At 73.5% G+C, this 57,671-nt stretch carries 42 protein-coding genes and 4 pseudogenes (1 of these 46 cut by a window edge); 36 read left to right on the forward strand and 10 right to left on the reverse strand.

From position 1 onward, the window contains the following. Positions 1-58: 58 nt before the first annotated feature. From KCH_RS20985 to rarD, 19 genes are all read left to right on the forward strand, one after another. A complete protein-coding gene (locus tag KCH_RS20985) occupies positions 59-418 on the forward strand; it encodes an NADH-quinone oxidoreductase subunit A (protein WP_035865124.1) in 360 nt (119 codons plus the stop codon). Positions 419-525: 107 nt separating this feature from the next. Further along, entirely contained in the window at positions 526-1,080 is a 555-nt protein-coding gene (locus tag KCH_RS20990; protein WP_035865125.1) for a NuoB/complex I 20 kDa subunit family protein, read from the forward strand. Further along, on the forward strand, positions 1,077-1,802 hold the full coding sequence (locus tag KCH_RS20995; protein ID WP_035865127.1) for an NADH-quinone oxidoreductase subunit C: 726 nt from the start codon (positions 1,077-1,079) through the stop codon (positions 1,800-1,802). Before KCH_RS20990 ends, KCH_RS20995 begins: the two co-directional genes overlap by 4 nt. Next, positions 1,802-3,130 (forward strand): NADH-quinone oxidoreductase subunit D, encoded by a 1,329-nt coding sequence (locus KCH_RS21000; protein ID WP_035865130.1) that lies wholly within the window; start codon positions 1,802-1,804, stop codon positions 3,128-3,130. Before KCH_RS20995 ends, KCH_RS21000 begins: the two co-directional genes overlap by 1 nt. Continuing rightward, positions 3,127-3,867, forward strand: a complete 741-nt coding sequence (nuoE, locus tag KCH_RS21005) for an NADH-quinone oxidoreductase subunit NuoE (RefSeq protein ID WP_035865132.1) — start codon at positions 3,127-3,129, stop codon at positions 3,865-3,867. The genes KCH_RS21000 and nuoE overlap by 4 nt, the downstream gene beginning before the upstream one ends. Then, positions 3,867-5,225 carry an NADH-quinone oxidoreductase subunit NuoF gene (nuoF, locus tag KCH_RS21010; RefSeq protein ID WP_035865135.1) on the forward strand — a complete coding sequence of 453 codons (1,359 nt, stop codon included), beginning with the start codon at positions 3,867-3,869 and terminating at the stop codon, positions 5,223-5,225. The genes nuoE and nuoF overlap by 1 nt, the downstream gene beginning before the upstream one ends. Beyond that, positions 5,222-7,663 carry an NADH-quinone oxidoreductase subunit G gene (locus KCH_RS21015; RefSeq protein ID WP_035865137.1) on the forward strand — a complete coding sequence of 814 codons (2,442 nt, stop codon included), beginning with the start codon at positions 5,222-5,224 and terminating at the stop codon, positions 7,661-7,663. Before nuoF ends, KCH_RS21015 begins: the two co-directional genes overlap by 4 nt. After that, on the forward strand, positions 7,660-8,994 hold the full coding sequence (gene nuoH, locus KCH_RS21020; protein WP_035865138.1) for an NADH-quinone oxidoreductase subunit NuoH: 1,335 nt from the start codon (positions 7,660-7,662) through the stop codon (positions 8,992-8,994). Before KCH_RS21015 ends, nuoH begins: the two co-directional genes overlap by 4 nt. A gap of 8 nt (positions 8,995-9,002) precedes the next feature. Further along, the gene (gene nuoI, locus KCH_RS21025) at positions 9,003-9,584 is read left to right on the forward strand and encodes an NADH-quinone oxidoreductase subunit NuoI (RefSeq protein ID WP_035865139.1); all 582 of its coding nucleotides are present in this window, start codon (positions 9,003-9,005) and stop codon (positions 9,582-9,584) included. Further along, entirely contained in the window at positions 9,581-10,426 is an 846-nt protein-coding gene (locus tag KCH_RS21030) for an NADH-quinone oxidoreductase subunit J (protein ID WP_035865141.1), read from the forward strand. The genes nuoI and KCH_RS21030 overlap by 4 nt, the downstream gene beginning before the upstream one ends. After that, positions 10,423-10,722, forward strand: a complete 300-nt coding sequence (gene nuoK, locus KCH_RS21035) for an NADH-quinone oxidoreductase subunit NuoK (protein WP_035865142.1) — start codon at positions 10,423-10,425, stop codon at positions 10,720-10,722. Before KCH_RS21030 ends, nuoK begins: the two co-directional genes overlap by 4 nt. A 15-nt stretch (positions 10,723-10,737) precedes the next feature. Continuing rightward, positions 10,738-12,633, forward strand: a complete 1,896-nt coding sequence (nuoL, locus tag KCH_RS21040; protein WP_035865144.1) for an NADH-quinone oxidoreductase subunit L — start codon at positions 10,738-10,740, stop codon at positions 12,631-12,633. Then, positions 12,633-14,243, forward strand: a complete 1,611-nt coding sequence (locus KCH_RS21045) for an NADH-quinone oxidoreductase subunit M (protein WP_035865146.1) — start codon at positions 12,633-12,635, stop codon at positions 14,241-14,243. Before nuoL ends, KCH_RS21045 begins: the two co-directional genes overlap by 1 nt. After that, a complete protein-coding gene (nuoN, locus tag KCH_RS21050) occupies positions 14,240-15,877 on the forward strand; it encodes an NADH-quinone oxidoreductase subunit NuoN (RefSeq protein WP_051653285.1) in 1,638 nt (545 codons plus the stop codon). The genes KCH_RS21045 and nuoN overlap by 4 nt, the downstream gene beginning before the upstream one ends. Positions 15,878-16,065: 188 nt before the next feature. After that, on the forward strand, positions 16,066-17,079 hold the full coding sequence (locus KCH_RS21055) for a polyprenyl synthetase family protein (RefSeq protein WP_035865147.1): 1,014 nt from the start codon (positions 16,066-16,068) through the stop codon (positions 17,077-17,079). Between the two features lie 84 nt (positions 17,080-17,163). Then, entirely contained in the window at positions 17,164-17,823 is a 660-nt protein-coding gene (locus tag KCH_RS21060; RefSeq protein WP_035873055.1) for a response regulator transcription factor, read from the forward strand. A 142-nt stretch (positions 17,824-17,965) separates the two neighbouring features. Next, entirely contained in the window at positions 17,966-19,933 is a 1,968-nt protein-coding gene (locus KCH_RS21065) for a 2-oxoacid:acceptor oxidoreductase subunit alpha (protein WP_035865149.1), read from the forward strand. Continuing rightward, the gene (locus KCH_RS21070; RefSeq protein WP_035865151.1) at positions 19,930-20,967 is read left to right on the forward strand and encodes a 2-oxoacid:ferredoxin oxidoreductase subunit beta; all 1,038 of its coding nucleotides are present in this window, start codon (positions 19,930-19,932) and stop codon (positions 20,965-20,967) included. The genes KCH_RS21065 and KCH_RS21070 overlap by 4 nt, the downstream gene beginning before the upstream one ends. 98 nt (positions 20,968-21,065) lie before the next feature. Then, entirely contained in the window at positions 21,066-22,001 is a 936-nt protein-coding gene (gene rarD, locus KCH_RS21075) for an EamA family transporter RarD (RefSeq protein WP_051653286.1), read from the forward strand. A gap of 7 nt (positions 22,002-22,008) precedes the next feature. On the opposite strand, the gene KCH_RS21080 is transcribed toward rarD, so the two are convergent. Beyond that, positions 22,009-23,253: an ABC transporter substrate-binding protein gene (locus tag KCH_RS21080; RefSeq protein WP_035865152.1), complete on the reverse strand. Its 1,245-nt coding sequence runs from the start codon at positions 23,251-23,253 to the stop codon at positions 22,009-22,011. Positions 23,254-23,476: 223 nt separating this feature from the next. Here KCH_RS21080 and KCH_RS21085 point away from each other — a divergent pair, with 223 nt between their 5' ends. Further along, the gene (locus KCH_RS21085) at positions 23,477-23,788 is read left to right on the forward strand and encodes a hypothetical protein (protein ID WP_035865154.1); all 312 of its coding nucleotides are present in this window, start codon (positions 23,477-23,479) and stop codon (positions 23,786-23,788) included. 54 nt (positions 23,789-23,842) lie between these two features. Here the strand turns inward: KCH_RS21085 and KCH_RS21090 are convergent, their stop codons facing one another. Continuing rightward, positions 23,843-25,015, reverse strand: a complete 1,173-nt coding sequence (locus tag KCH_RS21090; RefSeq protein WP_035865157.1) for a LolA family protein — start codon at positions 25,013-25,015, stop codon at positions 23,843-23,845. Between the two features lie 235 nt (positions 25,016-25,250). Here KCH_RS21090 and KCH_RS21095 point away from each other — a divergent pair. Then, positions 25,251-27,787: pseudogene (locus KCH_RS21095) on the forward strand (bifunctional FO biosynthesis protein CofGH). A 115-nt stretch (positions 27,788-27,902) separates the two neighbouring features. Continuing rightward, entirely contained in the window at positions 27,903-29,003 is a 1,101-nt protein-coding gene (locus KCH_RS21100) for an ADP-ribosylglycohydrolase family protein (protein ID WP_035865159.1), read from the forward strand. A 79-nt stretch (positions 29,004-29,082) separates the two neighbouring features. Here KCH_RS21100 and KCH_RS21105 read toward each other — a convergent pair whose 3' ends face one another. From KCH_RS21105 to KCH_RS21115, 3 genes are all read right to left on the reverse strand, one after another. Further along, positions 29,083-29,289 carry a DUF397 domain-containing protein gene (locus KCH_RS21105; RefSeq protein WP_035865161.1) on the reverse strand — a complete coding sequence of 69 codons (207 nt, stop codon included), beginning with the start codon at positions 29,287-29,289 and terminating at the stop codon, positions 29,083-29,085. Next, the gene (locus tag KCH_RS21110; RefSeq protein ID WP_035865164.1) at positions 29,286-30,143 is read right to left on the reverse strand and encodes a helix-turn-helix domain-containing protein; all 858 of its coding nucleotides are present in this window, start codon (positions 30,141-30,143) and stop codon (positions 29,286-29,288) included. The genes KCH_RS21105 and KCH_RS21110 overlap by 4 nt, the downstream gene beginning before the upstream one ends. Before the next feature lie 319 nt (positions 30,144-30,462). After that, positions 30,463-31,188, reverse strand: coding sequence for a GOLPH3/VPS74 family protein (locus tag KCH_RS21115; protein WP_035865167.1), 726 nt, complete (start codon positions 31,186-31,188; stop codon positions 30,463-30,465). Between the two features lie 301 nt (positions 31,189-31,489). On the opposite strand from KCH_RS21115, the gene KCH_RS21120 reads away from it, so the two are divergent. Beyond that, positions 31,490-33,703 (forward strand): D-alanyl-D-alanine carboxypeptidase family protein, encoded by a 2,214-nt coding sequence (locus KCH_RS21120; RefSeq protein ID WP_051653287.1) that lies wholly within the window; start codon positions 31,490-31,492, stop codon positions 33,701-33,703. Between the two features lie 80 nt (positions 33,704-33,783). On the opposite strand, the gene KCH_RS21125 is transcribed toward KCH_RS21120, so the two are convergent. Both KCH_RS21125 and KCH_RS21130 read right to left on the reverse strand, forming a co-directional pair. After that, positions 33,784-34,545 (reverse strand): polyprenol monophosphomannose synthase, encoded by a 762-nt coding sequence (locus KCH_RS21125; protein WP_035865169.1) that lies wholly within the window; start codon positions 34,543-34,545, stop codon positions 33,784-33,786. Positions 34,546-34,761: 216 nt separating this feature from the next. Then, positions 34,762-35,937 (reverse strand): XdhC family protein, encoded by a 1,176-nt coding sequence (locus KCH_RS21130; protein WP_035865171.1) that lies wholly within the window; start codon positions 35,935-35,937, stop codon positions 34,762-34,764. Between the two features lie 531 nt (positions 35,938-36,468). Here KCH_RS21130 and KCH_RS21135 point away from each other — a divergent pair. Then, the gene (locus KCH_RS21135; protein WP_051653288.1) at positions 36,469-37,995 is read left to right on the forward strand and encodes a GMC oxidoreductase; all 1,527 of its coding nucleotides are present in this window, start codon (positions 36,469-36,471) and stop codon (positions 37,993-37,995) included. Between the two features lie 61 nt (positions 37,996-38,056). Here the strand turns inward: KCH_RS21135 and KCH_RS21140 are convergent, their stop codons facing one another. From KCH_RS21140 to KCH_RS21150, 3 genes are read right to left on the reverse strand one after another with little or no spacing between them, the layout of a single operon-like run. Continuing rightward, positions 38,057-40,294 (reverse strand): xanthine dehydrogenase family protein molybdopterin-binding subunit, encoded by a 2,238-nt coding sequence (locus KCH_RS21140; RefSeq protein WP_035865176.1) that lies wholly within the window; start codon positions 40,292-40,294, stop codon positions 38,057-38,059. A 1-nt stretch (position 40,295) separates the two neighbouring features. Next, positions 40,296-41,270 (reverse strand): FAD binding domain-containing protein, encoded by a 975-nt coding sequence (locus tag KCH_RS21145; protein WP_035865178.1) that lies wholly within the window; start codon positions 41,268-41,270, stop codon positions 40,296-40,298. After that, positions 41,270-41,794, reverse strand: coding sequence for a (2Fe-2S)-binding protein (locus tag KCH_RS21150; protein ID WP_051653289.1), 525 nt, complete (start codon positions 41,792-41,794; stop codon positions 41,270-41,272). Before KCH_RS21150 ends, KCH_RS21145 begins: the two co-directional genes overlap by 1 nt. Positions 41,795-42,048: 254 nt before the next feature. Between KCH_RS21150 and KCH_RS21155 the strand changes: the two genes are divergently transcribed. The 12 genes and pseudogenes from KCH_RS21155 to KCH_RS47275 all read left to right on the forward strand — a co-directional run. Further along, entirely contained in the window at positions 42,049-42,501 is a 453-nt protein-coding gene (locus KCH_RS21155) for a MarR family winged helix-turn-helix transcriptional regulator (RefSeq protein WP_051653290.1), read from the forward strand. Between the two features lie 415 nt (positions 42,502-42,916). Then, positions 42,917-43,929 (forward strand): annotated as a pseudogene (locus KCH_RS21160) (oxidoreductase). 51 nt (positions 43,930-43,980) lie between these two features. Then, a complete protein-coding gene (locus KCH_RS21165) occupies positions 43,981-45,330 on the forward strand; it encodes a flavin monoamine oxidase family protein (protein WP_035865181.1) in 1,350 nt (449 codons plus the stop codon). Positions 45,331-45,376: 46 nt separating this feature from the next. After that, the gene (locus KCH_RS21170) at positions 45,377-46,333 is read left to right on the forward strand and encodes an enoyl-CoA hydratase/isomerase family protein (RefSeq protein WP_035865183.1); all 957 of its coding nucleotides are present in this window, start codon (positions 45,377-45,379) and stop codon (positions 46,331-46,333) included. Positions 46,334-46,413: 80 nt separating this feature from the next. Further along, positions 46,414-47,757 (forward strand): protoporphyrinogen/coproporphyrinogen oxidase, encoded by a 1,344-nt coding sequence (locus KCH_RS21175; RefSeq protein ID WP_051653291.1) that lies wholly within the window; start codon positions 46,414-46,416, stop codon positions 47,755-47,757. After that, positions 47,754-48,593 (forward strand): SDR family NAD(P)-dependent oxidoreductase, encoded by an 840-nt coding sequence (locus KCH_RS21180; RefSeq protein WP_244305384.1) that lies wholly within the window; start codon positions 47,754-47,756, stop codon positions 48,591-48,593. The genes KCH_RS21175 and KCH_RS21180 overlap by 4 nt, the downstream gene beginning before the upstream one ends. Positions 48,594-48,865: 272 nt before the next feature. Next, a complete protein-coding gene (locus KCH_RS21185; RefSeq protein WP_051653292.1) occupies positions 48,866-49,903 on the forward strand; it encodes a transposase domain-containing protein in 1,038 nt (345 codons plus the stop codon). 362 nt (positions 49,904-50,265) lie between these two features. Then, positions 50,266-52,041, forward strand: a complete 1,776-nt coding sequence (locus KCH_RS21190) for a fatty acyl-AMP ligase (protein WP_035865185.1) — start codon at positions 50,266-50,268, stop codon at positions 52,039-52,041. Continuing rightward, positions 52,041-52,205, forward strand: a pseudogene (locus tag KCH_RS47260) (acyl carrier protein); the annotation flags it as partial. The gene KCH_RS21190 and the pseudogene KCH_RS47260, both read left to right, overlap by 1 nt. A 154-nt stretch (positions 52,206-52,359) precedes the next feature. After that, positions 52,360-55,857: pseudogene (locus KCH_RS47265) on the forward strand (type I polyketide synthase); the annotation flags it as partial. 721 nt (positions 55,858-56,578) lie between these two features. Further along, entirely contained in the window at positions 56,579-57,484 is a 906-nt protein-coding gene (locus KCH_RS47270; RefSeq protein WP_425268910.1) for a KR domain-containing protein, read from the forward strand. Beyond that, positions 57,406-57,671, forward strand: the start of a protein-coding gene (locus KCH_RS47275) for a type I polyketide synthase (RefSeq protein WP_425268911.1). The gene runs 3,196 nt beyond the window's last position; only the first 266 of its 3,462 coding nucleotides appear in the window; it begins with the start codon at positions 57,406-57,408; its stop codon lies beyond the right edge, outside the window. Before KCH_RS47270 ends, KCH_RS47275 begins: the two co-directional genes overlap by 79 nt.

Here is a 57,671-nt window from a genome sequence, read left to right on the forward strand (position 1 = left end):
GGTGACCTGGTGGTTCCGATCTGCAGTCAAGGACGACTGGACGGAGGGAGCGGGGGCTATGAATGCCTACGCGCCGATCCTCGTACTCGGTGCCATCGCCGCGGCGTTCGCGGTCGGCTCCGTCGTGATGGCCTCGCTCACCGGCCCGAAGCGCTACAACCGGGCCAAGTTGGAGGCGTACGAGTGCGGCATCGAACCGACCCCGCAGCCCACGGGCGGCGGTCGGTTCCCGATCAAGTACTACCTGACGGCGATGCTGTTCATCGTCTTCGACATCGAGATCGTCTTCCTCTACCCCTGGGCGGTCAGCTTCGACGCCCTGGGGATCTTCGGGCTGGTCGAGATGCTCCTGTTCATCGCCACCGTGTTCGTCGCCTACGCCTACGTCTGGCGTCGCGGCGGCCTGGAGTGGGACTGACGCCCGATCCGCCGCCGCGCTGCGTCGCCCGAGCTGCGACGCCCGCGCTGCGTTGTTTGTGAGCTGGCGGACAAGCCACCGGACTCGAAGGCATTGAGAGGGAACTGATGGGTATCGAGGAGAAGCTGCCGAGCGGCTTTCTGCTCACCAGCGTGGAGGCCGCCGCGGGCTGGGTGCGGAAGGCTTCGGTCTTCCCGGCCACCTTCGGGCTCGCCTGCTGCGCGATCGAGATGATGACCACCGGCGCCGGCCGCTACGACCTGGCCCGGTTCGGCATGGAGGTGTTCCGCGGCTCGCCGCGGCAGGCCGACCTGATGATCGTGGCCGGCCGGGTCAGCCAGAAGATGGCCCCGGTGCTGCGCCAGGTCTACGACCAGATGCCGAACCCCAAGTGGGTCATCTCGATGGGCGTGTGCGCCTCCTCCGGCGGCATGTTCAACAACTACGCGATCGTCCAGGGCGTCGACCACATCGTCCCGGTCGACATCTACCTGCCGGGCTGCCCGCCCCGCCCGGAGATGCTGCTCGACGCGATCCTCAAGCTGCACGACAAGATCCAGCACGAGAAGCTCGGCGTGAACCGCCGCCGGGCCGAGGAGGAGGCCGAGCGCCTCGCGCTGCAGGCCACCCCGACCAGTGAGATGCGGGGGCTGCTGCGATGAGCGACCACCAGACGCCGGCCGACGAGACGCCCGAACTCCCCTCCACCAGGCGGGAGATCCCGGTCGAGGTGGTCGGCACCCGGCAGGGCATGTTCGGCGCCCGCGGCACCGGCGACACCTCCGGCTTCGGCGGCCTGCACGCCCCGATCGTGCTGCCCGGCCCGAGCGAGCGCCCCTACGGCGGCTACTTCGACGAGGTGGCCGACGAGTTCGAGGGCGCGCTCGAGGAGCAGGGCCTCGACGTGGACGAGGTGATCGAGAAGACCGTCGTGGACCGCGGCGAACTGACCTTCCACGTCGCCCGCGAGCACCTGCTGAAGGCGGTGCGGATCCTCCGCGACGACCCGGCGCTGCGCTTCGAACTCTGCCTGGGCGTCAGCGGCGTGCACTACCCGTCCGAGCCGGGCCGGGAGCTGCACGCGGTCTACCACCTGCGCTCGATCACCCACGGCCGGCTGATCCGGCTGGAGGTGACCGCGCCCGACGCGGACCCGCGCATCCCGTCCGTGGTCAGCGTCTACCCGACCAACGACTGGCACGAGCGGGAGACCTACGACTTCTTCGGACTGGTCTTCGAGGGCCACCCGGCGCTCACCCGGATCATGATGCCGGACGACTGGCTGGGCCACCCGCAGCGCAAGGACTACCCGCTCGGCGGCATCCCCGTCGAGTACAAGGGCGCCCAGATCCCGGCTCCCGACCAGCGGAGGTCGTACAGCTGATGAGCAGCACCCACTACGAAGCAGGAGCCCGGGAGACCACCGAGGGACGGGTGTTCACCGTCACCGGCGGCGACTGGGGCGAGGTCGCCGAGGCCGTCGCGGGAGCCGACGACGAGCGGATCATCGTCAACATGGGCCCGCAGCACCCGTCCACCCACGGCGTGCTGCGGCTGATCCTGGAGATCGACGGCGAGACGGTCACCGAGGCCCGGTGCGGCATCGGCTACCTGCACACCGGCATCGAGAAGAACATGGAGTTCCGCAACTGGGTGCAGGGCACCACGTTCGTGACGCGGATGGACTACCTCACTCCGCTGTACAACGAGACCGCCTACTGCCTGGCCGTCGAGAAGCTCCTCGGCATCACCGCCGACATCCCCGACCGGGCGTCCGTGATCCGGGTGCTGATGATGGAGCTGAACCGGATCTCCTCGCACCTGGTGGCGCTCGCCACCGGCGGCATGGAGATCGGCTCCACCACCCTGATGATCTACGGCTTCCGGGACCGCGAGACCGTCCTGGACATCTTCGAGCTGGTCACCGGCCTACGGATGAACCACGCCTACGTCCGCCCCGGCGGGCTCGCCCAGGACCTGCCCCCCGGCGCGGTCGACAAGATCCGCGAGGGCGTCAAGCTGCTCCGCTCCCGGATGCACGAGTACGACAAACTCGCCACCGACAACCCGGTGTTCAAGGCCCGCCTGGTCGACGTGGGCTTCCTCGACCTGCCCGGCTGCCTGGCGCTCGGCGCGACCGGCCCGATCCTGCGCTCCACCGGGCTGCCGCACGACCTGCGCAAGACCGACCCGTACTGCGGGTACGAGAACTACGAGTTCGACGTCGCGGTGGCCGACAGCTGCGACTCCTACGGGCGGTTCGTGATCCGCCTGGAGGAGATGAAGCAGTCGCTGCGGATCGTCGAGCAGTGCCTGGACCGGCTGAAGCCCGGACCGGTGATGGTGGCCGACAAGAAGATCGCCTGGCCCGCCCAACTCGCCGTCGGCCCCGACGGCATGGGCAACTCGCTGGACCACATCCGGAAGATCATGGGCACCTCGATGGAGGCCCTGATCCACCACTTCAAGCTGGTCACCGAGGGCTTCAAGGTCCCGGTCGGGCAGGCGTACGCGGCCGTCGAGTCCCCCAAGGGCGAACTCGGCGTGCACGTGGTCAGCGACGGCGGAACCCGGCCCTACCGGGTGCACTTCCGCGACCCGTCGTTCACCAACCTGCAGACGATGGCGGCGATGTGCGAGGGCGGCCAGGTGGCCGACGTGATCGTGGCAGTGGCCGGGATCGACCCGGTGATGGGAGGCGTGGACCGGTGAGCAGCACAGAACTCGGCCTGCCGGCGCTGCCGGCCAAGCCCTACCCGCCGGAGGTCGAGCGCCGACTGGCCGCCGACGCGGCCGAACTGATCGCCCGTTACCCGCACTCGCGCTCGGCGCTGCTGCCGCTGCTGCACCTGGTGCAGGCCGAGGAGGGCCACGTCTCGGCGACCGGGATCCGGTTCTGCGCCGAGCAGTTGGACCTCACCACCGCCGAGGTCACCGCGGTCGCCACCTTCTACACCATGTACCGGCGCCGCCCGGCCGGCGAGTACCACGTCGGGGTGTGCACCAACACCTTGTGCGCGGTGCTCGGCGGCGACCAGATCTTCGACGAGCTCAAGCAGCACCTGGAGATCGAGAACAACCGGACCACCGAGGACGGCGCGATCTCGATCGAGCGGATCGAGTGCAACGCGGCCTGCGACTACGCGCCCGTCGTGATGGTCAACTGGGAGTTCTTCGACAACCAGACCCCGGAGTCCGCCCGGGAGCTGGTCGACCGGCTGCGCGCGGGCGAAGAGGTACGGCCGACCCGCGGCGCGAAGCTCTGCTCGTTCAAGGAGACCTCCCGGATCCTGGCCGGCTTCGCCGACCCGCGCGAGGGCGCGGTCGACGAGTCCGGGGCCGGCGGCGCACCCTCGCTGGCCGGCCTGCGCCTGGCCAAGGGCGAGGCGCTGCCCGGCACTCCGGGCGCCAAGGTGGTCTCCCCCCGGCAAGAAGGGACGGAAGCGTGATGACCTCCGCCGAGCCGGCCGAGAAGCTGCTCTCCCCGGTCCTCTCCGCGTCCTGGGACGACCACCGCCCCTGGGCCCTCGACACCTACCGCCGGCACGGCGGCTACGACGGGCTGCGCGCCGCCCTCGCCATGGCCCCGGACGAGGTGATCGCCCTGGTCAAGGACTCCGGTCTGCGCGGCCGCGGCGGCGCCGGCTTCCCCACCGGCATGAAGTGGCAGTTCATCCCGCAGAACGACGGCAAGCCGCACTACCTGGTGGTCAACGCCGACGAGTCCGAGCCGGGCACCTGCAAGGACATCCCGCTGCTGTTCGCCAACCCGCACTCGCTGATCGAGGGCATGGTGATCGCCTCCTACGCGATCCGCTGCAACCACGCCTTCATCTACCTGCGCGGCGAGGTCGTCCCGGTGCTGCGCCGCCTGCAGGCCGCCGTCGCCGAGGCGTACCAGGCCGGCTACCTCGGCAAGAACGTGCTCGGCTCCGGGACCGACCTGGACATCACCGTGCACGCCGGCGCCGGCGCGTACATCTGCGGCGAGGAGACCGCGCTGCTGGACTCGCTGGAGGGCCGCCGCGGCCAGCCCCGGCTGCGCCCGCCGTTCCCGGCGATCGCCGGCCTGTACGCCTGCCCGACGGTGGTCAACAACGTCGAGTCGATCGCCTCGGTGCCGCCGATCCTGGCCCGCGGCAAGGACTGGTTCAAGTCGCTGGGCACCGAGAAGTCGCCCGGCTTCACCCTGTACTCGCTGTCCGGGCACGTCACCAACCCCGGCCAGTACGAGGCCCCGCTCGGCATCACGCTCCGCCAGCTGCTGGAGATCTCCGGCGGCGTCCGGGCCGGGCACCGCCTCAAGTTCTGGACGCCGGGCGGCAGTTCCACCCCGATGTTCACCGACGAGCACCTCGACGTGCCGCTCGACTACGAGGGCGTCGGAGCGGCCGGCTCGATGCTCGGCACCAAGGCCCTGCAGGTGTTCGACGAGACCACCTGCGTGGTGCGAGCCGTCACCCGGTGGACCGAGTTCTACGCCCACGAGTCCTGCGGCAAGTGCACCCCGTGCCGCGAAGGCACCTACTGGCTGGTCCAGTTGCTCAAGCGGATCGAGGCCGGCCAGGGCGCGCCCGGCGACCTGGAGAAGCTGCTCGACATCGCCGACAACATCAACGGCAAGTCGTTCTGCGCGCTGGGCGACGGCGCGGCCAGCCCGATCGTCTCCTCGCTGCAGCACTTCCGCGCCGAGTACCAGCAGCACATCGACGAACACCGCTGCCCGTTCGACCCGGCGGCCTCCACCGTCTGGGCCGACCGGGCCTCCGTCCACGAGTCCGCCACCGAGAGGGAGGTGCACGCGTGACGGTCACCGAGCCTTCCACCCAGACCGAGCTGGTCACGCTCACCATCGACGGCGTCGAAGTCAGCGTCCCCAAGGGCACGCTGGTGATCCGCGCCGCCGAGCAGATCGGCACCCAGGTCCCGCGCTTCTGCGACCACCCGCTGCTCGACCCCGCCGGGGCGTGCCGCCAGTGCATCGTGGAGATCGAGGGCCAGCGCAAGCCGGTCGCCTCCTGCACGATCCCGGTCGCCGAGGGCATGGTGGTGCGCACCCAGCTGTCCTCGCCGGTCGCCGAGAAGGCGCAGCGCGGCGTGATGGAACTGCTGCTGATCAACCACCCGCTGGACTGCCCGGTCTGCGACAAGGGCGGCGAATGCCCGCTGCAGAACCAGGCGATGACCAACGGCGCCGCCGACTCCCGGTTCGAGGGCGTCAAGCGGACGTACGAGAAGCCGGTCCCGCTCTCCACCCAGGTGCTGCTGGACCGCGAACGCTGCGTGCTGTGCGCCCGCTGCACCCGCTTCTCGCAGCAGATCGCCGGCGACCCGTTCATCGACCTGGTCGAGCGCGGCGCGCTCCAGCAGGTCGGCACCGGCGTCGACCAGCCGCTGGACTCGTACTTCTCCGGCAACACCATCCAGATCTGCCCGGTCGGCGCGCTCACCTCCGCCGCCTACCGGTTCCGCTCCCGCCCGTTCGACCTGGTGTCCTCCCCGTCCGTGTGCGAGCACTGCTCGGCCGGCTGCGGGCAGCGCACCGACCACCGGCGCGGCAAGGTGATGCGCCGGCTGGCGGGCAACGAGCCGGAGATCAACGAGGAGTGGAACTGCGACAAGGGCCGGTTCGCGTTCCGCTACGCCCAGCAGCGCGACCGGTTCACCTCCCCGATGATCCGCCGGGAGGACGGCGAACTCGCCGCCGCGTCCTGGCCGGAGGCGCTCGCCCGGGTCGCCGAGGGCCTGCGCGGCAAGCGCGCCGCGGCCCTGGCCGGCGGCCGCGTCACCGTCGAGGACGCCTACGCCTGGGCCAAGTTCGCGCGCCTCGCGCTCGGCACCAACGACGTCGACTTCCGGGCCCGCCCGCACAGCGGCGAGGAGGCCGAGTTCCTGGCCGCCGCCGTCGCCGGACACGGCACCGACCTGGACGGCGCCGGAGTGACGTACCGTCAGCTCGAAGCCGCACCGGCCGTGCTGCTGGTCGGGCTGGAGGCCGAGGAAGAGGCCCCGATCGTCTTCCTGCGGCTGCGCAAGGCCAACCGGGCGTCCGGCCTGCGGGTGTTCGCGATCGCCTCGCACGCCTCCCGCGGCCTCGGCAAGCTGCACGGCGCGCTGCTGCCCGCCGCCCCCGGCACCGAGGCCGAGTGGCTCGGCGCCCTCGCCGGCGACGAGGTGCTCGCCGACGACGCGGGCCGCTGCGCGGACGCGCTGCGCTCCCCGGGCGCGGTGATCCTGGTCGGCGAACGCCTCGCCCAGACCGCCGGCGGCCTCACCGCCGCGCTGCGCCTCGCGCACACCACCGGGGCGAAGCTCGCCTGGGTGCCGCGCCGGGCCGGCGAGCGCGGCGCCGTCGAGGCAGGCGCGCTGCCCGGGCTGCTGCCCGGCGGCCGCGCCGTCGAGGTGCCCGCCGCCCGCGCCGAGGCCGCCGCGCACTGGGGCGTCGCCGAACTGCCCGCCGCGGCCGGCCGCGACACCGACCGGATCCTGGCGGACGCCGCCGCCGGCGAGCTGGACGCGCTGGTGGTCGGCGGCGTCGGCCTGGACGACCTGGCCGACCCGGCGCTCGCCGAACAGGCCCTGGAGCGGGCCGGGTTCGTGCTCTCGCTGGAGCTGCGCCCGTCCGCGGTCACCGCGCACGCCGACGTGGTGCTGCCGGTCGCCGCGGTCGCCGAGAAGGCCGGCACCTTCCTGGACTGGGAGGGCCGGGTCCGGCTGTTCGAGCCCGCGATCAAGCCCGACCAGCTGATGAGCCGTCACCTGCACTCGGACGTCCGGGTGCTGTCGATGGTCGCCGACGCGCTGGACCGGCCGATCGGCCTGCCCGACGTCCGGGCGGCCCGGCTGGAGCTGGACCGTTTCACCCCGTGGCTGGGCGACCGCCCGGCCGCGCCCGCCGCGCACCCCGGCGCGCTGCCCCGCCCGGTGTCCGGGCAGGCCGTGCTGGCCGGGCACCGGATGCTGCTCGACAACGGCTCGCTGCAGGACGGCGACGAGCACCTGGCCGGCACCCGGCACCCGGTGGTCGCCCGGCTGTCCGCCGCCACCGCCGCCGAGATCGGCGCCGCCGGCGCGCTGCGGGTCTCCGGCCCGGCCGGGTCGCTGACCCTGCCGCTGGAGATCACCGACGCGATGCCCGACCGCACCGTCTGGCTGCCGCTCAACTCCACGCCCGGCGGAGTGCACCGCACGCTCGGCACCACGCTCGGCCACCTGGTCACCATCGCCCCGGCGGAGGAATCGTGAACCTCTCTGCTGCCTACGAGACCCTCGGCTACTTCGGGCGCGACCCGTGGTGGCTGGTGCTGCTGAAGGCGGTGTTCTGCTTCGCGTTCCTGGTGCTGACGGTGCTGATCGCCATCGTCTGGGAGCGCAAGGTCGTCGCCTGGATGCAGCTGCGGATCGGCCCGAACCGGCACGGCCCGTGGGGCCTGCTGCAGTCGCTGGCCGACGGCGTGAAGCTGGCGCTGAAGGAAGACCTGGTGGTGAAGGGCGCCGACAAGGCGGTCTACATCCTGGCGCCGATCGTCGCCGCGATCCCCGCGTTCATGGCGTTCGCGGTGATCCCGTTCGGCCCGGCCGGCAACGAGGTGTCGATCTTCGGCACCCGCACCCCGCTCCAGCTGACGGACCTTCCGATCGCGCTGCTGTACATCCTGGCCACCGCCTCGGTGGGCATCTACGGCATCGTGCTGGCCGGCTGGTCGTCCGGCTCGACCTACCCGCTGCTCGGCGGCATCCGGTCCTCCGCCCAGATGATCAGCTACGAGATCGCGATGGGCCTGTCGTTCGCGGCGGTGTTCATCTACTCCGGCTCGATGTCGACCTCGGAGATCGTCGCCTCGCAGCAGCCGACCTGGTTCGCGGTGCTGCTGCCGGTGTCGTTCATCGTCTACATCGTGGCGATGGTCGGCGAGACCAACCGCGCCCCGTTCGACCTCCCGGAGGCCGAGGGCGAGCTGGTCGGCGGCTTCAACACCGAGTACTCCTCGCTGAAGTTCGCGATGTTCATGCTCGCCGAGTACGTCAACATGGTCACCGTCTCCGCGGTCGCCTCGACGCTGTTCCTCGGCGGCTGGCGCGCCCCCTGGCCGATCTCCACCTTCTGGGAGGGCGCCAACCACGGCTGGTGGCCGATGCTGTGGATCGTCCTGAAGATCCAGCTGCTGCTGTTCTTCTTCATCTGGCTGCGCGGCACGCTGCCCCGGCTCCGCTACGACCAGTTCATGAAGCTCGGCTGGAAGGTGCTCATCCCGGTCTCCCTGGTGTGGCTGGTGATGGTCTCCGCGGTGCGCGCGCTGCGCAACGAGGGCTACGACTTCAGCAAGGTGCTGCTGTACGTGGGCGCCCCGCTGGCGGTGGTCCTGCTGGTCGCCCTGGTGGCGGACGTGGTGCGCCGGAAGCCCGAGGAGCCGCAGCCCGCCGCTGCCCCGCCCGCCGCCTTCGACCCGATGGCCGGCGGCTACCCGGTGCCGCCGCTGCCGGGCCAGGAAATGCCGCCCGTCCCGCGCCGCCGTCGCCGGACCCCGCAACTCCAGGACGCCCTCAACGGGGCCGACCATTCCGAAGGGAGCTGAGCGCCGCCATGTCTGACGAATCTTCGGAGAAGTCGATCCTCGGCCCGGCCGCCGGCTTCGGCGTGACCTTCAAGGCCATGTTCAAGAAGCGGCTCACCGAGCAGTACCCGGAGTACAAGAAGCCCACCGCTCCGCGCTTCCACGGCCGCCACCAGCTGAACCGGCACCCGGACGGCCTGGAGAAGTGCGTCGGCTGCGAGCTGTGCGCCTGGGCCTGCCCCGCCGACGCGATCTACGTCGAGGGCGCCGACAACCGCGACGAGGAGCGCTACTCGCCCGGCGAGCGGTACGGCGCCGTCTACCAGATCAACTACGCCCGCTGCATCCTGTGCGGGCTGTGCATCGAGGCCTGCCCGACCCGGGCGCTCACCATGACCAACGAGTACGAGCTCGCCGACGACTCCCGGCAGGACCTGATCTTCACCAAGGAGCAGCTGCTGGTCGGGCTGACCGAGGGCATGGTCGACTCGCCGCACGCGATCTTCCCCGGCGCCGACGAGGGCGCCTACTACCGGGGCGAGATCACCGGCGCCGCGCCGGGCACCGTGCAGCAGGAGAAGCACGCGCGCGACAAGGAGGCGCAGTCATGACCTCCACCGGCGAGGCCGTGCAGTTCTGGGTGCTGGCCGTGATCGCGGTCGGCGGCGCCCTCGGCATGCTGCTGATGAGGAAGGCGGTCCACTCGGCGCTCTGCCTGGCCGCCACCATGCTGTCGCTGGCGGTCTGCTACCTGGCGCAGGGCGCGGTGTTCCTGGGCGTGGTGCAGATCGTCGTCTACACCGGCGCGATCATGATGCTGTTCCTGTTCGTGGTGATGCTGGTCGGCGTCTCCTCGGCGGACTCGCTGAAGGAGCAGCTGAAGGGCCAGCGGATCGCCGCGGTGCTCTGCGGTGTCGGCTTCGGCGTGCTGCTGATCGCCGGCCTGGCGAACGCCCGGCTGTCGCACTTCACCGGCCTGTCCGAGGCGAACGCCGAGGGCAACGTGCAGGGCCTGGCGAAGCTGATCTTCACCAAGTACGTGTGGGCGTTCGAGGTGACCGGCGCGCTGCTGATCACCGCGGCGATCGGCGCGATGGTGCTGACCCACCGCGAGCGGGTCCACGAGCGGCTGACCCAGCGTCAACTCGCCGCCCAGCGGGTCAAGGACAACATCCAGGTCCCGCCGATGCCCGCGCCCGGCGTGTACGCCCGGCACAACGCGGTGGACATCCCGGCGCTGCTGCCCGACGGCACCGTCGCCGAGGACTCGGTGATGGGCACCCTGCGCGAGCGCGGCCAGATCCGCGACGTCAGCCAGGAGATGCTCCGGCGGATGGCCGAACTGGAGGAGAGCACCGCCGACTGGCTGGGCCGCCCGTCCTCCGCCCGCCCGCAGGTCGCCGCGCCCCGCCAGGCCCTGGAGACCGTGCCGACCAAGGAGGAGGCGGAGTGAACCCGGTCAACTACCTGTACCTCGCCGCGCTGCTGTTCACCATCGGCGCCTCCGGGGTGCTGATCCGGCGCAACGCGATCGTGCTGTTCATGTGCGTGGAGCTGATGCTGAACGCCTCGAACCTGGCGCTGGTCACCTTCTCCCGGATGCACGGCAACCTGGACGGCCAGATCCTCGCGTTCTTCACCATGGTGGTCGCGGCGGCCGAGGTCGTGGTCGGCCTCGCCATCATCGTCTCCATCTTCCGGACCAGGCACTCCGCTTCGGTCGACGACAGCAACCTGATGAAGCTGTAGGCGGAGGGCCCTTCAGTGAACTCTCTCATTCCGCTGCTGGTCGCGGCGCCGCTGGCCGGCGCTGCCCTGCTGCTGCTCGGCGGACGGGCCCTGGACCGGTTCGGGCACTGGATCGCCACCGCGCTCGCGGCGCTGTCCTGTGCCTTCGGCCTGGTCCTGTTCTTCGACATGCTGGGCCGCGACACCGAGCACCGCGCCGTCACCGAGCGGCTGTTCAGCTGGATCCCGGTCGGCGGCTTCCGGGCCGACGTCTCCTTCCAGCTCGACCAACTGTCCATCGTCTTCGTGCTGCTGATCACCGGCGTCGGCACCCTGATCCACCTGTACTCGGTGGGCTACATGGCGCACGACGAACGCCGCCGCCGGTTCTTCGCCTACCTGAACCTGTTCCTGGCCGCCATGCTGATCCTGGTGCTGGCCGACAACTACCTGCTGCTGTACGTCGGCTGGGAGGGCGTGGGCCTCGCGTCCTACCTGCTGATCGGCTTCTGGCAGCACAAGCCGAGCGCCGCGACGGCCGCCAAGAAGGCGTTCATCGTCAACCGCGTCGGCGACATGGGCCTGTCCATCGCGATCATGCTGATGTTCGCCGAGTTCGGCTCCTTCGCCTTCCGGCCGGTGTTCTCGGCGGCGGGCGACGCGAGCGAGGGCAAGCTCACCGCGATCGCCCTGATGCTGCTGCTCGCCGCCTGCGGCAAGTCCGCGCAGGTGCCGCTGCAGTCCTGGCTGGGCGACGCGATGGAGGGCCCGACCCCGGTCTCCGCGCTGATCCACGCGGCCACCATGGTCACCGCCGGCGTCTACCTGATCACCCGCTCCGCGTCGATCTTCAACCTGGCCCCCGACGCGCAGACCGCCGTCGTGGTGGTCGGCGCGGTGACGCTGCTGTTCGGTGCGATCGTCGGTTGCGCCAAGGACGACATCAAGAAGGCGCTGGCCGGCTCGACCATGTCGCAGATCGGCTACATGATCATGGCGGCCGGCCTCGGCCCGATCGGCTACGCCTTCGCGATCATGCACCTGGTCACCCACGGCTTCTTCAAGGCCGGGCTGTTCCTCGGCGCCGGATCGGTCATGCACGGCATGAACGACGAGGTGAACATGCGTCACTACGGCGGCCTGCGCAAGTACATGCCGTGGACCTTCGCCACCTTCATGGCCGGCTACCTGGCGATCATCGGCTTCCCGTTCCTGTCCGGCTTCTTCTCCAAGGACAAGATCATCGAAGCGGCCCTCGCCAAGGGCGGCACCGAGGGCTGGATCCTCGGCACCTGCGCGCTGGTCGGCGCCGCCGTCACCGCCTTCTACATGACCCGGGTGGTGCTGCTCACCTTCTTCGGCGAGAAGCGCTGGCAGCCGGACGCCGAGGGACACCGGCCGCACCCGCACGAGTCCCCGCGGACCATGGTGATCCCGATGGTCGTGCTGACCTTCGGCTCGCTGTTCGCCGGCGGCCTGTTCAGCCTCGGCGACTCCTTCCTGCACTTCCTGGAGCCGGTCACCGGCCACGAGGAGGGCCACGCCCCGCTGAGCGCCTTCGCCGTCAGCGCCATCGCCACCGTCTGCATGGCGGCCGGCGTCGGCCTGGCCTGGCTGAAGTACGGCCGCAAGCCCGTCCCGGTGCAGGCCCCGCGCGGCTCGCTGCTCACCCGGGCCGCCCGCCGCGACCTGCTCCAGGACGACTTCAACCACGCCGTCCTGGTCCGGCCCGGCTCGGCGCTCGCCGCCACCCTGGTGTTCTTCGACAGCAAGGGCCTCGACGGCTTCGTCAACGGCCTGGCCGCCGCCATCGGCGGCCTCTCCGGCCGGCTGCGCCGGATCCAGACCGGCTACGTCCGGACGTACGCGCTCTCCATGTTCGGCGGCACGCTGGTGCTGGTCGCCTCCACTCTCCTGATGAGGTCGGTCTGATGAGCTACCTCCTCTCCGCCACCTGCGCCGTCCCGGCCGTCGGGGCAGTGGTCACCGCTGCCCTCCCGGCCGGCACCGGCGAGGCCCGGCGGCGCACCACCAAGGCGGTCGCCCTGGCGGTCTCGGTGGCCACCCTGGGCCTGGCCGCGGCCGTCGCCGCGTCCTTCGAACCCGGCGGCGCCCGCTACCAGTTGACCGAGTCCTACAGCTGGATCCGGTCCTTCGGCATCGACTTCGCGCTCGGCGCCGACGGCATCGGCACCGCCCTGGTGCTGCTCACCGCCGTCCTGGTGCCGCTGGTGATGCTGGCCGGCTGGCACGACGCCGACCCCGCCGCCGCGGAGGGCTCCTTCGAGTCCAAGCGCCGCACCCAGGGCTTCTTCGCCCTGATCCTCGCCGTCGAGGCGATGGTGCTGGTGTCCTTCCTGGCCACCGACGTGTTCGTGTTCTACGTGTTCTTCGAAGCCATGCTGATCCCGATGTACTTCCTGATCGGCGGCTTCGGCGACCGGGCCGGCGGACCCGACGCGGCCCGCCAACGCTCCTACGCGGCCGTCAAGTTCCTGCTGTACAACCTGCTCGGCGGACTCGTCATGCTGGCCGCCGTGATCGGCCTGTACGTGGTGGCCGCCGACCAGGGACAGGCCACCTTCGGCCTGCCCGCGCTGACCGACGCGATCTCCTCCGGCAAGCTGGTGATCGACCCGACCGCGCAGCGCGCGCTGTTCCTCGGCTTCTTCTTCGCGTTCGCGGTGAAGGCCCCGATGTGGCCGCTGCACACCTGGCTGCCGAACGCGATGGGCGAGTCCACCGCCGGAACCGCCGTGCTGATCACCGCGGTCGTCGACAAGGTCGGCACCTTCGCGATGCTGCGGTTCTGCCTCGGCCTGTTCCCGGACGCGTCGAAGACCTTCGCCCCGGCGATCCTGGTGCTGTCGCTGATCGGCATCGTCTACGGCGCACTGGTCGCCATCGGCCAGAAGGACATCAAGCGGCTGGTCGCCTACGCGTCCATCTCGCACTTCGGGTTCATCATCATGGGCATCTTCGCGATGACCAGCCAGGGCCAGTCCGGCGCCACCCTCTACATGGTCAACCACGGCATCTCCACCGCCGCGTGGATGCTGGTCGCCGGCTTCCTGATCTCCCGCCGCGGCTCCCGCCTGATCGCCGACTACGGCGGCGTGCAGAAGGTCGCCCCGGTGCTGGCCGGCACCTTCCTGATCGGCGGCCTGGCCACCCTGTCGCTGCCCGGCCTGGCCCCGTTCGTCAGCGAATTCCTGGTCCTGGTCGGCACGTTCACCCGCTACCCGGTGATCGGCGTCATCGCCACCTTCGGCATCGTGCTGGCCGCGCTGTACGCGCTGATGCTGTACCAGCGCACCATGACCGGACCGGTCAAGGAGTCCGTCACCGGCATGCCGGACCTGAAGGCCCGTGAACTCGCCGTCGTCGCCCCGCTGGTGGCCCTCACCCTGCTGCTCGGCGTCTACCCGCAGCCGCTCACCCGGATGGTGAACCCGGCCGTCGACGACACCCTCAGCCAGGTCCACCGGACCGACCCCGCGCCGGTCCACCCGGTCGCCGCCAACGGAGGTGAGCAGAAGTGAGCCCCATCCACGCGCTGGCCGCCGCCGGCGGAAACAGCCCGAGCATCCCCGCCCCGCACGTCGAGTACGGCCAGCTCTCGCCGATGCTCGTGGTGTTCGGCGCCGCCCTGGTCGGCATCCTGGCCGAGGCGTTCCTGCCCCGCCGGCTGCGCGCCGCCACCCAGCTCGGCATCTCGCTGGCCGGCCTGGTCGGCGGATTCGTCGCCGTCGTGGTGCTCGCCGCCCAGGGCCACGCCACCACCAGGGCCGGACTGCTGGCGATGGGCTCGGTCGCCATCGACGGGCCCGCGCTGTTCCTCCAGGGCGTCATCCTGCTGACCGCCGTCCTCGCCGTCCTCACCTACGCCGAGGGCCGGCTGGAGCCGCGCATCAACGGCCACCGGATCGACGCGTTCGCCGCCCAGGCCGCCGCCGTCCCCGGCGGCGAACAGGAGCGCACCGCCACCCGCGAGGGCCTGCGCACCACCGAGATCTACCCGCTCACGCTGTTCGCGGTCGGCGGCATGCTGCTCTTCCCCGCCTCGAACGACCTGCTGACCATGTTCGTGGCGCTCGAAGTGCTGTCCCTGCCGCTGTACCTGATGTGCGCCCTCGCCCGGCGCCGCCGCCTGCTCTCGCAGGAGGCCGCCGTCAAGTACTTCCTGCTCGGCGCGTTCGCCTCGGCGTTCTTCCTGTTCGGCACCGCCCTGCTGTACGGCTACGCGGGCACCGTCCGGCTCGGCGAGATCGCCGACGTGGTCGCCGGCACCGCCCCCGTCACCCCGGCGCTCGCCGTCACCACCCAGAACGACGCGCTGCTGCTGATCGGTCTGGCGATGCTCGCCGTCGGCCTGCTCTTCAAGGTCGGCGCGGTGCCGTTCCACTCCTGGACCCCGGACGTCTACCAGGGCGCGCCCACCCCCGTCAGCGGGTTCATGGCCGCCGCCACCAAGACCGCCGCGTTCGGCGCCATGCTGCGGCTGTTCTACGTCGCCTTCCCCGGCCTGCGCTGGGACTGGCGGCCCGTCATGTGGGGCGTGGCGATCCTCACCATGGTGGTCGGCTCGATCCTCGCCGTCACCCAGCAGGACGTGAAGCGGCTGCTCGCCTACTCCTCGGTCGCCCACGCCGGGTTCATCCTCACCGGCCTGATCGCCACCGACCGGCGCGGCGTCGCCGCCGTCCTCTTCTACCTGCTCGCCTACTCCTTCGTCACCCTCGGCGCGTTCGCCGTGGTGACCCTGGTGCGCGACTCCAAGGGCGAGGCCACCCACCTGTCCAACTGGGCCGGCCTCGGACGGCGCTCCCCGCTGCTCGCCGCGGTGTTCGCGCTCTTCCTGCTGGCCTTCGCGGGCATCCCGCTCACCTCCGGCTTCACCGGCAAGTTCGCGGTCTTCCAGGCCGCGGCCGGCGGCGGCGCCACCCCGCTGGTGATCGTCGGTGTGCTCTCCTCCGCGATCGCCGCGTTCTTCTACATCCGGGTCATCGTCCTGATGTTCTTCTCCGACCCGCAGCCCGCCGGCCCCGCGGTCGCCGTCCCCAGCGCCCTCACCGCCACCACCATCGCCTTCGGCGTGCTGGTCACCCTGGGCCTGGGCCTGCTGCCGCAGTACTTCCTCGACCTGGCCTCCAAGGCCTCGCTGTTCATCCGCTGACCGTCCCCCCGCCCGGCCCCCGCCCACCCCGGCGGGGGCCGGCCCGTTCCGGGCACCTCCCGCCACCAGGGGAGGAAGGCCCAGGCCCGTGCAGTGATCCACTCGGGACCGGATACGCTGCCTTGTATGTGCATCGGCGGTGCTGAGGGACCGGCCCGCTGGATCGACCAGGGACAGGAGTGGTCAGCGTGACCGTCGTGGGGCCCTTCGGGCTGAGCGTGCAGGACCGCGATCTGACCCGCGACGTCCAGGCCGGGATGGAGGCCGTGGAGGCCGCCCTGATCGAGGCCGTCAAGTGCGACGTGCCCTTCATCACGGTGACCGCCAGCCACCTCATCGAGGCCGGGGGGAAGCGGTTCAGGCCGCTGCTGGTGATGCTCGCCGCCCAGTTCGGCGACCCGGGCGCGCCCGGGGTGGTGCCGTCCGCCGTGGTGGTCGAACTGACCCACCTGGCAACGCTCTACCACGACGACGTGATGGACGAGGCCCCCGTGCGGCGCGGCGCGCCCAGCGCCAACAGCCGCTGGGACAACTCCGTCGCCATCCTCACCGGCGACTTCCTGTTCTCCCGCGCCTCCCAGGTGCTCTCCGACCTCGGCCCCGAGGCCGTCCGGGTCCAGGCCGACGCGTTCGAACGACTCGTCACCGGCCAGATCCTGGAGACCGTCGGGCCCCGCCCCGAGGACGACCCGCTGCGCCACTACCTCGACGTCCTCTCCGGGAAGACCGGCTCGCTGATCGCCGTCTCCTGTCGCTTCGGCGCGATGATGGCCGGCGCCGAACCGTGGATCGTCGACCTGCTCACCCAGTACGGCGAGCGCATCGGCACCGCGTTCCAGCTCGCCGACGACGTCCTCGACATCGCCAGCGACGGCCACGAGTCCGGCAAGACCCCCGGCACCGACCTCCGCGAAGGCGTCCCGACGCTGCCGGTCCTGCTGCTGCGTCAGATGCCGGTCGACCCCGCCGACCCCGAGGACGCGAGGCTGCGCGAGCTCCTCGACACCGACCTGGCGTCCGACGACGCCGGGCACGCGGAGGCCCTCCGGCTGCTGCGCCGGCACCCGGCGCTGGAGCGGGCCCGGCGGGAGACGCTGCGCTACGCCGAGGAAGCGCGTGCGCTGCTCGACCCGCTGCCGGAGTGCCCGGCGAAGGCGGCGCTCCAGGAGCTGTGCGACACGGTGGCCATCCGCACGATGTGACCCCCGGGCGCGCAGGCGGGTACGGAACCAGGTGCCCCGCGCGCCCCTGTCCGTGCGCCTGTTCGCGTTAGTGTTCGTCCCATGTTGCGTGTGGTGATCGCCGAGGATTCCGTGCTGCTCCGGGAGGGGTTGACGCGGTTGCTGACGGACCGGGGGATGGAGGTCGTGGCGGGGGTCGGTGACGGGGACGCACTGCTGCGGGCGGTGGACGGGCTGCACGGGGAGGGCTCGTTGCCGGACGTGGTGGTGGCGGACGTGCGGATGCCTCCGACGCACACCGACGAGGGGGTGCGGGCGTGCGTGGAGCTGCGCAAGCGGTATCCGCAGCTGGGTGTGCTGGTGCTGTCGCAGCACGTGGAGGAGCAGTACGCGGGCGAGCTGCTGGCGGGTTCGACCCGCGGGGTGGGCTACCTGCTGAAGGACCGGGTCGCGGAGGTGCGGGAGTTCGCCGACGCGGTGACCCGGGTCGCGCAGGGCGGGACGGCGCTGGACCCGGAGGTGGTGCAGCAGTTGCTGAGCCGCAGCCGGCAGGTGGACACGCTGGTGAAGCTGACGCCCCGTGAGCGCGAGGTGCTGGGGCTGATGGCGGAGGGCCGGACGAACGCCGCGATCGCCAAGCAACTGGTGGTGTCGGACGGTGCGGTCGAGAAGCATGTGTCGAACATCTTCCAGAAACTGGGTTTGGGACAGAGCCAGGAGGATCACCGGCGGGTTCTCGCGGTGCTGGCGTACCTGGAGTCGTGACCGGCGGGTGACCCGACGGGGCGGTGTGCGCGAGTTCCCTTCCCGCGGTGCCCTGCCCGCTTAGGATTCCCTTGGTGCGCCAGGCGGACGGGGCACACGGCTCACGCCCGCTGCTGGCTCCCTTTCGAGGAGGTCCGCGGCAGTGACCAGTCAGGTCGATCAGTCAGAGGCAGTGGACGGCCCGGACGGCGAGCGCCGGACGGGTCCGGCCTCGCCCCGGTCGGGCCCGCAGGGCGCGGCCGGGCGGCCGGCCAAGCCGATCCGGCGGCTGGACCGGGTGATCATCCGGTTCGCCGGCGACTCGGGCGACGGCATGCAGCTCACCGGCGACCGGTTCACCTCGGAGACGGCGGCGTTCGGGAACGACCTGTCCACGCTGCCGAACTTCCCGGCCGAGATCCGGGCCCCCGCAGGCACCCTGCCGGGCGTGTCCAGCTTCCAGTTGCACTTCGCCGACCACGACATCCTGACTCCGGGCGACGCCCCCGACGTGCTGGTGGCGATGAATCCGGCGGCGCTGAAGGCGAACCTGCCGGACCTGCCGGCCGGCGCCGAGATCATCGTCAACACCGACGAGTTCACCAAGCGGGCGCTGGCGAAGGTCGGCTACGCCGCGGACCCGCTCGCGGACGGCTCGCTGGAGGCGTTCCGGCTGCACCCGGTGCCGCTGACCACGCTGACCCTGGAGGCGCTGAAGGACAGCGGGCTGGCCCGCAAGGACGCCGAGCGGGCGAAGAACATGTTCGCGCTGGGCCTGCTGTCGTGGATGTACCACCGGCCCACCCACGGAACGGAGCTGTTCCTCCGTCAGAAGTTCGCGAAGAAGCCGCAGATCGCCGAGGCGAACGTGGCGGCGTTCCGGGCGGGCTGGAACTTCGGCGAGACCACCGAGGACTTCGCGGTGTCCTACGAGGTGCCGCCGGCCAAGCTGCCGGCCGGCACGTACCGCAACATCTCCGGGAACCTGGCGCTGTCGTACGGCCTGGTCGCGGCGGGGGAGCGGTCCGGGCTGCCGGTGTTCCTCGGCTCGTACCCGATCACGCCGGCCTCGGACATCCTGCACGAGCTGTCCCGGCACAAGAACTTCGGCGTGCGGACCTTCCAGGCGGAGGACGAGATCGCCGGCATCGGCGCGGCGCTCGGCGCGGCGTTCGGCGGCGCGCTGGGCGTGACCACCACGTCCGGCCCCGGCGTGGCGCTGAAGTCGGAGACGATCGGCCTGGCGGTGTCGCTCGAACTGCCGCTGCTGGTGGTCGACATCCAGCGCGGCGGCCCGTCCACCGGCCTGCCGACCAAGACCGAACAGGCGGACCTGCTGCAGGCGATGTTCGGCCGCAACGGCGAGGCCCCGGTGCCGATCGTCGCCCCCGCGACGCCCGCCGAGTGCTTCGACGCCGCGCTCGACGCGGCCCGGATCGCGCTCACCTACCGCACCCCGGTGTTCCTGCTCTCGGACGGCTACCTGGCCAACGGCTCCGAGCCGTGGCGGATCCCCGAGGTCGACGAACTCCCGGACCTGCGCGTCGAGTTCGCCACCGAGCCGAACGGCGCCGACGGCTCCTTCCGCCCCTACCAGCGCGACCCGCACACGCTGGCCCGCCCGTGGGCGGTCCCCGGCACGCCCGGCCTGGAGCACCGGATCGGCGGCATCGAGAAGCAGGACGGCACCGGCAACATCTCGTACGACCCGGCCAACCACGACTTCATGGTCCGCACCCGGCAGGCCAAGGTCGACGGCATCGAGGTCCCGGACGCCGAGGTCGACGACCCGAGCGGCGAGGCCCGCGTCCTGGTGCTCGGCTGGGGCTCCACCTACGGCCCGATCACCGCCGCGGTGCGCCGGGTCCGGGCAGACGGCGGCCGGGTCGCCCAGGCCCACCTGCGCCACCTCAACCCGTTCCCGGCGAACCTCGGCGCGGTGCTGCGCCGGTACGAGCGGGTGATCGTCCCCGAGATGAACCTCGGGCAGCTCGCCCTGCTGCTGCGCGCCAAGTACCTCGTCGACGCGCAGTCCTACAACCAGGTGCGCGGCCTGCCGTTCAAGGCCGCCCAGCTCGCCGACGTGCTGCACGCGGCGATCGGCACGCTCGACGCGGAGGAGACCCGATGACCGACTTCCCCGCCCTGCGGCTCGTCCCCAGGGCCGACGGCCCGCAGTCGGCGAAGGACTTCAAGACCGACCAGGAAGTGCGCTGGTGCCCCGGCTGCGGCGACTACGCGATCCTGGCGGCCGTCCAGTCCTTCATGCCGGAGCTCGGCATCCGCCGGGAGAACACCGTCTTCGTCTCCGGCATCGGCTGCTCCTCGCGCTTCCCGTACTACATGAACACGTACGGCATGCACTCGATCCACGGCCGCGCCCCGGCGATCGCCACCGGCCTGGCCGCGTCCCGCCCCGACCTGTCGGTGTGGGTGGTGACGGGCGACGGCGACGCGCTGTCGATCGGCGGCAACCACCTGATCCACGCGCTGCGGCGGAACGTCAATCTGAAGATCCTGCTGTTCAACAACCGGATCTACGGACTGACGAAGGGTCAGTACTCGCCGACCAGCGAGGTCGGCAAGATCACCAAGTCGACGCCGATGGGCTCGCTGGACGCGCCGTTCAACCCGCTGTCGCTGGCGATCGGCGCCGAGGCCTCGTTCGTGGCCCGGACCATCGACTCCGACCGGCAGCACCTGCAGTCCGTGCTGCGGGCCGCCGCGCAGCACGAGGGCACCGCGCTGGTGGAGATCTACCAGAACTGCAACATCTTCAACGACGGCGCGTTCGAGGTCCTCAAGGAGCCCGGCACCCGGGACGAGGCGCTGATCCGGCTGGAGCACGGGCAGCCGATCCTGGCCGGCGCGGACCGGCACGTGGTGCGGGGCGCGGACGGCGAACTGCGGATCGCGCCGCGGAGCGAGGGCGAGGCGGTGGTGCACGACGCGCACGCGGCCAGTCCGACCACGGCGTTCGCGCTGACCCGGCTGGCCGAGGCGGACGCCCTGCACCACACGCCGATCGGCGTCCTGCGGGACGTGCGGCGGGACGTGTACGACACGCAGATGGCCGACCAGCTGGCGCTGGCGGAGGAGCAGCGGGGGCGCGGGGAGCTGGGGGCGCTGCTGGCGGGGCCGAGCACCTGGACGGTGTCCGACTAGCGAGACGACAGGAGCAAAAGTTCTGTTTGGGGATGACACCTTCACCCGCGTGCCGCTACCTTTCGTAGGACGTTTCGTGCGCGGGTGAAGGGCAGGCCATGGCGGAGAGTGCGCGGGAGGCCAGGGTCGGACTGTGGAACGGCTTTGCGGCGTACGGGATGTGGGGCCTGTTCCCGCTGTTCTGGCCGCTGCTGGAGCCGGCCGGGGCCGCGGACATCCTGGCGAACCGGATGGTGTGGTCGCTGGTCGCGGTCGCGGCGATGCTGCTGGTCCGCCGGCGCTGGGGGTGGATACGCCCGCTGCTGCGGCAGCCGCGCAGGCTCGCCCTGCTGGCGGTCGCCGCGGCGACGGTCTCGGTGAACTGGGGCGTCTACATCTGGGGCGTGAACTCCGGCCACGTGGTGGAGACCAGCCTCGGGTACTTCATCAACCCGCTGGTGACGATCGCGTTCGGCGTGCTGGTCCTGCGCGAGCGCCTGCGGACCGCGCAGTGGGCCGCCGTCGGCGTGGGCGTCGCCGCCGTCGCGGTGCTCACGGTGGCGTACGGCCGGCTGCCGTGGATCGCGCTGACGCTGGCGTTCTCGTTCGCCACCTACGGGCTGCTGAAGAAGAAGGTCGCGCTGGGCGGGCCGGAGAGCCTGGCGGTGGAGAGCGCCGTGATGTTCCCGTTCGCGCTCGGCTTCCTGATCTACCTGGGGGTGCGCGGCGAGGGCAGCCTCGGCCACTACGGCTGGGGCCACACCGCGCTGCTGGTGGCCAGCGGGGTGATCACCGCGGTGCCGCTGATGTGCTTCGGCGCGGCCGCGCTGCGGGTGCCGCTGACCACGCTGGGACTGCTCCAGTACCTGGCGCCGGTGTTCCAGTTCCTGATCGGCGTGACGGTCTTCCACGAGTCGATGGAGCCGGCCCGCTGGGCGGGCTTCGCACTGGTCTGGGTGGCGCTGCTGGTGCTGAGCGCGGACGCGCTGCGCCGGGTGCGCGCGGACCGGCGGCCGGTCGCGGTGCCGGTGCCCGCGGAGCCCGTCGCGGGCTGACGGCCGGTCAGGCCGCCGCGAGGTCGCGGGCCAGCCGGGTGCCGTCGCGGTGGGCGGTGAACGCCGCCGCGGCGGCGAGCGCGGCGGCCCGGCGGCGGGTGCCGAGCAGCCCGCCGTGGGTGAGCGAGTCCAGCGGCCGGGCGCTGCGCCACTGGTCCAGCGACCAGCGCGGGTACGGGCCGAACAGGGCGCGGGTCGGGTCGGGCAGGTCGGTGCGGGCGGGGACGGCGGCGCGGGCCCCGTTCAGGGCGACCTGGCCGTCCAGGCTCGCGCACACGTCCAGCCAGGCCAGGGCGGCGGCCCGGTGCCGGGCGCCGCGCGGGAGGACGAACACGTCCGCGCGGGACTGGAACACGGCCGCGGTGCCGGGGGCGGCGGCCCACCGGTAGTCGGCGCCGGCCCGCAGCCCGAGGTCCTCGCGCAGCCAGCCGTCCGCCCAGTCGCCGGTGAGCAGGTACCCGGCCCTGCCGGTGCCGAGCAGCCGGGCGGCGTCCGTCCAGTCGGCGTCCGGGGCGACGGGCGCGGCGTGGGCGAGCAGGGCGTCCAGGACGCGCAGCGCGCCGGCGGTGGCCGGGGTGCGCCACGGGCCGCCGGGCTGCCAGAGGGCGGTGAACGCGTCGGGGCCGTGGGCGGCGAGCAACACCGTCTCGGCCAGGTGCAGCACCTCGGCGGGGCCGCCGACGGCCAGCCCGGTGCGGCCGGTGGCGGTGACCCGCTGCAACTGGGCGAGCAGCAGGCCGGGGTCCGCGGGGGCCGGGTCGGCGCCGGCGTCGGCCAGCGCCTGCGGGTGCGACCACAGCAGGTTGGTGCGGCGGACGCCCGCCGGGACGCCGTACAGCGTGGTCCCGGCGCGCAGCCGGGGGCGCAGCGCGGCGGGCAGGCCGGCGGACCAGCGGCGGGTCCGGGCGAGGGCGTCGAGCGGCTCCAGGTGCGGGGCGAGCGCGGCGAGTTCGGCGCCGCCGGAGCAGCGGACGGCGTCCGGGGGCCGGCCGCCGGCCAGCAGGACGGCCGGGTCGGTCTCGCTGGAGCCGTCGCCGGCCACGAAGGTGACGTCCGGGGCGTGGCCCTTGAGCGCGGCGAGCAGCGCCTGCAGCCCGTTGCGGTCGGCGCCGGAGGTCCAGCCGGCCGCGACCTCCAGCAGCCCGGCGGGGGCGGCGCCGGAGTCCGCCTCGGCGGGTCCGCAGCGGGTCAGCGCCGTGGCGCAGGCGACCGCGATCCCGCCCAGCAGGACCGAACGGCGGCGGATCGGCACGGTGCTCCCAGCGGGCGGACGAACGGGCGGACGAACAACGGACGAACGGTCCGCGGCGGCCCACCATCCCACCGGTTCGCCCGAGTCCGCGTCAAGAGCCGCGGCGCGTCCCGGGGCGGGGAAGAACGCCTCCTCGGGATCTCCTCAAGCGGACGTCCGGACTGCTAACGTCCGTGCTGCGCGACCCGGCCCGCGGCAGTCCCGGCGCGCGGGAGGATGTCCGATGCTCCAGGGCGGCAGGGTCCCCGCGGTTCGGCGGGAGGCGGGCGCGGCGCAGCGCGGGGAGCTGGCGATCACGCGGTGCGCGGGCCGTCCGGCCGCCATCCGCTGGCTGCCCCGGGACGGCGACCCGGTGGACCTGCTGCCGCCCTACCGGCTGGACCGGGTGGAGCTGCGCGGCTCGGACCGGGCCCGGCTGCACGGGCTGACCGCCGGGGTCCGGCTGGTGTCGGCGGACTGGTCGCCGCTGTTCCTGGTGCCGCCCTCGCGGCTGGCGGCGCTGGCGCTGGCCGCCGCGTCCACCCGCCGGCGCTGAGCACGGCACGGGGCCCCGGAGCGGGCGGCTCCGGGGCCCCGCACGGTGACCGGACTACTTGCCGGCCGCGGCCTGCAGCGTCTCCGGGGTGACGGCGCCCACGTAGACCTTGCCGTCGGTGGTGATCAGGGCGTTGACGATGCGGGTCGACACCAGGGTGCCGCCCTTGACCTGACGGCCGGTGAACTTGGCCAGGCCCTTCGCGGCCTCGGCGCCCGCGTCGGCGTGGGCGATCGCCGTCCAGCCCTCGCCGATGACCCCGCCGGCGCCCTCGGCCCCGCCGCCGGCCGGCAGCTGGGGCAGGCCCGGGACGGACGGCAGCCGGTTCTCGGACAGGCCGCCGCCGGACCGCTCCACCACCTTCGCGCCCTTCGGCGCGCTGAACTGGAAGGTCTTGGCGTCCGGCTTGGCGTACGACAGGGTGCCGAAGCGCACGTCGAACGCGGTCGCGCCGTCCACGGTGCGCAGCTGGACGGCCAGCGGCATGCCCTTCTCGGCGTCCACCGAGACCCGGATCTCGGCGATCGTGGAGCCGGCCTGCTTGGGCTTGATGCTGAGCTTGTACGCGGCGTGCCCGGCGACCCGCTCGGTGCCGTCCACCGTCACCGAGGTGGTGGCGGCGGAGTGCTCCAGCAGCTGCTTGGCGATGTCCTGCGGGTTGACCGAGGCGATGCCGCCCTTCCCGTCGGGGCGGTGGCCGTCCGTGCCGGTCAGGTGCAGCGCCTGCTGCGAGCCGCGGTCGTACGCCCACACCTGGTCGCCGTTGTGGACCAGCTCGTAGCCGGACTTCTGGCCGGACAGGGTGACCCGCTGGCGGTCCGGGCCGTCGGTGGCGACCGACAGGGTGTGCGAGCCGCCGAGCAGTTCGACGGCCTTCAGCTGCGGGTCGGCGCCGCCGGTCTGCGCGCCCGCGCTGCGGGCGATCTCACCGAGCGGGCCCGACCCCGACATCGCGTCGGTCAGCGCGGTGGGCAGGCCCAGGTCGGCGTTGACCCGGACGGTGCCGCTGAAAGTGTCGGTGTTCGCCGAGAGCGCCTTGGCGATCAGGTCCTGGGCACTGATCGCGGGCAGGTTCGGCGACTCGTCGCTGGCCAGCGCGGGCACCAGGCCGATGCCGGTGGCGACGGCGGCGGCGATCGCCACCGGCACGCCGATCCGGACGGCGGTGCGGCGACGGCCGGCCCGAGTCGCCGTCGTGTCCTGTGCTGCCGTGGATTCCTGGTCCACTGCGGCCCCCTTGTTCGAGCTCGTCTGCTGTCACTGTCCATTGAAGCCGCGCGGCCCCCGCGCACGCGTCGCCCGGCGGCAGCAGATCCCGCTACGTCTCCCGTTGTATCCGGAGTATGTCGACCCTGAGACGCCGTCAGGGTTGTGTAGTCCCGCAGGCGTACGGCTCGCGTAGGGTCGCCCCATGAACGCGCTGCCCCCGGCGGACCCCGCCGCGCCCCCCACCACCACTGCGATGCGGCGCGCGCTGCGCCGGGCCCGGGACGGGGTGGCGCTGGACGCGGCGGAGGCGGCGGTGCTGCTCCAGGCCCGCGGCGCCGACCTGGAGCAGCTGTGCGCCACCGCCGCCCGGATCCGCGACGCCGGCCTGGAGCAGGCCGGCCGCCCCGGGGTCATCACGTACTCCCGCAAGGTGTTCGTCCCGCTGACCCGGCTCTGCCGGGACCGCTGCCACTACTGCACCTTCGTCACCGTGCCCGGCAAGCTCCGCAAGGACGGCCACGGCCTGTACCTGTCCCCGGACGAGGTGCTGGAGATCGCCCGCCGCGGCGCCGAACTCGGCTGCAAGGAAGCCCTGTTCACGCTCGGCGACCGCCCCGAGGACCGCTGGCCGGAGGCCCGCGAGTGGCTCGACGCGCACGGCTACGACGACACCCTGGCGTACGTGCGGGCGATGGCCGTCCGGGTGCTGGAGGAGACCGGCCTGCTGCCGCACCTCAACCCCGGCGTGCTGTCCTGGACGGACTTCCAGCGCCTCAAGCCGGTCGCCCCGTCGATGGGCATGATGCTGGAGACCACCGCCACCCGCCTGTGGTCCGAGGCCGGCGGCCCGCACCACGGCTCCCCGGACAAGGAGCCCGCCGTCCGGCTGCGGGTGCTGGAGGACGCCGGGCGCAGCGCCGTCCCGTTCACCACCGGCGTGCTGATCGGCATCGGCGAGACCTACCTGGAGCGGGCCGAGTCGCTGCTGGCGATCCGCAAGGTGGCCCGCGCCTACCAGGGCGTGCAGGAAGTGATCGTGCAGAACTTCCGGGCCAAGCCGGACACCGCGATGCGCGCCATGCCGGACGCCGAACTGTCCGACCTGGCCGCCGCGGTGGCGGTGGCCCGGCTGGTGCTCGGCCCCGCCGCCCGGATCCAGGCCCCGCCGAACCTGGTGGACGCCGAGTTCGCGCTGCTGATCGGCGCCGGCATCGACGACTGGGGCGGCATCTCGCCGCTCACCCCCGACCACGTCAACCCGGAACGCCCCTGGCCACACATCGAAGACCTGGCCGAACGCACCGCCGAGGCCGGCTTCGCGCTGCGCGAGCGGCTCACCGTCTACCCCGAGTACCTGAAGCGCGGCGAACCCTGGCTCGACCCCCGGCTGCTGCCGCACGTCCGCGCCCTCGCCGACCCCGCCACCGGCCTCGCCGTGGAGGGCCGCCGCCCCACCGGCCTGCCCTGGCAGGAGCCCGAGGAGCCGATGACCGGCGGCGGCCGCACCGACCTGTTCCGCACCGTCGACACCGAGGGCCGCACCGGCGACCGCCGCTCCGACTTCGACGAGGTCTACGGCGACTGGGACGCGCTGCGCGAACGGGTCGCCGTCCCCGCCCCGCGCCGCCTCGACGCCGAGGTCCGGGCCGCCCTGTCCACCGCCGCCGACGACCCGACGAAACTGACGGACGACCAGGCCCTCGCCCTGTTCCAGGCGGACGGCGACGCCCTGGACGCGCTCACCCGGATCGCCGACGAACTGCGCCGCGACACCGTCGGCGAGGAGGTGACGTACTGCGTCACCCGGAACATCAACTTCACCAACGTCTGCTACACCGGCTGCCGGTTCTGCGCCTTCGCGCAGCGCCGCACCGACGCCGACGCCTACACCCTGTCGCTCGACCAGGTCGCCGAGCGGGCCGAACAGGCCTGGCAGGTCGGCGCGACCGAGGTGTGCATGCAGGGCGGCATCCACCCGGACCTGCCCGGCACCGCCTACTTCGACATCGCCCGGGCCGTGAAGGAACGGGTGCCGGGCATCCACGTGCACGCGTTCTCCCCGATGGAGGTCGTCAACGGCGCCACCCGCACCGGGCTGTCGATCCGCGACTGGCTGGCCCGCGCCAAGGAGGCCGGCCTGGACTCCATCCCCGGCACCGCCGCGGAGATCCTCGACGACGAGGTCCGCTGGGTCCTCACCAAGGGCAAGCTGCCCGCCGCGACCTGGGTCGAGGTCGTCACCGCCGCCCACGAACTCGGCCTGCGCTCCTCCTCCACCATGATGTACGGGCACGTCGACACCCCGAAGCACTGGCTCGGCCACCTCCGGCTGCTGGCCGAACTCCAGCAGCGCACCGGCGGGTTCACCGAATTCGTCACCCTGCCGTTCGTGCACACCAACGCCCCCGTCTACCTGGCCGGCATCGCCCGGCCCGGCCCCACCGCCCGCGACAACCGGGCGGTCACCGCGATGGCCCGGCTGCTGCTGCACCCGCACATCCCCAACATCCAGACCAGCTGGGTGAAGCTCGGCGCGGAGGGCGCCGCCGAGATGCTCCGCAGCGGCGCGAACGACCTCGGCGGCACGCTGATGGAGGAGACCATCTCCCGGATGGCGGGCTCCTCCTGGGGTTCCTACAAGTCGGTCCGCGACCTGGAGGCGATCGCCGCCCTGGCCGGCCGCCCGCCCGGCAGCGCACCACCGCCTACGGCCCGGTGTCCGCGGAACGCCGCGCCGCCGCCCTCGCCTCGGACGGCCACCTGCCCCGGCTGCTCCCCGTGCTGGAGTGACGCACGGCCCGGCGGCGGGTGGATGGATGTTCGGTGGAGCCGGCGGATTCGCCCAGCTCTTCGAATACAGTGCGTCTGCTGTCCGACGCCGCCGACCGAAAGGCCCCCACCCGTGATGCCCCTGTGGTCACGCGCCCAGCAGCAGGACTTCCGCAGCCGGGTGCGGGGCTGCCTGCTCGGCGGCGCGATCGGCGACGCCCTCGGCGCCGGCATCGAGTTCGAACAGCTGGAGCAGATCCGCGCCGCCCACGGCGAGGCCGGCGTCACCGGGTACGTGCCCGCCTACGGGCGGCGCGGCACCGTCACCGACGACACCCAGCTCAGCATGTTCACCGTCGACGGCCTGATCCGCGCCCACATCAGCCGCGACACCGGCGCCTGGCACCCGCCGTCCGACGTGCACCGCGCCTACCTGCGCTGGTACGCCACCCAGCAGGACTGGGGCCCCGACGAGCGCCGCAAGGACCTCGGCTGGCTCGGCCGCGAGGAGTGGCTGTACGAGCGCCGCGCCCCCGGCAACGCCTGCCTGACCGGCCTGGCCGGCACCGGGGCCGGGCCGCTGCCCACCGTCGAGGAGCCGCGCAACCCGAACTCCAAGGGCTGCGGCACCGTGATGCGCGCCGCCCCGTTCGGCCTGCTCACCGCCTGGGAACCCGCCCTGGTGTTCCAACTCGCCGTCGAGTGCTCGGTGCTGACCCACGGCCACCCCACCGGCTACCTGTCCGCCGGCGCGTTCGCGGTGATCGTCCACGCGGTGGCCCGCGGCGGCACCCTGGAGGAGGGCGTCCACCTCGCCCTGGCGCTGCTGTCCGAACGGCCCGGCCACGAGGAGACCACCGCCGCGCTGCGCGCCGCCCTGGACGCCGTCCGGGCCGGCGTGCCGTCCGCCGAGCGGGTCGAGGAGCTCGGCGAGGGCTGGACCGCCGAGGAGTCGCTCGCCATCGGCCTGTACTGCGCGCTGGTCGCCGAGGACGTCCGCAGCGGCCTGCTGCTGGCCGTCAACCACTCCGGGGACAGCGACTCCACCGGCTCGATCTGCGGCAACCTGCTCGGCGCCCTGCACGGCGAGACCGCCCTGCCGCCCGAGCTGCTCGCCGAACTCGAGGGCCGCGGCGCGATCCTGGAACTCGCCGACGACCTGGTGCTGGAACTGCTGCACGGCCCCGAGCTGCACGGCACCGAGGGCTGGAACACCCGCTACCCGGTCGGCGTCTGACGGGCCCTCCGCGGACGCGACGGTGCCCGCCGCGCGGGAAGCGGCGGGCACCGGAAGGAACGCGTGGTGAGCCGGCGGGTCAGACCGTGCCGAAGGCGCCCGCACCGGCCGCGGCCGCGAACGCCGCCCAGCTCGCGCGGGAGAAGCGCAGCTGCGGGCCCTGCGGATCCTTGGAGTCCCGGACCGCGATCGAGGCAGAACCCGGCACGGCGATCTCGACGCATGCGCCGTTGCCGCCGCTGTAGCTGCTCTTGCGCCAGGTCAGGGTCTCGGTGGCCTTGCTCATTTCATGAACTCCTCTGCCAAATGGGTGATCATCGACCGGCTCTCCGCGACACTCATCGCCGCGGCGCGCAGATGGTCGTAGAGATTGGTATAGCGGCGGACGTCGGCTTCCTTCTCGAGGTAGAGATCGCTCGTCACTCCTTCGAAGTAGACGACCGTGGAATCCGCGGACTCGGGGAACTCCAGCAGGGAAAATGTCCCGGTCATGCCGGGGTGGGCGCCGCGCTCGAACGGTATGACCTGGAGGTTGATGTTCGGCCGCTCGCCGAGCTCGACCAGCTGGAACAGCTGCTCGGCCATCACCTGCCGCCCGCCGACCTGCCGGCGCAGCACCGCCTCGTCGATCACCACCCACAGGCTGCCGAGCTGGTCCTCGCCGTGTATCCGGTGCTGGCGCTTGAGCCGCACGTCCACCCGGCGCCGGATCGCCGTCGGGTCGGTGTCCGGCTGCGTGCCGGCCACCACCGCCTCGGCGTACTCCCGGGTCTGCAACAGGCCCGGCACGAACGAGGATTCGTACGCCCGGATCGACGAGGCCTCCGCCTCCAGGCCGATGTACACGCTGTACGGGATGTCCCCGAACTCGTGCCACCAGCCGCGCTGGCGCGACTCCTTGGCCATCTCCATCAGCCCGGTGCGGACCCGCTCGTCCTCGACCTCGTAGACGTCGCACAGGTCCCGCACGTCCCGCTGGCTGATCGAGCGGCGGCCGTTCTCCAGCCGGCTGATCTTCGACTGGGACACCATCAGGCGGCCCGCCACCTCTTCGGCGGTCATTCCCCTGAGTTCGCGCAGCCGCCGGAGCTCGGCGCCGAGCCTGCGACGGCGGACCGTCGGATTCACGCTGGCGGACACATCGACCTCCGGCCCTACTTCTGGCAACAGTGCGGTAATTGGTACCAACCCCCCTGACGCTGAGCAGCATGCCACCTCAACTGCCGTCCATGCCCGGGAATCGCGGCAGCGCAGTAGAACAGATCATCGGAAAATAGCTCAATCGGGACCGCGGCTCTTGCGGAGCGCACGCCCCGCACGCTAATGGGCATTCCGCGCGCCCCCACGGCACCTGACGGGACGTCGGATGCCGCGGCGAGGGCCGAAAAGGCGGTCGGCCCGGTGCATCGCACCGGGCCGACCGCCCTCGAACCGCAGAACACCCAACGGCGTGCGCCGCTCAGCGCGCGCCCACCCGGCTGGCCACACCTCGCCCCGCAGGGGCAGGCCGACCGGCCGGACCACGCGAACCCGCAGGCGCCGCCGACCGGCCCTGCTGGGCCGGCAGGCCGTTCTGCACGTCCATCACCGCGTGGGCCACCATCCCGCCCAGCGGGTCGTACCTGATCAGGTCGCGCAGCCGGGAGCGCGAGGAACGCCCCTCGTTGCCCGGGTACAGGTGCTTGCCCAGACCCACCGCGTGCGCCAGCGCCGCCAGCGCCGCCGTCCGCGGGTCCGGCGGCACGCCGGTGCGGATCGCGGTGTCCAGCCGCTGCTTGATCGCGGCGTTGGTGCAGTCGTCCGACGCCTGGTAACGGGTCGTCGGCAGCACGCCGCACACCTGGCCCGGCACCGCCGTCACCATGCCGCACCGCTCCAGGTGCGCCAGGTACGTCTGCCTCAGGCCCAGGCGCGGCCCGCCGATCCAGTGCGCGGCGCGCACCGGACTGCCACGCCTGCGCAACAGCTCCAGCGCATGGTCCAGGGTCGGGTCACCGGTCGGCCGTGGCACCACCACGGCGATCCGGTCCCCGTCCGGGACTATCCTTCCGGCCAGGGACAGCTCGACGAGCTGCGCCCCGGCAAGTCCGAGGTCGAGGGTCTGCGGCTGCGCGGTGGTACCCGTGGCCGGGTCCAGTGCGAGCAGCAACAGCTCCTCGGGAATAGTTCTGCGGCTCCTGCCCATCCAAGCCTCCCCGCGTGGATGAATGACAGGGTGACGCCTCTCACACAGGCTTGTCGAGTACGCCTCCGAATCGTGACCTTGCCCGGGCAAGCTGGAACCACCGTCCGACGCCCCCGCGTCTGACCCGGCAACGGCCCGTACGGGCAGGAAAAACCGCCGGTCGGGCGGGGTGCGGCGGGCCATCGCGTCCTCGGTGCCGGAGACTGTACAGGTACTCGGACGGGTCGAGAACCCGCCCGAAAAAACCAGCTTGTGTGATCGGACCGGCGAACGCCGGGGCGGACGAGGAGGAGTGGGTTACGTGGGCGAGTCCCCGCAGAGCGAGCCGCGCAACGGCGAGACGCGGCCGGCCGAGGCCGAGGAGAACCCGCGACGCCCTCGCGAGGGCGGCTCCACCGTCCACCTCCGCGTCCGCGACGAGGACGAACCCGCGACGGACACCGACCTCGACCTCCCCGAGGCCGACGCCGCCCTCACCGGCGCCCCGGCCCTGAAGCTCGGCCGGGTGTCCGCGGCCAAGCCGAAGGACGAGGAGAAGAAGAAGGAAGACGAGGCGGAGCAGCCCGAGGAGGAGCCGGAGGAGGAGTCGGAGGCGCCCGAGGAGTCCCCCGCCGAGGCCGCTGAGGAGGAGTCCGCTCCCGCCGCGCCCGAGCCGACGATGACGCTGCGCGTCGGGAAGGCGGCGGAGCCGGAGGAGAAGGAGAAGCCGGCTCCCGCGGTCGCCGAGCCGACGATGACGCTGCGCATCGAGAAGGTGGAGGAGGAGGGGGAGAAGCCCGCTCCCGCCGCGCCCGAGCCGACCATGACGCTGCGCATCGGGAAGGCGGCGGAGCCGGAGGAGAAGGAGAAGCCGGCTCCCGCGGTCGCCGAGCCGACGATGACGCTGCGCATCGAGAAGGTGGAGGAGGAGGGGGAGAAGCCCGCTCCCGCCGCGCCCGAGCCGACCATGACGCTGCGCATCGACGCGGCGAAGGCCAAGGAGGAGGAGCCGGAAGAAGAGGAGAAGCCGGCTCCCGCGGTCGCCAAGTCCGAGCAGACCGTCATGCTGCGGCTGCCCAAGGACGAGCCCGCGCCGAAGGCCGACCCCGAGGCCGCCCCGAAGAAGCCCGCGTCGGCGCCCGCCGCGAAGCCCGCTCCCGCCCCGGCGCCGAAGGCCGTTCCCGCGCCGAAGGCCGCTCCGGTGCCCGCTCCCGCCGCTGCGGCGGCGGCTGCCGCGCCGGTGGCCGTCGCGCCCGGGCCGGAGAGCACCATCGAGGCGCTGGAGGTGCTGAAGGCGCTGAGCGCCCGGCCGATGACGCCGTTCCGGCGGGCGATGAAGCGGGTGCTGATCTGGGGCGTGTTCCTGGCCGTGGTGCTCGGCGTGCTGGCGTCGGTGCAGCTGCTGCGCCCGCTGCCCGCGCCGAAGGCGAAGCTCGGGCTGGCGGACTCGTTCACCTTCCAGGGCGAGCAGTTGAGCATTCCGTGGCCGGCCAAGGGGCAGGCCGCGGCCGAGGTGGTCGGGGTGGGCGGCCTCGGCGCGTCCGGCGAGGAGACGCCGGTGCCGATCGCGTCCGTCACCAAGGTGATGAACGCGTACCTGATCCTGCAGGCGCACCCGTTGAAGAAGGGCCAGAGCGGCCCGATGCTGACGGTCGACAAGCAGGCCGCGCAGGAGTCGTCGAACGCCGACGAGTCGAAGGTGACCCTGACGGAGGGTCAGCAGCTCAGCCAGTACGAGGCGCTGGAGATGCTGATGCTGCCGTCCGCGAACAACGTGGCCCGGCTGCTGGCGCGTTGGGACGCCGGAAGCGAGGAGGCGTTCGTCAAGAAGATGAACGACACCGCCAAGCAGTTCGGCATGACCAACACCACCTACGCCGACCCGGCCGGCTACAACAACGACACCAAGTCCACCGCGAAGGACCAGCTGAAGCTGGCCGAGCAGGTGATGAAGGACGAGATCTTCCGGCAGGTCATCGCCGAGCCCGACACCAAGTTCAACGGCCAGCGGGTCTACAACACCAACAAGGTGCTCGGGAAGAACGGCATGATCGGCGGCAAGACCGGGTCGTCCACCCCGGCGCAGTCCTGCTTCATGTGGGCGGCGGTCAAGGAGATCGGCGGCGTCAAGCGGACCCTGGTCGGCGTCACCCTGGGCCAGCCGGCCACCAAGGAGGAGCCGAGCCTGGTGAACGCGGCCCAGCCGGTCAGCCAGAAGATCAACGTGGCCGCGCAGTCCGCGCTGACCGGGCAGACCCTCGCCAAGCAGGGCGACGTGGTCGGTTACGTGGACGACGGCGTGGGCGGCAAGGTGTCCGTGGTGGCCGCCAAGGACCTGACGGTGGCGGGCTGGTCCGGCATCACCGCGCACCTGACGCTGACCCCGATCGGCCGGATCGCGCACACCCTGCCGGCCGGCACCCAGGTCGGCACGCTGTCGGCGGGCGACGGCGACGGCCGGATCGAGGTCCCGGTCACCCTGCAGAAGGACCTGGCGCCGCCGTCCATCACCGCGCGCCTGCTGCGCCTCGGCTGACGGGCGGGGACGTACCGCAACTGCCGCCGCGGGCCCGGGAGATCCTGTCTCCCGGGCCCGCGGCGGCTCTTTCCGGCGCCTCAGCGCTTCCCGGTGAGCCGGGCGACCCGGTCGGAGACGCCCCAGGCGGTGACCCGCCAGAGCGCCTCGGCGACGATGCCGCGGTTCATCTTGGACGCGCCGTGCTCGCGCTCCACGAAGGTGATCGGCACTTCGGCGACCTTGAAGCCCGCCTTGACGGCCCGCCAGGCCAGGTCGACCTGGAAGCAGTAGCCCTGCGAGGCGACCTGGTCCATGCCGAGGCCGAGCAGGGTCTCCTTGCGGAACGCCCGGTAGCCGCCGGTGACGTCCCGGATCGGCACGTTCAGCATCAGCCGCGAGTAGGTCGAGCCGCCCTTGGACAGCAGCAGCCGCGACTTCGGCCAGTTCACCACCGCGCCGCCCGGCACCCAGCGCGAGCCCAGCACCAGGTCGGCGCTGCGCAGCGCGGTGAGCAGCCGGGGCAGCTCCTCCGGCTGGTGCGAGCCGTCCGCGTCCATCTCGACCAGGACGTCGTAGCCGTTCTCCAGGCCCCAGCGGAACCCGGCCAGGTAGGCCGCGCCGAGCCCCTCCTTGCCCTTGCGGTGCAGCACCCGCACCTGCTCGTCGGCCGCGGCGAGGCCGTCGGCGAGCTTGCCGGTGCCGTCGGGGCTGTTGTCGTCGGCGACCAGCACGTGGGCCTCGGGGACGGCGGCGCGGACCCGGCCGACGATCCGTTCGACGTTCTCGGCCTCGTTGTAGGTCGGAATGATCACCAGGATCGTGCCGAGACCGGCGAACGGGGTCTCAGGGAGGGAGGTCACTGCTCGGTGCCTTTCGCTTCGGCGGTGCCGAGCGGACGGCGCCCGCGGCCGGCCGTGCGCCGGAGTGCGGGGCCGCGACGGATTCCCGCTCGGATCCTTGGCGCCAGAATAGGCGATCCCCGAACCGCCGAAGGGCTGTCCCAGCTGGGCCGTTCCTGTTCGAACGAGCCGGTCGCGGCGCGTCCCGGCACGCCGCGCGGGCGAGCCGGCGGAGGGTCAGGCGACGCGGCTCGGGGAGGGCGGCCCGGGCGTGTCGAAGGCGGAGCAGGCGTCCGCCGCGGGGCCGTCCTTGTGGATCGGGGCAGTGGTCCGGGAGAGCGGGCGGCCGGTGCCGCCGTGCCGGGCGGCGACGATCTCCGCGCCGATCGACAGCGCCGTCTCCTCGGGCGTGCGGGCGCCCAGGTCGAGCCCGATCGGGCTGCGCAGCCGGGCGAGCAGCCGCTCGTCGACGCCGGCCGCCAGCAGCCGCTGCCGGCGCTCGGCGTGGGTGCGGCGGCTGCCCATCGCGCCGACGTAGGCGACCGGCAGGGTCAGCGCGTGTTCGAGCAGCGGCAGGTCGAACTTCGGGTCGTGGGTGAGCACGCAGATCGCGGTGCGCCCGTCGACCTCGGTGGAGCGCAGGTAGCGGTGCGGCCAGTCGACCACGACCTCGTCGGCGTCCGGGAAGCGGGCGGCGGTGGCGAACACCGGGCGGGCGTCGCAGACCGTGACGCGGTAGCCGAGGAACGCGCCGACCCGGGTCAGCGCCGCCGCGAAGTCGATCGCCCCGAACACCAGCAGGCGCGGCGCGGGCACGCCGCACTCGACGAACAGCGTGACCGGTAGGGGGCAGCCGGACTCGCGCGGGTCGACGACGATCCGGGCCGCGCGCCGCCCGGCGCCGGGCAGGGCGCGGGCCAGGGCGGCCGACGCCCGGTCCAGGGCGGGCCCGCCGCCCAGGGTGCCCAGGCGGCTGCCGTCCGGGTGGACCAGCAGCGGCCGGCCGAGCACCCCGGGCGGGCCGTCGACGGCGTACGCGAGGGCGACGGGGCGGCCGGCGGCGGCCTCGGCCAGGGCTGCGGCGACCGGCGGGCGGGCCCCGGCGGTCACCGGGGTGACCAGCAGCTCGACGGTGCCGCCGCAGGTGAGCTGCGCGGCGAACGGGTCGTCGGTGCCCGGCCCGAACCGGGCGAGGGCGGGTTCGCCGCTCGCCAGGGCCTCCCGGCAGAGTTCGTAGACCGCGCCCTCGACGCAGCCGCCGGAGACGCTGCCGATCGCGGTTCCGTCGCGGTCGACGGCGAGGGCGGCCCCGGGCTGCCGGGGGGCGCTGCCGTCGACGGTGACGAGCGTGGCGACGGCGAACTCGCGGTCCTGCCCGCACCATTCGACGAGTTCTGCGGCGATGTCCAGCATTGCCGTCCCCTTTTTTCAATGCGTCGTCGGGGTCTGGGGATGCGAAATGGGGGCGGTGCGGCGATCGCCGGAAGGGGGCGACTGCGGCTCCCCGAAAAGGCCGGTGCAATGTGGTGCCCCGGCAATTCCGACACCGCTCCCACCCTTCGCGGCCTTGCCAAGAATAGCCGATGAGGTGTGCCGGTCAACTGTCCTCATCCCCGGTTCTCGATGGTGTGCTGACTTAAGACCGGCGCCCGCGCCGGGGGCGCTCGGCGGGCCGCCCGCCATGTGGGACGGTCGGCCGCGGCGCTGCTCGGGGCGGCTCGCGGGCCGCCTCCCACAAGGGAAAAGCCACGTCGCGCGTGCGGCGGCCGGCCGGCCGGAAGGCCCCGCGGGGGAGGCGGGCACCGGCCCGGACCGCTTAAGTCACCGGACGGGAAAGCGGAATAGCCGGTTCAGAATTTTGTCCTTGCCAGGTCATCCGAACTGGTGTGTGCTTGATTCAATGCCCCCGGCGAAGACCGCACTATTCATCGGAAGGAGCGTCGTGTGGCCACGGTGAAACGGGGAGGCGCACTCCATCTCGACCCGGACGGCGAAATTCAGGGGATCTCCGAAACGCACCGGGCGATTGTCATCGGATCAGGATTCGGCGGGGCGGTCGCCGCGCTGCGGCTCGGCGAGGCCGGCGTGTCGACGCTGGTCCTGGAACGCGGCCGGCACTGGGAGTACAGCGCCACCGAGCAGGTCTTCGGCAACGAGCTCACACCCGTCAGCGAGATGTTCTGGCAGCACGACTTCGCCGTCTGGCTCACCATGCAGCCCACCCTGATCGACCGGATGCCCGGCCTGATGGAGGTGGTGCTCGCCGGCGGGATCCAGATCGGCGCGGCGGCCTGCGTGGGCGGCGGGTCGGTGGTCTACGCCGGCGTGACGGTGCAGCCGCGCCGCCGCTACTTCGAGGCGCTCTTCCCGGCCGGCGTCCGGTACGACGAACTGGACCGGGTGCACTTCCCCCGGGTCCGGGAGATGCTCTCCGCCTCGTACATGCCGGACGACATCTACGCGGCCGACCCGTTCACCCACTCGCGGGCGTTCGACGCGCAGCTCAAGCGCGCCGGGTTCCCGACCACGCCGATCCGCACCACGTTCAACTGGAGCCGGGTGCGCGGCGAACTGGCCGGGCGGCTGCGGCCGTCCTCGGTGATCGGCGAGTCCTCGTTCGGCAACAGCAACGGCGCGAAGAACGACCTGACGCAGAACTACCTGCCGGCCGCGCTGGCCACCGGGAACGTCCGGATCAGCCAGCTGACCGAGGTCACCTCCATCACCACCGGCCCCGGCGGGCGCGGCTACACGGTCCGCGTCGTGCAGCACGCGCCGGGCGGCGGAGTGGTCGCGAGCCGCGAGCTCCACTGCGAGCTGCTGTTCCTGGCGGCGGGTTCGGTGAACACCACCCGCCTGCTGGTCCGGGCCCGGGACACCGGCGAGCTGCCGGAGCTCAACGAGCACGTCGGCACCAACTGGGGCGGCAACGGCGACGCCTTCGTCTACCGCGGCTTCGACGGCGCGACCGGCGCCAGCCAGGGCGCGCCCTGCGCGTCGGCGGTCTTCGTCGACGACGGCTTCGGGATGCCGATGCGGGTGGAGAACTGGTACGCGCTGGCGTTCGGCGGCGAGCCCTACCTGTCGCAGTTCAGCGTCGCGGTGGACATGGACAACCGCGGCACCTGGACGTACGACCGGGCCTCCGACCAGGTCAAGATGCTCGACTGGGGGCCGGAGAAGAACGCCGCCCCGGAGGCCGCCGCCGCCGCGTTCAGCCAGCTGGTCATCGGCCGGGGGATGGCCGCGCCGTCCCCGGTGCTGCCGCCGACCGGCGGCACCGCGCACCCGCTCGGCGGCTGTCCGATCGGCGCCGCGACCGACCTCTACGGCCGGGTGGCCGGCTACCGGGGCCTGTACGCGGTGGACGGCTCGCTGGTCCCCGGCAACGCCGGCGGGGCCAACCCCTCGCTGCTGATCGCCGGCCTCGCCGAGCGCGCGATGGACGACATCCTCGCGAACGGCGGCTGAACTGCCGTACGCCCGGCGGATTCCTGCCGGGCGTACGGCGTTCTCGCACGTCCGCGTGCGGTCAGAGCAGCTTGTCGACGGTGATGGGCAGGTCGCGCACCCGGCGGCCGGTGGCGTCGTGCACCGCGTTGGCGATGGCCGCGGCCGTGCCGACCACGCCCAGCTCGCCGATCCCGCGGGCGCCGAGCGGGGTGAAGTCGGTGTCCGGGTGGTCGAGGAAGTGGATGTCGAAGTCCGGCATGTCGGCGTGCACCGGCACCAGGTAGTCGGCGAGGTTGCCGTTGGCGAAGCGGCCGGTGTCCGGCTCCACCCGGATCCCCTCCAGCAGGGCCTGGCCGATGCCGAACAGGATGCCGCCGACGATCTGGGCGCGCGCCGTCCGCGGGTTGATGATGGTGCCGCCGTCGATGACGCTGGTCCACCGGTCCAGCCGGACCTCGCCGGTCCAGCGGTTGACCCGCAGCTCGCAGAAGTGCGCGCCGAAGGAGTGGACCGCGAACCGCAGCCGCTCGGCGCCCGGGGCCGAGGCGCCGGGGGAGTCGAGCTCGGAGAGGCCGGTGGCGGCGAGCAGTTCGGCGAAGGTGAGGCTGTGCCCGCCGCCGACCACCCGGCCGTCGCGGTACGCCAGCGCCTCGGCGGCCAGGCCGTGGAAGGGCGAACGGGCGTCGCCGGCCGCCAGGTCGAGCAGGCGCTGCTTGAGGGCGGTGGTCGCCGAGCGCACCGCGCCGGCCGAACTGGACGTCCCCATCGAGGCGAACGCGCCGTAGTTCAGCGGCAGGGCGGAGTCGCCGACCAGCGCCTCGACCCGTTCCACCGGGATGCCCAGGTCGTCGGCGCAGACCATGGCGAGCACGGTCCGCATCCCGGTGCCGGGGTCGGAGGTGGCGGTGGCCACGGTCGCCGTGCCGTCGGCCCGCAGCCGGACGTTCGCCAGCGTGGTCGGCAGCAGGTTGCCCGGGTAGGTGGCGCCGGCCATGCCGGTGCCGGTCAGCCACACCTGGTCGGAGTCCTCGGCGGGCTGCGGCCGGGGCGCGGTGCGCGGCTGCCAGCCGAAGCGCTCCGCGCCGACCCGGTAGCACTCGTCGAGGTGCTTGCCGGACCACCGGACGCCGCGGCCGGGGAAGACGGTGGCGTAGTTGCGCATCCGCAGCTCGACCGGGTCGAGCGCCAGTTCCGTCGCCAGCTCGTCCATCGCGCTCTCCAGCGCGAACGCCCCGGGGGCCTCGCCGGGCGCCCGGACCCAGGTGGTGGGCGGGCTGTCCAGCGGGACGATGCGCTGCCCGACGTGCAGGCTGGGCGACTTGTAGGTGTAGCGCGAGGTGGTGTGGGCCGCCGTCTCGTAGATCACCCCGGACAGCGAGAGGCTCGACACCGCGTCGTGCTTGACGGCCACCAGGGTGCCGTCCCGCTCCGCCCCGAGGGCGAGGGTCTGCGAGACGGCGGAGCGGTGCCCGACCGTGGTGAAGACCTGCTCCTGGGTCAGCACGGTGCGCACCGGCCGGCCCAGCTCCCGGGCGGCGGCGGCGGTCAGCAGCGGGTGCGGCCAGATGTACAGCTTGCCGCCGAACGCGCCGCCGACGTACGGGCTGAGCACCCGGACCTGGTCCAGGCCGATGCCGAGGGTCTCGGCGGCGGCGAGCGCGCCGCCCACCGGGCTCTGCGAGCCGACCCGGAGGGTCAGCACGCCCTCCGACCAGGACGCCAGGCAGGCGTGCGGCTCCAGCGCGAGCGGGGCCTCCGGCGGCTGCGTGTAGGTGGCGCGGACCTGCACCGGGCCGGCGGCCAGCGCCTCGTCCACGGTGCCGAACTCCTCGGCCAGCAGGTCGACCTGGGGGTCCTCGTGGTTGATGGCGACCGGCGGCGGCACCGCGTGGGCGATCCGGCCGGCGAAGTCCGCGCGCACCGGCAGCAGGTCGTACTCGGCGCGGATCAGCGAGGCCGCGTGCCGGGCCTGCTCGAAGGTCTCCGCGACGACCAGGCCGATGATCTGGCCGTAGTGGCGGATCTCCTGGTCCTGCAGCGGCAGCCAGAACTGGCCGACGAAGCAGACGTCGGGGGTGGTCTTGATCCGGTGCAGCTTGAGCGGGTTGAACGGCGAGTAGACCGCGAGGACGCCCTCGGCGGCCTCCGCCGCGGTGACGTCCATCGACCGCAGGGTGCCGCGCCCGGCGGTGCTCAGCACCAGGTGGCCGTGGGCGAGGCCGGGTTCGGTCCGGTCGGCGGCGTAGTCGGCCCGGCCGGTGACCTTGGCCGTGCCGTCGACCCGGGCGGTCGCGGTGCCGATCAGGGGCTTGGCCATGTCAGCGGCCTCCCAGCCGGGTGAGGGCGTGGCCGACGGTCCGTCGGACCAGCTCGATCTTGAAGGCGTTGCCGCTCAGCGGCTCGGCCCCGTCGGCCGCCGCGGCGGCCGCCTCCAGGGCGTTCGCGCGGGTGAACTCCCGCCCGGTCAGGGCCTGTTCGGCCGCGTGGGCGCGCCAGGGCCGGGGCGCGACGCCGCCGAGGGCGATCCGCACGCCGCGGACCTCGCCGTCGTGCAGGTCGACCGCGACGGCGGCGGACACCAGCGCGAACTCGTAGGAGCGCCGGTCGCGCACCTTGACGTACACCGAGCGGTCCGCGCCCGGCAGCGGCGGCACGGTGACCCGGGTGATCAGCTCGCCGGGGCGCAGCACCGTCTCGGTCTGCGGGGTCTCGCCGGGCAGCCGGTAGAAGGAGTTCAGCGGGACTTCGCGCACCCCGTCGGCGCCGTGCAGTTCCAGCAGCGCGTCGAGCGCGGACAGCGCCACGGCCGGGTCGCTGGGGTGGGTGGCGACGCAGGACGGGCCGGCGCCGAGCACCGCGTGGCCGCGGTTGTCGCCGGTGCGGGCGGCGCAGCCGCTGCCGGGTTCGCGCTTGTTGCAGGCGGCGGCGGTGTCCCGGAAGTAGCCGCAGCGGGTGCGCTGGAGCAGGTTGCCGCCGATGGTGGCCATGTTGCGCAGTTGCGGGGAGGCGCTGGCCAGCAGCGCCTGGCGCAGCACCGGGTGGCCGTCGGCCACCGCGGGGTGCCGGGCGAGGTCGCCGAGGCGCTCCAGGGCGCTCAGGTGCAGGCCCCGCTCATCGGTGGTGACGCCGTGCAGCGGAAGGGAGTTGACGTCCACCACCCGGTGCGGGCGTGCCACGTCGAGCTTCATCAGGTCCACCAGGGACGTCCCGCCGGCCAGGTAGGCCGCGCCGTCGGCGTGCTGGGCGAGGGCCTCCTCGACGGTGCGCGGCGCGGCGTAGTCGAAGGGGCGCATCAGCCGGTCCCCTCCTGCCGGGCGGTCCGTTCGGCGGCGCTGCGCACCGCCCGCAGGATGCCCTCGTACGCGCCGCAGCGGCAGATGTTTCCGGACATGGCCTCGCGGACGGCGGCGTCGGAGCCGGTGTCGCCGTCCCGGATCGCGCAGATCGCCGACATGATCTGGCCGGGTGTGCAGAAGCCGCACTGGAAGCCGTCGTGGTCGAGGAAGGCCTGCTGGACCGGGCTGAGCCGGTCGCCCTCGGCGACGCCCTCGATGGTGGTGACCTGCTTGCCCTGGGCGCCGACGGCGAGGGTGAGGCAGGACAGCACCCGGCGGCCGTCGACGTGCACGGTGCAGGCGCCGCACTGCCCGCGGTCGCACCCCTTCTTGCTGCCGGTCAGGCCGAGGCCGTCGCGCAGCGCGTCCAGCAGGGTGGTGCGGATGTCGGCGCTCAGGCGGGCGGTGCGGCCGTTGACCTGCAGTTCGAGCGGGACCTGGTGGTCGCCGGTCGGCGGGCGTGGTGCGGTCGAATCCGTCATGGATCCTCCCCCGGGATCGGTGGAGTGCGCGGGGCACTGCGGGCGGGACGGGCAGGGTGGATCGGCTGGAACCGGTGGGCCGGTGACAGAAGGGTGTGCGCGGAGGATGGAAATCGCCTCGGACGCGCGCCATGGTTCTGCCAGGGGGACGGCGGCTGCCACGGGGCGGCGGCGGTCCCGCCGCTCCCAGCTTCCTCAAGCGCATGACGTACGTCAAGTGCTTTACATGTGCTCGGTGGGCTACCTTAGGGGCCATGACCAACGAGGGGTTCAACCGCGTGATCTGGGCGGAACGGCGCTGCGACCGCGCACTGAGCGCCGCCAAGGAGCAGCGCCTGCGGCCGCTCGAACTGCCCTCCGCGCACTACTCGTTGCTGGCCGCGGTCTCCGCCAACCCCGGCGCCACCGGCGCCGAGCTGGCCCGCGAGCTGGGGGTCACCCCGCAGAACATCGCCGGGCTGACGGTCCGGCTGGAGCAGCGCGGCCTGATCGAGCGTCAGCCCAACACCCGGCACCGCAACGTGGTCGAGCTGTGGATCACGCCCACCGGGGACGACCTGCTGGCCAAGGCCGACGCCGCGATGATCGAGCTGGAGCGGGAGATCGCCCGGATCGTCGGCGTCGACGAGGCGGAGCGGCTGCGCCGGCTGCTGGAGGAGCTGGCGGTCGGCCTGGAGGGCCGCAGCCGGGTCCGCCCGGTGCGGTGACGGTGTGTCAACTCGTGCCTAAATAGGCGCCGTTCGCGGTTTTGCCGGTACTTGACCCGTCGGGGGTCGGAGTGTCGCCCCGGCGGGTTTTCGCATGTCCGGATCCGGGTCTCCGGGGTCGGTTGCGCCGGGGGTCCGGTGGGGTTCCGGGGGCGGAGAGAGTGAGCTGCTTGGCGATAATCAAGCGCTTGACAGTCATCGTCCGGTAGGCGAGTGTCTATGGAGTTGACGCACCGCCAGACAGTGGAAACACCCACCCGGTGACGACAGTCGAGGGACATCCCCCGCAGGCCCGGCCCGCCCAGTGAGCCCGCCGGTCACCGCCGAACCCGAGCCCGTGAGCCGGTCGAACCGACCCGCGCACCTCGCGGCGCAGGAACCGCAGAACGACGGAACTTCGCCCTGGAGGCCCTCCATGCCGCTGCCCAGCCCCGGCGCACCGCTCTTCGGCGCCACCCACGACATCCCGCGGAACTGGGGCGTCGACCGGATCCCCGACCTGACCGGGAAACTGGCCGTGGTCACCGGCGCGAACAGCGGCATCGGCCTGGTCACCGCCCGCGAACTCGCCCGGGCCGGTGCGGAGGTGGTGCTCGCCGTCCGGGACCCCGCCAGGGGCGCCGCCGCGGCGGCCGGAATCAGCGCGGCCAGCCCGGCGCCCGGACCGCGGTCCGCCGGCTGGACCTCGCCGACCTGGCCTCCGTCCGCGCCTTCGCGGACCGGTTCGCCGAGGAGCGCGGCACACTCGACCTGCTGATCAACAACGCCGGCGTGATGGCCCCGCCCCGGCGCACCACCGCCGACGGATTCGAACTCCAGCTGGGAACCAATCATTTCGGCCACTTCGCACTGACCGGACTGCTGCTGCCCGCCCTGCTCGCCGCACCCGCGGCCCGCGTGGTGACAGTCAGCAGCACCTTTCACGCGTTCGGCACGATCGACTTCGACGACCTGCACAGCGAACGCCGCTACTCCCGCTACGGTGCGTACGGCCGCTCCAAGCTGGCCAACCTGCTGTACACCGCCGAACTCGACCGGCGCGCCGTCGCCGCCGGCACCCGGCTGCGGGCCTACGCCGCGCACCCCGGCTACGCCGCCACCAACCTCCAACTCGCGGGCCAGGGACCGCTGATGCGCGCCGTCATGGGCGTCGGCAACGCGCTGTTCGCGACCGCGGCGCTGCCCGGCGCGCTGCCCACGCTGTGCGCCGCCACCCTGCCCGGCCTGCCCGGCGGCGTCCTGGTCGGCCCGCGCAGCCTGGGCGGCTACCGCGGCACCCCCGGCGTCGCCGTGCCGCACCGGCGCGCCCGGGACGGCGCCACCGCCGTCCGCCTGTGGGAGGCCACCGCCGAGGCCGTCAAGGTCGACCACGACTTCACCGCCGGCCGCCCGGCGGCCGGCTCCACCACCGACGAGCAGGAAGGCTGACGGCATGGCAGCGGAGCGGAAGCGCAGGACGGCGGCCCCCGCGAGGCCGACGTGGTCGTGGTGGGCGCCGGCCTGGCCGGCCTGACCGCCGCACGCGAACTGCTGCGCGCGGGCCTGGAGCCGCTGGTCCTGGAGGCCCGCGACCGGGTCGGCGGCCGCACCCTCGGCCGCACCGCCGACGACGGCACCGTGCTGGAACTCGGCGGCCAGTGGCTGGCCGACGGCAACGAGCGGATGGGCCGGCTCGCCCGCGAGGCCGGCGCGACGCTCTTCCGCAACCACGACGAGGGCGCCGACCTGCTGGAGATGTCCGGCGAACTGCGCCACCAGCGCGGCGCCGTACCGCCGTTGAAGCCGCTCGCGCTGCTCGACGTCGCCCTCGCCCGGTTCCGGCTGGACCGCCTGGTCGCCGCCGTGCCGGTGCGCACCCCCTGGCACGCGCCCGACGCCGCCCGGCTGGACGACACCAGCATCGGCGACTGGCTGGACCGCCACACCCGCAGCCGGGAGGGCCGCGCCCTGCTCGACCTGGCCTTCACCACCATGTGGGGCGCCGAGCCGCACCGGCTCAACCTGCTCCAGGCGCTCGCGTACATCGGCAGCACCGGCAAGTTCGACAACCTCACCACCACCAAGATCCAGGACCGGATCACCGGCGGCGCCGCCGGCGTCGCCCGGTTCCTCGCCGACGGCCTCGGCGAACGCGTGCTGCTGGAGGCCCCGGTCACCGCGATCCGGCTCACCGCCGGCGGCGTCGAGGCGGAGTCCGCGCAGGGCGCCGTCCGGGCCCGCCGGGCCGTGATCGCCGTGCCGCCGCAACTGGCCGCCGACATCCGCTTCGAACCCGGCCTGCCGCACGACCGCGCCACCGCGCTGCGCAGCGTCCCGATGGGCGCCGTCACCAAGGTGTCCGCACTGTACGACCGGCCGTTCTGGCGCGAGCGCGGCCTGAGCGGCAAGGCGCTCACCGGACGCGGACCGCTCACCGCCGTGTTCGACAACTCGGCCCCCGGCGACGGCAGTCCGGGCGTGCTGGTGGGCTTCGTGCCCGGCACCCGGGCCCGCGAGCTGGCCGCCCTCCCCGAGGACGACCGCCGGCGGGCGGTGCTCGACAGCCTGGTCCGGCTGTTCGGCCCGCAGGCCGGCACACCCGGGCTGTACGTCGAGAAGGACTGGGCGGCCGACCCCTGGTCGCGCGGCGGCTACTTCGGCCTGCCCGCCCTCGGCACGATGACCGGCGCGGTCCGCACCCTCGCCGAACCCCACGGCCCGGTGCACTGGGCCGGCTCGGAGACCGTCCTCAAGGACTACGGAGGCATGGAGGGCGCCGTGACCTCCGGCGAACGCGCCGCGGCCGAGGTGCTCGCCGCGATCGGCGAGGCGGCCGTCCAACCCGCGTGACGACCCGTCGGCGGGCTCGACCCGGCCCTGACCCCAGGAGACTGCGATGAACCGCTTGGAGACGGAACGGCACGGTGCGGTACTGACCGTGCGCCTGCGCAACGAACCCTTCAACTTCCTGACCGGCGCGCTGCTGGCCGAACTCGCCGACACCCTGGCCAGGGCCGAGCGCGACCCGACCGTCCGGGCGGTGGTGCTCGCCAGCGCCGTGCCCGGCGTCTTCCTCGGCCACTACGACATCGAGGAGCTGCTGGCCGGCGCCGAGGCCGGCGGCATGGAGATCTCCTCCCGGCTCGCCCCCGCCCCGCTGCGCCTGGTCGCCGCGCTCGGCAAGGTCCCCGGCATGCGCGGCCTGCTCGACCGCACCCCGGTGGCCGGCATGCAGGCCCTGCTGGCCTTCCACGAGGTGGTCCGGCGGATCCGCAACAGCGACATGGTCCACGTCGCGGCCGTCGACGGCCTCGCACTGGGCGGCGGCTTCGAACTCGCCCTCGCCTGCGACGTGCGGATCATGGGCGACGGCCCCTACCGGGTCGGCCTGATGGAGATCGCCTTCGGCCTGCTGCCCGGCGGCGGCGGCAGCCAGCTGCTCGCCGAGACCCTCGGCGCCGGCCGCGCCGTCGAACAGCTCCTGGAAGGACGGCTGTTCGGCCCGGCCGCCGCCCTGGAGGCCGGCATCGTGCACCGGGTGGTCGACCACGACGAGGTGCGCGCCGAGGCCGCGGAGACCGCCGCCCGGCTCGCCCGTCGCGCCCCCGGCTCCGTACGGTCCGTCAAGCAGGCCGTCCACTATGCCGGTTCGGGCCGGTTCGGCCGCGGCTTCGCCGTCGAACGGGCCCGCTTCCTGGCCCTCGCCAGCCGGCCGAGCACGCACGCCGCGCTGCGCCGCTACCTGGAGGACGTCCGGGCCCACCGGCGCGAGCACGGCGGTGACCCCGCGGCCTTCGCGGGCGACTTCCTGCCCGCCTGGCAGGCCGGCACCGCGGCGGCCGACCGTTCCTGAGCGGGACGGCCGACCCACGGGCCGCAAAAAATATCTGATACCTCGTCATGCCCACGCTTAACGTTGGGAGAGTGTGCACCATGCTGGGAAAGCTGGTCGGAAACGGAACGCGCGTCGCGGTCGTCGGCAGCGGCATCTCGGGCCTGTCCGCGGCACTGCGCCTGGAACGGGCCGGGTTCGAGGTCGACCTCATCGAACGCGAGGACCGGCTCGGCGGCCGGTTCGGCGTCGGCAACCTGGGAGACCGCCCGGTGATGATGGGCGGCAAGAACATCGGCCGGCGCTACCACGCGTTCCGCGCCTGGCTCGACGCCATCGGCCACTACCAGTGGGAGTCCTTCGGCATCAACACCTCCTTCATGAAGGAGGACGAGGTGCTGACCCTGGACAGCACCCGCCGGGGCCGCTCGCTGGCCAACATCCGCCGGATGAGCTCGCCGCGCGACCTCGCCCGGCTCGCCGCCATGGCCGCCCGGATCCGCCTCGACGAGTCGAACAAGTTCCTCGGCTCGGCGTACTTCACCGAACTGTCCCGCCGCCACGACCACCAGCCGCTCAGCGCCCACTTCGGCGAGGCCACCGCCAACGTGCTGCTGCGGCCGATGACCGTCCGGATGAACGGCGCCGAACCCGACGAGGTCTACCTCGGCACCTTCGGCACCAACCTGGCACTGATGCTCGACCACTACGACCAGCTGGTGCACAGCATTCAGCCCGCCCTGGAGGCGTTCTCCCGCCGGGTCACGGTCCGGCTGAACACCACCGTGGAGAGCCTGGTGGTCCGCGACGGCCGGATCACCGGCGTGCGGCTGTCCGAACAGGGCGGCCCCGTCGAGGAGGTCGACTACGCCGGCGTGATCGTCGCCGTCCCCGCCTACGCCGCCGCCGACATCGTCCGCGACGAACTGCCCGGCCTCGCCAAGCGGCTCTCCGAGGTCCGCTACAACCCGTCCAGCGTCATGCTCGTCGAGTACGACCGGCCGGTGTTCAGCGCCGAGGTCCGGGCGCTCGCCATCCACGACGGCGGCCCCTGCAGCAACGCCGGCTCCTACGGCATGAACGACCGGCACATCGTCCGCTACACCTTCAGCGGCGCCGGCGCCAAGAACGCCGAACTGTCGCCCGAACAGCTGGACACCTGGGTCGGCCAGGCCGAACAGCGGCTCACCCGCTACCTGGGCGTCACCCGGGCCAAGCCGGTCCGCTCGGTCGGCAAGATCTGGCCCGCCGCGTACAGCGCCTACCTGCCGTACCACGGCGACTTCCTGAACGAGGTGCACCGGTCCGTGCAGAGCCTGCCCGGACTCGAACTCTCCGGCGACTACCTGTGGGGCGTCTCCATCGAGGCCTGCACCCGGGCCGGCAACGCCGCCGGCGACCGGCTGGTCGACCACCTCGCGCTCGCCCCGGCGGTGGGACGGTGACCGGCCTGCCGTTCGGCCGCGCCCGCCGCCGCGACGGCTGGGCCGTGGTCACCGGGGCGTCCTCCGGCATCGGTGAGGCGCTCGCCCACCAGCTCGCCGGCCGCGGCCACCGCCTGCAGCTCGTCGCCCGCCGCAAGGACCGCCTGGAGCGGCTCGCCCAGGAACTGCGCCAACGCCACCGGGTCGCCGTCGAGGTCCGCGAGTGCGACCTCGCCGATCGGGCCGAGCGCGCCGCCCTCTGCGAACACCTCGCCGGCCTGGAGATCGCGATCCTGGCCAACAACGCGGGCTTCACCACCTGCGGCCCGCTGGCCGGCGGAGACGCCCGCCGCGAGGCCCAGGAGGTCGAGGTCAACGCCGTCGCGGTGCACGAACTCACCCTCGCCGTGCTGCCCGGCATGCTGGCCCGGCGCAGCGGCCGGATCCTGTTCACCGGCTCCACCGCCGGCATGCAGCCGGTGCCGACCGCCGCCACCTACGCGGCGACCAAGGCGTTCGTGAACACCTTCGCCGAATCGCTGCACGGCGAACTGCGCGGCACCGGCGTCAGCTGCACCCTGCTCGCACCCGGGCCGGTGCGCAGCGAGTTCATGGCCGTCGGCGGCGCCCAGGAGCTCGAGGAGCGCCGCTGGTTCGCCTGGCAGACGCCCGAGACGGTCGCCAAGGCCGGCCTGCGGGCCGCCCGCTGGGGCCGGCGGGTGTCGGTGCCCGGCCCGATGGCCAAACTGCAGGGCCTGGCCGGCCGGCACGTGCCGCACGGCCTGACCTTCCTGCTGCTGCGCACCGTCGTGCTGCCCAGGATGCGCAGCCCGAAGTCCCACGGCGGTGCGCCGTGACCGTCGGCGGAGCGGGGGCCGCCCCGACTGACGCCACGGACCACGGGACGCCGGTCCGCCCCACCGGACCGGTGTCCCGTCCCGCCGCGGCCCGACCCGTCGGCCGCCGCGGCCGCCCGGAGAGAACGCGCCGGAGAATGAACGGGAGAATCATCGCCGGCGGTGCCGCCGGGCAGTGGGGCGTGCGGCGCAGGAACATTGCGGGGGAATCCGCGGGCGGAAGAGGAAGCCGACCGCCCGGGCATTCCCGCCCGAACCACTGGGGGGAATCGATGAAATCAACCGCCGAGGAGAGGCTCTCCGACCGGCTCGCCATTGGCATTCTCATCTGGGCGTTCCCGCCCGACCGGGTCGACGGCGCCATTCGCGCCAGCGGCCGGGCCGGAATACGGACCCGGCTCTTACCGCCGCTGATCACCGTCTACTACGTGCTGGCGATGTGCCTGTTCCCGTACAAGCCGTACGAGGAACTCGCCCGGCTGCTCGCCGAGGGCCTCGCCCTGTCCGACCCGACCGGCGTGCTCAGCCTCAGCTGCGTGCCCTCCACCGCCGCGATCTCCCGGGCCCGGATGCGCCTCGGCATCCAGCCGCTTAGAGAGCTGTTCGCGCAGACCGCCGTCCGCCCGCCCGTCGAGGGCGCCCCCCGCTTCCGCCGCTCGCGCCTGTGGACGCTGACCGGCGGCACCGTCAACCTCCCCGACCACGCGGCCCAGGGCGGCGCGCCGGGCACCCCCCGGATGCGGATCGCGGTGGTCGCCGAACACGGCACCGGCATGCTGATCGGCGCCCAGGTCGAACCCCTGTCCGGCGACCCCTCGAAGTCCGCCGACGAGCTGTTCCGGCTGCTCGGACCCGGCGACCTGCTGGTCGCCCAGGCCGAGTTCGCCGGCCCCGAACTGGCCGGCGCCGCCCTCGCCACCGGCGCCGACCTGCTGTGGAGCGTGCCGCAGTCCACCGGCCTGCCGGTCACCGAGACCCTCGACGACGGCTCCTACCTGTCGGTGCCGGCCAGCTGGCCGGACGACCCGGTCCGCGGCCGCCCCGTGGTGCGGGTGGTCACCGGCGCCAAGTGCGCCGAGCGGCTGGTCACCACCCTGCTCGACCCGGCCCAGGCCACCCGGGCCGAGCTGCGCGGCGTCTACGAGGCGCGCTGGCGCTTCGAGGAGGCCGCCGAGCAGCTCGACGCGTTCCGGCGCACCCCGAAGAAGGCGATGCGCTCGCGCTCGCCGGAAATGATGGAACAGGAACTCTGGGGCTACCTGCTGGTCTACTGCGCGATCCGCAATCTCGCCAAGAACCGGAATCTCTGATGCGCTGACAAACCACTGCACAATTCGGCCTGGACGGGCCGGCGCATTCCGTCGCCGACAATCGGGAAAGAGTCGGTGGCGGATTTCGGCATGCCGTTCTCCGGGGCGTCCCGGTGATTTAACCGGGCCGCCCGGTAAATCGTTGACCCGCGCCGGACGGGCCAGCTAGCGTGTGCGGAGTATTCGCCCGGCCGTCGGGCGGGGAACTCCGTCGAGCACCGGAAAACGGTGAACCGGTCCCTCCCCGCGCAGCCGACCCGGGCGCCGGCGCCGCCGTGCGGCGGATCGCCCCGCAACCCACCACCCGACGCAGCGCTCGATGCACGCCGCGGGTCGTCGTCGTCACCACAGGGAGCGAGACATTGGGAACTCCAGGGCAGGTTTCGACCATCTCGGCGCTGCTGTCGGAGAACGCGCAGCAGCGCGCGGACGAGCGGGCCTTCACCATCCTCAACGACGGGCACGACGAGTCCGACGTGATGACCCACGCCTCGCTCGACCTGGAGGCCCGGGCGATCGCCGCGCGCCTCCAGCAGTCGGCGCGGCCCGGCGACCGGGCGCTCGTCCTGGCCACCGACAACGCCCACTTCATCCGCGCCTTCATGGCCTGCCAGCACGCCGGCGTGATCGCCGTCCCGATCGCCCCGCCGCTGCCGCTGCGCAACCCCCGCAAGGCCGCGACGATGCGCGCGATCGCCGCCGACTCGGGCGCGCGGATCGTGCTCACCGGCAGCACCACCCAACTGCGCGAGCCGGTCCGCACCTTCGCCCCCGACCTCGCCGAACTGGAGTGGATCGACGTCGACACCGTGCCGGTGACGGCCGCCGCCGACTTCCGGGCGCCGCGGATCGACGCCGAGGACATCTCCTTCCTGCAGTACACCTCCGGCTCCACCGCGCTCCCCAAGGGCGTGATGGTCAGTCACCGGGCGCTGCTGGCCAACGAGGAGATGTTCGCCGCGATCATGGGCCTCACCGCCGAGGACGTGATCGTCTCCTGGCTGCCGCTGTTCCACGACATGGGCCTGATCGGCAAGGTGCTGCAGGCCTCCTACCTGGGCACCCACCTGGTGCTGATGCCCCCGGCGGCGTTCGTCCAGCGCCCGGCCCGCTGGCTGCGCGCCATCACCAAGTACCGCGGCACGATGGCCGGCGCGCCCAACTTCGCCTACGACATGTGCGTCAGCCGGATCGCCGAGCAGGACCGCGCCGAGTTCGACCTCTCCAGTTGGAAGGTCGCCTTCAGCGGCGCCGAGCCGATCCGCCCCGCCACCTTCGACGCCTTCGCCAAGGCCTACGCCCCGTACGGCCTCGCCCCCGAGACCATGCAGACCGCGTACGGGCTGGCCGAGGTCACCCTGATCGCCTCCGGCGGCGTCCGCGGCGAGGCCCCGATCACCACCGACGTCGACCACGACGCGCTGCGCAAGGGCCAGGTGGTGCCGGGCGGCGACTACACCATGATCAGCGTCGGCAAGGCCCGGCTGAGCCGCCGGATCGCCATCGTCGACCCGGTCACCAAACTGGCCCGCGAGCAGGGAACCGTCGGCGAGATCTGGCTGGCCGGCGACGACGTCCCGCCCGGCTACTGGGGCAACCCGGAAGCGACCCTGGAGACCTTCCAGGCCCGCATCGCCGACACCGGCGAGGGCCCGTTCCTGCGCACCGGCGACCTCGGCGTGCTGCACCAGGACGAGCTGTACATCACCGGCCGGCTCAAGGACGTCATCATCGTCGGCGGCCAGAACCACTACCCGCAGGACCTGGAGGAGACCGCCGAGTCCGCCCACCCGTGGGTGCGGCCCGGATTCGGCTGCGCCTTCGCACTGGAACGCGACGGCCGCGAACAGGTGGTCCTGGTCGCCGAGATCCTGCGGCCGCTCGGCAGCCGGCGCACCGGCAGCGAGGCCGCCAAGGCGCCGCTGCCCACCCTCGCCGAGATCCGCCGGAAGATCCTCGCCGCCGTCAGCGACCAGCACGGCATCCGGCTGGACGACGTCCTGCTGGTGCCGGTCGCCTCCGCGCCCAAGACCTCCAGCGGCAAGATCCAGCGCAGCACCTGCCGGGCCGCCTACGAGGCCGGCGAACTCAAGTCCGCGCCGGAGCCCGGCGGCCAGGTGCTGGAGGAGATCTCCTGATGACCGATCAGCGCCGCATCGTCCAGTGGCTGGTCGAGTCCCTCGCCGCCCTGCTGGACCTGCCGCCCGAGCAGGTGCCGACCGACGTCCCGTTCACCGCCCTCGGCCTGTCCTCGATCGAGACGGTCGAACTCTCCGAGCGGCTCCAGTTGTGGGCGGGCGTCGAGCTCAGCCCCACCGTCGCCTACGACTACCCGGCCGTCGACGACATCGCCGCGCACATCGCCGCGCTCGGCGCCGACCAACCCGCCGCCTCCGCCGCGGCCGCCCCGCCCCGCCGAGGCCGCCGCCGAGGCGGCCGGGCCGGTGCCGGTCGCCGTGGTCGGGATCGGCTGCCGGCTGCCCGGCGCGGACGGCCCCGAGGAGTTCTGGCGGCTGCTGACCGGCGGCGTCGACGCCGTCCGCGAAGTCCCCGCCGACCGCTGGGACGCCGACGCCCTCTACGACCCCGACATCACCGTGCCCGGCCGGATGAACACCAAGTGGGGCGGCTTCCTCGACGACATCGAGGGCTTCGACGCCGAGTTCCACGGCATCTCCTCCCGCGAGGCCGAACGGATGGACCCGCAGCAGCGGCTCGCCCTCGACACCGCCTGGGAGGCCCTGGAGGACGCCGGCATCCCCGCCGGCCGGCTGGCCGGCACCCGCACCGGCGTGTTCATGGGCGTCTCCACCTTCGACCACGGCACCGCGCTGTGGAGCTCCTTCGAAGGCATCCAGCCCTACGACGGCACCGGCGGCGCGCTCAGCATCATCGCCAACCGGATCTCCTACGGCCTCAACCTGCAGGGCCCCAGCCTGGTCGTCGACACCGCCTGCTCGTCCTCGCTGGTCGCCGTCCACCTCGCCTGCCAGGCCCTGCGCACTGGCGAGGCCGACCTCGCCCTGGCCGGCGGCGTCAACGTCATCACCAGCCCGCGGATCGCGCTCAGCTTCAGCCGGAGCGGACTGATGGCCGCCGACGGCCGCTGCAAGCCCTTCGACCACCGCGCCGACGGCTACGTGCGCAGCGAGGGCGCCGGCATCGTCGTCCTCAAGCCGCTGCCCCGGGCACTGGCCGACGGCGACCGGATCTACGCGGTGATCCGCGGCGGCGCCGTCAACCAGGACGGCCGCACCAACGGCCTCACCGCACCCAACGGGCCCTCCCAGCGGGCCGTCCTCCGGGACGCCTACCGGGCCGCCGCCCTGCCCGTCGCCGACATCGGCTACGTCGAGGCGCACGGCACCGGCACCGCCGTCGGCGACCCGATCGAGGTCGCCGCGCTGGCCGCCGTGCTCGGCGACGGCCGGCCCGCCGGACGGCCGCTGCGGATCGGCTCCGTCAAGTCCAACGTCGGCCACCTGGAGGCCGCCGCCGGGATCACCGGCCTGATCAAGACCGCGCTGGCCGTCCACCACCGGCAGCTCCCGCCGACCGTCCACTACGAGAAGCCCAACCCGATGCTCGGCCTGGACGCCGTCCCGGTCGCCGTGGTCGCCGACAACGAGCCGTGGCCCGCGCTGGACGACGGGCGGCCCGCCCCCGCCGGCGTGTCCTCCTTCGGCTTCGGCGGCACCAACGCCCACCTGGTGCTCACCGCCGCCCCGCCCGCCGCCGACCCCGACCCCGGACCGGGGCCGGACGGCGAGGCCGCGCCGCTGCTCGTCCCCGTCTCCGCGCGCTCCGCCGAGGCGCTGCGCCGCCGCGCCGCCGCCTGGTCCGCGGAGGCCCGCGCCCACGCCGGGGACCCGCACTGGACGGCCCGCGCCGCCGCGGCCGCCGCGCTGCGCACCGACCACGGCCCGCACCGCGCCACCGTGGTCGCCGCCGACCCGGCCGGGCTCGCCGACGGCCTGGCCGCCGTCGCCGCCGGCGCGCCCGCCGCGGGCGTCGCCGGGCCGCGCCCGGTGGCCCGCCAGGAACCCAAGGTGGCGCTGGTCTTCCCCGGCCAGGGCGCGCAGCGGCCCGGCATGGGCCGCCGGCTGGCCGCCGCCGTCCCCGCCTTCCGCGACGCCATCCGGGAGGCCGACGCCGCGATCGCCCGCCACCTGGGCCGCTCGCTGTGGAGCGACGCCGACGGGCTGGTCGTCTCCGGCACCGCCGAGGTGCAGCCCGCCCTGTTCGCCACCCAGGTCGCGCTGGCCGCCACCCTGCGCTCCTGGGGCCTGGCCCCGGCCGGCGTGATCGGCCACAGCATGGGCGAGATCGCCGCCGCCCAGGTCTCCGGGGCGCTCCCGCTCGCCGACGCCGCGCAACTCGTCTGCGAACGCAGCCGGCTGCTCACCGAGATCTCCGGACAGGGCGGCCTCGCCCTGGTCGAGCTCGGCGCGGACGACGCCGCCCGGCTGGTCGCCGGCCGCGAGCACGAACTGTCCGTGGCCGCGCTCAACGGACCCCGGGCCACCGTGCTGTCCGGCACCGTGCCCGCGCTGGAGGACGTGCTCGCGCAGCTCGCCGGCCGCGGCGTGTTCGCCCGCCGGATCGCCGTCGAGTTCGCCGCCCACAGCCCCCAGGTCGAACCCCTGCAGCCCCGGCTGCGCCGCGCCCTGGACGGGCTGCGGCCCGGCCCCGCCGAGGTCGAGCTGTACTCGACCGTCACCGGCGGGCCCGTCGACGGGCGCGAGCTCGGCCCCGAGTACTGGGTGACCAACGTCCGCGCGCCCGTCCGCTTCGGGCCCGCGCTCGGCCGGCTGCTCGCCGACGGCTACACCGCCTTCGTCGAGATCACCCCGCACCCGGTGCTGGCCCGCCCCGTCCTCGACCACCTGGAGGACGCCGGCCGGACCGACGCGCTGGTGGTCTCCGCACTCCGCCGCGACCAGGACGAACCCGCCGCGCTGCTCGGCGCGCTCGGCGCCCTGCACACCGCCGGCTGCCCCGTCGACTGGCAGGCCCTGCACCCCGGCACCCCCGCCCACACCCCGCTGCCCCGGCACGGCTGGCAGCGCCGGCCGTTCCCGCTCGCCCGCCCCGGCCGCGGCGCCCCCGGCCGGAGCGCCGACGGCGGCCTGCTCGGCGCACGGATCCCGGTCGGCGTCGACCCCGGCCTGCGGCTCTGGGAGCTGCCGATCGGCCTCGACACCGCACCCGAACTCGCCGACCACCTGGTCGAGGACGTCCCGCTGGTGGCCGGCGCCTACTGGCTCACCGCCGCCGCCCGGGCCGCCGCGGCCACCACCGGCGGTGCGCCGGCGGTACTGCGCGAGGTCGCCTTCGCCCAGCCCTGCCCGCTCGGCGAGGAGGACGGCAACCCCGTGCTCCAGCTGAGCGTCCGGCCCGGCCCGGACGGGCGGCAGCACTTCGCCGTCACCTCCTGCCCGCCCGCCGGAAGCCCCGTCACCCACGCCACCGGCACCCTCGGCACCACCGCCGACACCGAACCGCCCACCGCCCCCGGCACCCCCGAGGACCTCGCCCGGCGCTGCCCCGAGGACCTGCCCGTCGACACCCTGTACGAGCGGCTGGCCGCCGCCGGACTGCGCTACGGCCCGCGCTTCCGCGCCGTCGAACGGCTCACCGTCGGCGACGGCGAGGCGCTCGCCCTGGTCCGGCTGCCCGCCGGACTCGCCGCCGGCCCGCCCCCGCTGCACCCGGCGCTGCTCGACGCCTGCCTGCACACCGTGGCCGCGGCCGGCGCCGACGCCGCCCGCGACGGCGCCCTGCCGCTGCCCGTCGGCGCCGACCTGGTCCGCTCCCGGCAGGACGGAACGGCCCTGCGCGAAGCCTGGTGCCACGCCGTGGTCCGGCACGCCGACGGCCGCGAGATCACCGCCGACGTCGCCGTGCTCGCCCCCGACGGCACCCCCGTCTGGTCCGCCACCGGCTTCCGGCTGCGCCTCGCCGCACCGCGCCGCCCCGAGGACGGCCGGGTCCACGAGACCCGCTGGCAGCCCTACGGGCCCGGGCCGCCGCCGACCCCGGCCGCTGGCTGCTGCTCGCCGACGACGCCTCCCGGCCGCTCGCCCGCGCCCTCGCCGCCCGGCTGGAACGCGACGGCGCCCGCACCCGGGTGGCGCCGCCGACCCCGGCACCGCCGCCGTGCTCGCCGCCGTCGACGCCGGCGGACCGCTGCGCGGCGTCGTCGACACCCGCGCCGCCGCACCCGCCGCCGACGAGCCGGCCGCCGCCCTGCACACCCGGACGGCCGCCGCCCTGCACCTCGCCCAGCAGCTCACCGGCCGGGAGTGGAGCACCGGCGCCCCGCCCCGGCTCTGGCTGCTCACCGCCGGCACCCAGGCCCCGAACGCCCGCCCCGAGGACGGCGCGCCCACCGGCGCCGCCCTGTGGGGCCTCGGCCGGACCATCCACAACGAGCACCCCGACAGCGGCTGCTCACTGCTCGACCTGCCGTCCGCCGCCGGCCCCGCCGACCTCGACGCCGCCGCCACCGCGCTGCTGGCGGCCGAACCCCCGGTCCAGGCCGCCGTGCACGCCGGGGCACTGCTCGCCCCGGTGCTCGCCGACGCCGCCCGCACCGGGACGGCCGGCGGCGGACCGCTGCGCCCCGACCGCACGTACGTGATCACCGGCGGCCTCGGCGCGCTCGGCCTGCGGGTGGCCCGCCGGCTGGCCGACCGCGGCGCCCGGCACCTGCTGCTGCTCGGCCGCGGCGAGCCCTCCGAGCAGGCCCGGCGGCGGATCGCCGAACTGGCCGCCGACGGCTGCCGGGCCCGGACCGCCGCCGTCGACGTCGCCGACCGGGAGGCGCTGCGCGCCGCCCTGCCCGGCACGGACGGCGCGGACGGCACCGACGGCCTGCCGCCGGTCGGCGGCGTGGTCCACCTGGCCGGCGTCCTCGACGACGCGCTGCTGGCCGACGTCACCGGGCCCGCGCTGACCCGCGTCCTGGCCGGCAAGGCGGCCGGCGCCTGGCACCTGCACGAGCTGACCCGCGACCACCCGGTCGAGACCTTCGTGCTGTTCTCCTCGCTGGCCGGCCTGATCGGCTCGCCCGGCCAGGGCGCCTACGCCGCCGCCAACACCTTCCTGGACGCCCTCGCCGCGCACCGGGCCGCCCTCGGCCTGCCCGGCCGCAGCATCGCCTGGGGCACCTGGGCCGGCGACACCCTCGCCGCCACCGGCGGCGGCACCGACCGGCTCGCCGCCCGCGGCGTGCCCCCGCTCGACCCGGACACCGCGATCCGGCTGATGGACGAGGCCGTCGGCGGCCGGCACCCGCAGACTGCCGTCTTCGCCCTCGTCCCCGACCGGCTGGCCGCGGCCGGCGTCTGGCCCGCCGCCCGCGAGCTGCTCGCCCCGCTGCTGCCGCAGGGCGGCGCCGACGGCGGCCGCGGCGCCGCCCGGCCGTGCGCGAGGAACTGCTGGCCGCCGACACCCCGGCGCAGCGCTCCCGGGTCCTCGCCGAGCACCTCACCGAGCAGGTGCGGCAGGTCCTGCGGGCCCGGCCCGGCCAGGTCGCCGCGGACGTGCCGTTCCAGAACCTCGGCTTCGACTCGCTGATGGCGATCGAACTCCGCGGCCGCCTGGAGACGGCGCTCGGCCTGCGGCTCTCCGCGACGCTGGTGTACGCGTACCCCACCGTCGAGGCGCTCACCGAGCAACTGCTCGCCCGACTGGAGCCGCCCGCCGGCCCGGCCGCCGCACCCGCCGCCGCGGCGCCCGCGGCACCCGGGCGCCGGCCGGGCCG

The sequence above is a fragment of the Kitasatospora cheerisanensis KCTC 2395 genome, assembly GCF_000696185.1.
GTDB classification, from domain to species: domain Bacteria; phylum Actinomycetota; class Actinomycetes; order Streptomycetales; family Streptomycetaceae; genus Kitasatospora; species Kitasatospora cheerisanensis.

Bases quoted from the DNA above. Each gene is read 5' to 3' on its own strand.
- KCH_RS20985 (WP_035865124.1), top strand. From the start codon at position 59: ATGAATGCCTACGCGCCGATCCTCGTACTCGGTGCCATCGCCGCGGCG.
- KCH_RS20990 (WP_035865125.1), top strand. From the start codon at position 526: ATGGGTATCGAGGAGAAGCTGCCGAGCGGCTTTCTGCTCACCAGCGTG.
- KCH_RS20995 (WP_035865127.1), top strand. From the start codon at position 1,077: ATGAGCGACCACCAGACGCCGGCCGACGAGACGCCCGAACTCCCCTCC.
- KCH_RS21000 (WP_035865130.1), top strand. From the start codon at position 1,802: ATGAGCAGCACCCACTACGAAGCAGGAGCCCGGGAGACCACCGAGGGA.
- nuoF (WP_035865135.1), top strand. From the start codon at position 3,867: ATGACCTCCGCCGAGCCGGCCGAGAAGCTGCTCTCCCCGGTCCTCTCC.
- nuoI (WP_035865139.1), top strand. From the start codon at position 9,003: ATGTCTGACGAATCTTCGGAGAAGTCGATCCTCGGCCCGGCCGCCGGC.
- KCH_RS21030 (WP_035865141.1), top strand. From the start codon at position 9,581: ATGACCTCCACCGGCGAGGCCGTGCAGTTCTGGGTGCTGGCCGTGATC.
- KCH_RS21045 (WP_035865146.1), top strand. From the start codon at position 12,633: ATGAGCTACCTCCTCTCCGCCACCTGCGCCGTCCCGGCCGTCGGGGCA.
- KCH_RS21070 (WP_035865151.1), top strand. From the start codon at position 19,930: ATGACCGACTTCCCCGCCCTGCGGCTCGTCCCCAGGGCCGACGGCCCG.
- rarD (WP_051653286.1), top strand. From the start codon at position 21,066: ATGGCGGAGAGTGCGCGGGAGGCCAGGGTCGGACTGTGGAACGGCTTT.
- KCH_RS21085 (WP_035865154.1), top strand. From the start codon at position 23,477: ATGCTCCAGGGCGGCAGGGTCCCCGCGGTTCGGCGGGAGGCGGGCGCG.
- KCH_RS21100 (WP_035865159.1), top strand. From the start codon at position 27,903: ATGCCCCTGTGGTCACGCGCCCAGCAGCAGGACTTCCGCAGCCGGGTG.
- KCH_RS21105 (WP_035865161.1), bottom strand. From the start codon at position 29,289: ATGAGCAAGGCCACCGAGACCCTGACCTGGCGCAAGAGCAGCTACAGC.
- KCH_RS21115 (WP_035865167.1), bottom strand. From the start codon at position 31,188: ATGGGCAGGAGCCGCAGAACTATTCCCGAGGAGCTGTTGCTGCTCGCA.
- KCH_RS21130 (WP_035865171.1), bottom strand. From the start codon at position 35,937: ATGCTGGACATCGCCGCAGAACTCGTCGAATGGTGCGGGCAGGACCGC.
- KCH_RS21140 (WP_035865176.1), bottom strand. From the start codon at position 40,294: ATGGCCAAGCCCCTGATCGGCACCGCGACCGCCCGGGTCGACGGCACG.
- KCH_RS21145 (WP_035865178.1), bottom strand. From the start codon at position 41,270: ATGCGCCCCTTCGACTACGCCGCGCCGCGCACCGTCGAGGAGGCCCTC.
- KCH_RS21150 (WP_051653289.1), bottom strand. From the start codon at position 41,794: ATGACGGATTCGACCGCACCACGCCCGCCGACCGGCGACCACCAGGTC.
- KCH_RS21155 (WP_051653290.1), top strand. From the start codon at position 42,049: ATGACCAACGAGGGGTTCAACCGCGTGATCTGGGCGGAACGGCGCTGC.
- KCH_RS21170 (WP_035865183.1), top strand. From the start codon at position 45,377: ATGAACCGCTTGGAGACGGAACGGCACGGTGCGGTACTGACCGTGCGC.
- KCH_RS21175 (WP_051653291.1), top strand. From the start codon at position 46,414: ATGCTGGGAAAGCTGGTCGGAAACGGAACGCGCGTCGCGGTCGTCGGC.
- KCH_RS21185 (WP_051653292.1), top strand. From the start codon at position 48,866: ATGAAATCAACCGCCGAGGAGAGGCTCTCCGACCGGCTCGCCATTGGC.